Here is a 57,671-nt window from a genome sequence, read left to right as displayed (position 1 = left end):
GGCGGCCGTGCGCCGGAACGCGGGGCAGCCGGGCTGGTCGGCGTCGTCGGCCGTGGCGGGGTCGGGGATGCTCCAATGAGTCCGTCGTGGGTGGTCAGGGAAGTCGGGGCATACCTCGCGGACCTTGTCGCACAGACTGATCACATGGTCGAAACGGCGGTCGGTCACCGTGTCGAGATGCCGGGGATGCCGGCCTGACACGTCGATGCCGTAGTCCTCGCGCAGTACTTGGACCGCACGGGGGTGGATGCGTGGTTTGGGATGGCTGCCGACGCTGATCACCGAGATGCGGCCGCCGGTGCGGTGGCGCAGCAGGGCCTCGGCGATCGGTGAGCGGGCGCTGTTGCCGGTGCACAGGAACAGCACGGCGGTCTGCGGCGCGCGCTGCTGGTCGGCCGGCGGTGCAGGTGGAGCCGGATCGAGGCGCAGCACGGGATGCAGGGCGCCACCGGCGGTGGCCAACGCCTGCGCGCAGCGGTCCAGGTCGAGGTGATAGTAGCTGTCGCGGCCGTCGAAGCTGCTGCGGGTGGGCCTGACCAGCCCACCAGCGCGCAGCAGCCCCAAATGATAGGAGACCAGGTTCTGCGGCTTGTCGACCAACGCCACCAGCTCACGGACCCGATAGTCGCTGGTGGCCAGCGCGGTGATCAGCCGCCAGCGCAACGGATGGGCGGCCAAGCGGACGAATGCAGGTGTCTCTTGACCCTGACGCTCCATGACACGGACGATACATCAAATTGGTTTGATGTATCCGCAGCGCCCACGTCTTGGAGCAATCGGCCGCCTGGCCGCGAACCCACTTCCGACAAAACGTAGGAGGACTTTCGGCCCGGACGGCCAGGACCTTGGCCAGTGGAGCAGTGTCGCTGAGCGAGCCAGTGTTAAGGCGTGAGCAGCGGGAGGAGCAACGCCATGAACAGCCGGCAGCTTCCGATCTACGCCCTGGCCCTTGCGGTCCTCATCGTCGGTCTTGCGGCCGCCGGCGTCCCTCTGAGCAGCATCTTCTTCGTTCTGCTCGTGCTCGCCTGCCCGCTGATGATGCTCGTCATGATGCGCGGCATGACCAATCGCGACGGACAAGGCCGCGAGGACAGGCAGGACGATCCCTCTGGTCACCGGCATGACCAGCGGCCGGCATCGGGTCGGCGCTGACCTTACCGCCCGGCGCTGAACGAAGGAGATCGCGATGTACTGGTACGACGGCCACATGAGCGGATGGGGCTACGGCCTCATGACCTTCAGCACGGTGCTGTTCTGGGTGCTGCTGATCGTCATCATCATCGCGCTCGTGCGCTACCTCGGCCACGTTAGGCAGCCGAACGTGGCCCCACCGCCCGATATCACGCCCGAACAACTGCTCGCCGAACGCTTTGCGCGCGGCGAGATCGACACCGATGAGTACCGCGAACGTCTCGAAACGCTGCGGTCGGGCGTCGACCCGCCTTCGGTGTCCCGCGCGACCTGACGAGACGCACGATGAGAAGCACCGCTCTGAAGGCTCGTCATGGCTGGTCCTGAGACGGCGTTGCTCACCTGGCGTCGGGTAGACGTAGACCGCAGCGCTGTGTGACGACGAGGGCGTCACACAGCGAGGGGGTCTACTTCTACGTCGGCCATCGGTGCGTCCGGCAAGTCGAGGCACACGTCAAGACCGAGAGGTGAGTGTCATGCCGGGGATGCCTTTGCCGCTGCAGATCCTCATCGTGATCGCTGTGTTCGGCGGCATCACCGCTGTCCTCGTGGTGTTCGCGTCAAAGGGCGGGGAGTCCACACGCCGTCACCGCGGCCACCACCGCGCCCGTGAACAGTCCGGACGGCCAAGATGGCACTAGGCGGGTCCGGGTGGAGGCCAGTATGCGCGAGTCGTCGCCTCGGAAACCGGTTGGATGCGGGAGGAATTCGCCATTGAGGCTTTCCTTCCCGTGCTCCGCCGGCGGCGACACCACACTTGGGCGGGGTCCGGCATACCTGGTGACCTCCAGGAAGACTCTCCGGGCCGAAGGATGGGGGTGGCCGTGAAAGGCTTGCGACGTTACGTCGAGGATCTGCTCAAGGGCCGCCGCCCGCGTTCCTTCCCGGTCGAGGAGGCGGACTCCGACGCGCTTCGCCTCGCCATCGAGTTGCGCGCCGCGCGTCCGGGATCGGATGCACCGCGCGAGGAGTTCGTCGCCGACCTGCACCGTCGCCTGGCACAGCCGGAAACCGCGCCGACACCGATGCCGGTCAGGCGCCGGCTGGTCCTGGGAGGCGCGCTCGCCGCCACCGGAGCCGCGGCGGGAGCATCGATCGATCACGCGCTCACCAGCGGCACGACACCGCGAGGCGGGGGAACGTTGATGCCCTTCAACGGCAGATGGCGGACCGTGGCGGCAACGGCCGACCTGCCGGAGGGCACGGTGCGCCCCTTCGATATCGGCAGCGTCGTCGGCTTCGTGACCCGCCACGGCGGCCGGCTCCGGGCGATCTCAGGCGTGTGCACCCATCAGGGCTGCCTCCTGCACCTGGAGGGCGGCACGCGGCTGCGCTGCCCATGCCATCAGGCACTCTTCGCGTTCGACGGTACCGTCCTGTATCACCGGCTTCCGAAACCACCTCGGGCCCTGCCCCGGCTGGCCGTGCGAGAGGCGAGCGGCGCCGTTGAGGTGTACGTCTCATCCGCCTGATGCCCGTCGTGCTCACCTTCCAGATCAACGGCAACGAGCCCCGTAAGGACACCAGCCTGAGCGCCGTGAGGACCACGCGGCCACCGCTCGGACCCGGTTGACGACGTACAAAGAAAGAGTCACTTCGTCCAGACGGCCTTTGCTCCGCTGTGGCCGGCGAGCACGACCTCGACTACGCCTCCGACTCCGCCCACCAGCGCCATGACGGCAAGGACGACCGTCGCGATGGGTCGCCACCGTGGTCTGGACCCGACTGCTCTATCCGGCGATCGTGACATCCGCCGGATGAGATAGACCAAGAGGAAAATGCCTGCGACTGACAGCCATAGCACGATGACGAACGGCAGCACCTGCTCGCCCTGCTTGGCATGGGCCTCGACGAGTTCCCTCTCCCCAACGCGTTCTTCGAGGGACTCGCCGCTTTGGGTCGTCAGCGGCACCGCGATCAGCCCGATGGTCGCGACGAACAGGACCGCCGGCCAGAGGCGACGCGCTGCGGCGGGCCAGAATGCCATGAGGATCGCGCCGAGCGCCGCCAGCGGCACGCAGACCACCACAGCGTGGGCGACCAGCGGATGCATCGGCAGGCCGAAGACCATGTCCGTCTCCTACCCCAGCGGCTTCAACAGGCGGCAACAAGCAAGCCAAGCCCGGCGTTGCCGATGACGGGCTCGCCGAGGCCGTGTGGGTGGCTACGGCAGCCGGTTCAGGGCCTGCTGGAAGGCACGGGCGTGACCGGATTCGTCTTCGGCGTTGTGGGAGAAGCGTGTCGCCGCTTCGCTGTCGCCCGTCGCCTTGGCGCGCTTGGCGAAGGTCGGGTACATGGTGCGGGACTCGTACTGTTCGCCGCTGATGGCCGTGGACAGGTTGGTGCGCGTCGTTCCGACGAGCCCGGCGAGTTTGGCCTGGTCGGCGAAGTGCTCGCGGCGTTCGACGTCGGCGTTGCCGCGGAACAGCCGCGCCACGGCCGGGTTCTTGGCGTGCTCGGCGAACAGCCGGTACTTGGCATGGGCGAGGGCCTCGCCATGCATGGCGGTGTCGAGGTTGGTCTTGGTGCGCTGGGCGTGCACCATCGCCGGTCCGGCGGGGACCTGCACCGGGTCGACCTTCGGCGGTGCCGGAACGCTGCCCTGCCCGGACTCCGTCACCCGCAGCGCGGTGCCGAACGCTTTGGCGTGGACGCCTTCGTCGTCGGCGATTTCGGAGAAGGTGGTCGCCGCGTTGCCGTCCCCGTCGGTTTTGGCCTGCTGGGCGAACCCGGGATACGTCGTTTGGGACTCATAGGTCTCGCCGGCCTCGGCGGCACGCAGATTGCTGCTGTCGCTGCCCACCAGGCCGCTGAGTGCGGCCTCTTCTTTGAAGTGCTCGTTCAGTTCGACATTGGCCGTACGGTCGAACAGGCGGGCCACCGATGGCAGTCCTTCTCGCCGGGCCTGGTCGGCGTACAGCCGGTAGGAGGCGTTGGCGAACGCCTCACCCTTCATGGACTGGTCCAGGTCGGCGCGGGTCTGCGGGTTCGGGACCTGCGCTGAGGGCGCGGTGGGAGGTCCCGCCGCCAGAGCCGGTGCGACGAGCGCCGCGCTTACCGGAGTGCTGAAAGCGATGGTGAACGCGCCGGTCATCAGCGCTCTTCTCGTGAAGGGGATCACTGGGAAGACCTCCTCATCGGATGAGAGTGGACGCTGCGGCCTCACCAAAACGCCTACCCGGCGAAGTGATCGCCAACGGCCGAACCGGTAAAAGCCTTCCATGCTTGCGGCGACCCGCGTAAACGATGCCCCATACGCGGGAAGGGCCAAGGCGACTTCCCTATGTATCAGGCGCTGTCCGCGGCGCCAGGTGATCAGTGGTAGCGCGAACAGCAGGTCGGTGGAGGCCAGTGGCATCGAAACGCCGCCCGCTCGCGACGTGGCGGACCTGCGATCAGTCCGCCGAAAACGCGTCGTCACAGGCATGATCAGCGAGTATCACCGCGCCGCATAGCCGCAGCTCAGACCACGTAACAGAATATTCGAGCGGGATACGGTGGCCGTCAATTTGAAAGCGCCTTCTTCTGGACGATCAGGACCCTCAGCAAGTCCCATCGTTCCAGCACAGAAGGCACTTTCGCGTCTCAACCCCCGAACCGACCCCCGCCTCCTGAGCGCGCGAGGCTAGAGTAAAAGAACACGAACGTTCTTTCGGGCGGAGGTCGGTGTGCGGTCCCTGCAACAAGGAGACCCCGCGAGTGTCGGTCCGTATCAGCTCATCGCCCGGCTGGGCGAGGGCGGAATGGGCACCGTCTTCCTCGCTCGCTCGCCCGGGGCCAGGCTGACCGCCCTCAAGCTCATCAAACGCGAGTATGCCGCGGACCCGGAATTTCGCGCGCGGTTCCGCCGGGAGATCACCGCCGCGAGCCGGGTCAGCGGCCTCTACACCGCGCCGATCCAGGCCGCCGACGCCGATGCGTTGCAACCGTGGTTCACCGCGGCCTACATCCCGGCGCCCACGCTGGACGAAGCGGTCACGGCGATCGGCCCGCTGCCCGAGCCTGCGGTACGGGCACTGGGCGCGGGCCTGGCCGAGGCGCTGCAGGCCATCCACGCGGCCGGTCTGGTTCATCGGGATCTCAAACCGGGCAACATCCTGCTGGCCGAGGACGGACCGAAGATCATTGACTTCGGGGTGGCCAAGGCCGGGGACGCCACCCAGCTCACCGGCACCGGCGGAATGCTCGGCACGCTGGCCTACATGGCGCCGGAACAGATCGCGGGCAGCAAGGACGTCGGCCCCGCGGCCGACGTGTTCTCGCTGGGCGGCGTCCTCGTCCACGCGGCCACCGGGCGCAAGCCGTTCGGCGAACGGGACGAGGCGGCCCTTCTCTACGAGCTGATGTACGGCGAACCGGAGCTGCACGGGGTGCCCGGGTCGCTCCATGCGTTGCTCGCGGCCTGCCTGGCCAAAGAACCGGCGCGGCGTCCTCGGCTGGAGGACGTGCTCGCGAAGCTGGCTCCCGCCGATCCGCAGGCGCTGCTGTCGCCCGCGCTGCGCGAGGCGGTGACGGCCAAGGAGACCGAGGCGCATCAGGTGGCGTCCGGGCCGATCGCCGTTCCCCCGCCGCTGCCCCAGGTCGGGGTTCCGCGGCGGCGCGTTCTCGGGCTGACCGCGATCGGCGCGGTGGCGGTGGCCGGGGTCGGCGGAGGCACGGCGGCGTGGGCGCTGACCCGTACCCCGGAGAAGTCCGCCAGGCCCGCCCCGCGCGGCACCGCCCTGGCCACCGCGCCGCCGCCCGCGTGGACCTTCACCCCGCCGACCGCGCTCACCGACGAGGCATACCTGCTCGTCACCGGCGATGTCGTGCTCTTCGGGGGCACGGAGGGCATCTGGGGGCTGGACGCACAGACGGGACGGCAGCTCTGGACCCATGACATCCCGCTGGGCACCTGGGACAGCGTCCATGATTCGAGATTCCTCGTGACCGGCGGCCATGACCAGCTTCTCAATGTGATCGATGCGACGACCGGTCATACCACGACCTTCCACACGAACACCGATAAGATCACGCCCGGCGATATTTACGGCGTCATCGGCAACACGGTCGTCCTGAAGACGATGGGCCCCAAGCTGACCAGAGGGCCGGTCATCGCCGTGGATCTGACCAGCGGCCGGACCCTGTGGCACTACTCCGCCGGCGACGTCGACCCCACCGGCGCGGTCGACCAGACAACCGTATATATCAACGACAAGCCCGCGCTCGTCGCCCTGGACCCGGCGACCGGCCGCAAACGCTGGACCTACACCTGGCCCAAGGACCTCGGCGGCCGGGACTGGGACACCTTCGACATCACGGCCGGCGGCGGCCGGGTCTTCGGCAACTTCGGCGGCGCCCTCCAGGCGGTCGACGCCACGAGCGGGAAGGCCCTGTGGTCGCAGCCCACCGACCCGAACGTCGACCTGGCCTATGACACGGTCTTCCTCTCGGGCACCGACGTCATATACAAGGGCACCGACCTGCGCGCGTACGACCAGGCCACCGGCAAACCGAAATGGACGCTGTACGGCCCGGAACCATTGGCCAGCACCGGGCATGTCGCGGTGGCCGACGGCCTCATCGCCGCGGCCTTCGGCGGCTATTCCGGCTACCCCCAGGGCTTCTTCACCGCCCGGACCGACGGCCGTCTGCTCTGGACACATTGGGGGCCCGCGACCAGCACCGAGGACTGGGCGGTCAAGGTGGCCGGCTCGTCGGTGTTCGCCACCGACCAGAGACGGGCCTACTGCTTCCGGGCGGGCGGATGACGGCCGCGCTGGAGCCGTCCGATCCGCACCACATCGGGCGCTATCGGCTGCTGCGCCGGCTGGGCGAGGGCGGCATGGGCCTGGTCTATCTGGGCGCGTCCCCAGGTGGGCGGGCGGTGGCCATCAAGGTCGTACGGCCCGAACTCGCCGGGGACCCGCGATTCCGCGCCCGGTTCCGGGCTGAGGCCGAGGCGGCCCGCAAGGTGAGCGGCGCGTTCACCAGCCCGGTGGTGGACGCCGATCCGGACGGGCCGGTCCCCTGGCTGGCGACCGCGTACGTCAACGGGCTCAATCTGCAGGAGACGGTCAAGCGGTACGGGCCGATGCCCGAACCGGTGCTGCGCACGCTTGGTGCGGGGCTGGGGGAGGCGCTGATCGCCATCCACCAGGCCGGGCTGCTGCACCGCGACCTCAAGCCGGGCAACATCCTGCTGGCCAAGGACGGGCCACGGGTCATCGACTTCGGGATCAGCAAGGCCGTGGACGGCCCCGCGCTCACCGCCAGAGGCGAGCTGCTCGGCTCGCCGGGCTACATGTCCCCCGAGCAGATCCGCGGCACCCACCTCGCTCCGGCCGGCGACGTGTTCGCCTTCGGTGCGGTGCTGGCCTACGCAGCGACCGGCCGCCCGCCGTACGGCGTGGACGCGGTGCGCACGATCATCCACCGGACCCTGCACGAGCCGCCCGACCTGGACGGCGTCCCCGAGTCCCTGCTGAAGATGGTGGCGGCCTGCCTGAGCACCGACCCCGAGCACCGGCCACCCGCGCATCTGCTGCCGCGGCTGCTGGCCGCGCAGCCGGTCGCGCCTGGCTGGCTGCCAGACGCGCTGGGCGAGGAGTTGCAGCAGCGCGAGGACACGCTGGTGATGGATCTGCGCACCGTCGCCCGGGCCCGCACCCGGCGCCGGCTGCTGATCGGCGGTGCGGCCGTGGCGGGCCTGGCGGTCATGGGCGGTGGCACCGCGGCGGCGCTGGACAGCGGCGACAGGAGACAGAAGCCGCCGCGCTTCCTGTGGCGGGCCACGACCAGCGGCGAGGATGTCGCCCTGTACGCGACCGCGCGCGCCATCGTCACCGCCGACCGGACGTCCAAGTGCCGCGGCTTCGACGCGGCCACCGGACGGCAGCTCTGGTCCGCCGACTACGAAGAAGCCGACGTACTCCCCACCGGCATCTACGCCCTGGGCGGTTCCAGCGGCCCGCTGATCGCCTGTGACCCCTATTCGCACGCGACCCGCTGGAGCTATCAGCCTCCGCCCACGCTGACCGGTCTGCTGATCGGGGCTCAGTCAACCGACCTCGTGGTGCTCACCGACTCGAAGACCACGATGACCGGTATCGACCCCCGCACCGGGCGGCAAGTGTGGCTCCGCCAGTGGCCGGGCTCGGGAAACCCGTACCTCTCCGTGAGCGGCATCATCGGCCGTACCCTCATCGCCGACCGGATCGCCGAGAACTACGACTTCAAGATGTTCGGGCTCGATCTGCTGACGGGCCAGGACCGATGGGTCGAAAAGAGCGTGCGCGACGCGGTGGCGTCCGGCCCGAGCGACCTGCTCTTCTGCAACCCGGCGCGCACCACGCTGGAGGCCGTGTCGCCGGATACCGGGCTGCGGGTCTGGACCACCGACCTGCCCGACGCGGGCGACCCCACCCGGGACGACGAACTGTCACTCGACGTCACCGTGGCGGGCGGGATCGCCTACACCAGAGGGCCCACGATCTACGCCCTGGACGTGCGCGACGGACGGCAGCTCTGGAAGTACACCCCGGCCTCGCCCGGTGGCCAGCAGCGCAGCTTCCTGGTCAACGGGGAGCACGCCTACATCCTGGACAACCCGCAGCTCGTGGCGCTGGACGCCCGTACCGGCAAGCGGCGCTGGTCGGTCAACACGCCGGCGGCCCGTACCGCCTCGCTGATCGCGGCGGGCGGCCTGATCTGCACGGGCGTGTCCGGTCGGACCGGAGCCGGGCTGTACGGCTGGGCCGCCGAGACCGGCAAGCTCATCTGGAACCACCCGGTGAACGCGCCCGACCCGAACACCCGGTGGGTCTTCGACACCCGTGGCCAGACGCTCACCGCGTTGTACGGCACCACCCTGCTCGCCTTCCATCTCGATTGAGCCCGCTGGGCGGACGCCGACGCCTAGAGACGCTGCTGACTCCGCTCTCGAACGCACCTGCAGCACTTTCAGCTTCCCGACGTTCTGCGGAAGCACATAGAGATATGGGTTCGTCCAGTTGCTCGTGTACTTCGCGTACCAGGGATCGCGGGAGAGGTACGCCGGAGCCTTGACCTCTGACAGCGGCTGCCATGTCGTTCCACGGTCGTCGCTCTTGTAGCTCGGGAGAGTCTCTCTGTCGGCGCTTCCCGTCTCTGGCACGACGGTGGCCTTCTCGAACGACGCGACCAGACGTCCGCTCGGCAGCTGCGCCGATTTCGGGTAGATCGCACAGTTGCCTCGCCCTTTCAGGCACGGCTCATTTCCGAGCTGATACAGGATCCCGCCCGTCGGGCTGTACGTCTGCGCATCTGGGCATGGGTGCCACCACAATCGCAAATGCCGCGACGACGATTCCCAGCGCGTTCCTTCTTCTCTGCATAGCCCCTCCTTTTGCGGACGACCGTGGTCTCTTCGGGGTCCTCATTCGATTGCTCCTCGGGACTGGAGCACCCGCACGTCCCAGGCATCGAGGCTCAACGGTGTGCCCGCGGGGATGGAGCCGCCGTCGAGGACGTCGGTCAGGTCGACTGGGGCGTTGACGCGGACGGGTTCCCAGTTCCAGTTGTGGACGATGTGGACGCGGCGGCCGTCCGGGGAGGTCCCGGTGGTCGCGGTGACGGACGCGGGGAGGTGCCGCCATCCGCTCTGCGGGACCGGTGCGAGCCACGCGGCCAGTGCCTGGGCCAGCGCGCGTCCGGGCACGGTGCCGACGTAGGTGACGCGGCCCTGGCCGTGACGGCGGGTGGTGACCGCAGGCCAGCGGCCGAAATGCGGGTGGTCGTACTCGACGAGAACGTCGGCGTCGATGACGGTGAGGCCCTCGATCCAGCGCGTCGCCGTCGTGTTCTCCGGCAACTCGAGCGCGCTGACGGCACGGAGCGGGATGTCGCGGAGGAGGTTGCTGAACTCGTCGTACCGGACGCCCGCAGCCTTGACGAGACGTCCGGGTGCCGGCTCGTGCCGTGCCCGCGCTTCGTGGTCGGCGTAGGCGGTCCGTGGGCCGAGCACGAGGTGGCCGCCCGCGTGGGCGTAGGCGGCGAGCCAGTCGACCGTCCCGTCGTCCACGACGTACAGCGCCGGGGCGATGAGGACGGGATGGCGTCGCGCGGCCTCCTCGGGCGTCATCCCCTCCCGCTCACCGCGCGGGTCGTGCAACTGCCGGGCATGGACGATCCGCACCTGGCGGCCGGCGTCGAACACGCCGCGGTAGAACGGATCGAAGATGCCGTGGTAGGCGGCGGCGTCCGGTTCGCCGTCCGCGGTCGGCAACGGCGGGTACTTCTGCATGAGCCACTTGCTCGGGTTCGAGTAGACCATCGTGATGTCGGCGTCCGGCTCGATTCCGGCGACGAGCGGGCCGGCGGCATCGAACTCCGTCCCCAGGCGCCTCAACTCCGCGTACGTGCGTCCGGGCCGGCCGCTGTGCGGCAGGACGCCGCACCAGTAGGTCTCCGCGCCGAAGCGAAGGGTGTGCCACTGCCAGTACTCGATCATCCGCGCCCCGCGCGCGACGAGCGCCCACGCGGCCTGCCGCCACTGGCCGTCGTAGGCGGGGCGGTTGTCCCAGGGGGTGCCGATGGACTGGGCGTTGGTCTCGGTGACCAGGAACGGCTCCTGGCGCGAGGAGAACATCCAGTCCGCGGTCTGGTAGAGGGCCCAGACGCCGGTGGTCTTCCACTTCTGCTCGTGGCCGTCCGGCGTCGGGTCGGGCAGCTGCAGGCCCTCCTGCATGTCGTAGTACGGGTTGCCGGAGGCGATATCGAGGCCGTCGGTCAGCTCGTCGTCCTCCACCGCGGGGCGGGTGTAGGAGATGCACGTGGTGACGAACTGGCCGGGCCCGGCGTACGCGCGGACGATGTCGGCCTGCCAGCCGATGAACTCGGTCACCTGGCGCGCCTGGAACTCCCGCCATGCGACGTCGTACTGCGGCTGGAGGTTGCCGTCCGGAGTCCACAGGTCGGCCCATGTCGACAGGCGGTGCGACCAGTAGACCAGGCCCCATTCCCGGTTGAGGGTTTCGACGTCTCCGTACGTGATGCGCAGGTGGTCCACGAAACGCTGGAAGACACCGTGGTTGTGGAAGAGTTCCAGACCCGGTTCGTTGTCCACCTGGAACCCGATGACCGCCGGGTGCCCGGCGTACCGGCCGACGATCTTGCGGATCACCCGTTCGGCGTGGAACCGGAAGGCTGGGTGGGTGAAGTCGGCCTCCTGGCGGGCGCCCCAGCCGATGCGCCGCCCCGTGGCCCGCTCGCCCGCGATCTCCGGGTACTGCCGGGCCAGCCACGGCGGCACGGCGTACGTCGGCGTACCCAGGATGACCGCGATGCCGCGCTCGTGAGCGCCGTCGAGCACGGGCTGGAGCCAGTCGAGGTCGAACCGTCCGTTCTCCGGCTCCCAGGTCGACCAGACCGACTCGCCGACCCGGATGACGGTGAACTTCGCCTCGGCCATCAGGTCGAGGTCGGTCTCGAGCCGGTCACCGAGCCGGTACTCGTGATAGTAGGCGGCGCCGAATAGGACGCGGGCGGGCAGAACCGCCAAGGGAACCTCCGAAGGATGGATGTGCGGGCGAGTGGCGACGGTGCCGGGACGTGTCACTGCTTGATGGCGCCGGCGGCCAGGCCGCTCTGCCAGTACCGCTGCAGCAGGAGGAAGGCCACGACGAGCGGGATGACCGAGAGCAGGGATCCGGTCACGACGAGCGCGAGGATGGCGCTGCCGGTGCCGGCCCCGCCGTTCTGGGCCTGGGCGGCCCAGGTGGAGAGCCCGACCGTGATGGGGTACAGGCGCGGGTTGTTGAGCATGATGAGCGGCAGGAAGTAGTTGTTCCACGTCGCGACCAGCGTGAAGAGCACGACGGTCGCCAGGCCCGGCGCCAGCAGCCTCAGTGCGACCTGGAAGAAGATCCGGGCCTCGTTCGCACCGTCGATGCGGGCGGCCTCGATGAGGCTGTCCGGGACGGCGTCCTCGATGTAGACGCGCATGAGGTAGAGGCCGAAGGGGTTGACGAGGGAGGGCAGGATGACGGCCCAGGGCGTGTTGACCAGTCCCACCTTCGCGAAGAGCAGGTAGGTCGGGACCGCCAGGGCGGTGGTGGGAACCATGACGGCGCCGAGCACCAGGTTGAAGGCGGCGCGGTGGCCGCGGAACCGGTACTTGGCGAACCCGTAGCCGGCGGCGGTCGCCAGGAGAGCCGCCCCGAGCGCGCTGACGACGGCGTACAGGAGGGTGTTGAGCAGCCAGTGCAGGAAGACGCCGTTGTCGTGAGTCAGCGTCTCCCGGATGTTCGTGAACAGTTGCGGGCTGCGTGAGAGCCACAGCCCGAACGTGTTGAACAGATCCTGGGTGCTCTTGGTCGAGGCGATGACCAGCCAGAACAGCGGCAGGAGGAAGTAGGCGAGGGCGGCCAGCATGGCGATCGTCAACGGCGTGCTGCGCCGATATGCCGATCGGCGCCGGTCGCGCGCCGTGCGCACGCGCCCCGCGGTCGCCGCGCGCCGGGCCGTCGAGGTCGCGGTGGTCATGAGACCCTCCTGCGGTTCGCGGTGAGCAGGACGGTGTAGGACACGATCACGATGATCAGCCCCAGGAGGAAGGACACCGTGGCGGCGTAGTTGATTCGCTGGCCGGTGAAGGCGAGGGAGTAGGCGTAGAGGTTCGCGGTGTAGGCGCTGTCGATGACGTCGGGCACGAGACGCTGCAGCAGGTAGGGCTCGTTGAACAACTGGAAGCTGCCGATCACGGAGAACAGCAGCGTCAGAAGGAGCGCCGGCCGCAGTGCGGGAAGCTTGATGGACCAGATGATCCGCCAGGCTCCGGCCCCGTCGACCGCCGCCGCTTCGTACAGTTCTTGCGGGATCGTCCGCAGGGCGGCGTACAGGACGATCATGTTGTAGCCCACGAACTCCCAGGTCACGACGTTCGCGAGGCTCCCGAGCATCCAACTGTCGCGGAGGAAATGCGGAACCGGCAGGTGGAGGACCTTGCTCAGCTGGGTGAACGGGCCGAAGGACGGATTGTAGAGATAGCCCCACATGAGCGCGGCGACCACGCTCGGGACGGCGTACGGGACGAAGATGCCCAACCGGATCACGCGCGCGAGCCGCATCAGGCCGCTGTCGAGGGCGAGCGCGAAGAGCAGGGCCAGCACCAGCATCACGGGGACCTGGATCACGAAGAATGTCGCGACCCGGAGAACCCCTCGGATGAACAGCGGGTCGGTGACGGCGGTCGCGTAATTCTTCAGTCCGACGAATGTCGTTCCGCCGATGAGCCTGTGCTGGAACAGGCTGAGATAAGCGGCATAGCCGAGCGGAGCGAGGAACAGCAGGAGAAAGAGCGCCAGGAACGGAGCGACGAACACCGGCCCTGCCGCGTCGGGACGCACGCCGCCGAGGCGGCGACGCTTCGTCCCGGCTCGGCGCCGGTTCTCGCCGGAGGCCGCGGTCATGGCAGTCATCAGCGGGCCTTTCTGCGGTGGAGACGGACCGGTCGGCGGGTCCCGTGCCCTCGTCGGGACGAGGGACCCGCGGGCCGTCAGGAGCCCTGAACGGTGAAGCCCTGGTTCTTGGCGTAGGCGGTGATCCGCGTCTGCCACTGGGCGAGAGCGGCGACGGTGTCGGTCTTGTTGGCGAGGGACTTCCCGACGGTCTCGGTCCAGTCCGTCACCGCCTGGTCGAGGAAGGGCGGCCACTCGAACGAGGTGTTCACCGTCTTGCTGACGTCGGCGAACACCTGGTTGACCTTCTGGCCGCCGTAGAAGGCGGGGGTCTCGCCGACGAAGCCGGGATCCGTCAGCAGCGCCTTCGTCGCCGGGAAGAAGAACTGCTTGGTGGTGAACAGCTTCGTGCAGGCGGGGTCGGTGTTGAGGAACTGCGCGAACTGCGCCGCCGCGATCCGGTTCTTGGTCGACTTGATCACCGCGGTCGTCGAGCCGCCCCAGTTTCCGGACTTCGGCGCGGACGGGTCCCACTGCGGCAGCGGGGCCGCCCGCCACTTGCCCGCCGTGGACTTGGCCGAGTTGGAGAGGAAGACCGGGCCCCACGCCGCGGTGAGCCAGGTGGCGTACTTGCCCTTGTCGAGTGCCGCGAACCACGCGTCCGTGAAATCCGGGTCGGAGCTGACGACTCCCTCCTTCACGAGCCCGCCCCAGTAGGACGCGAGCTTCTGCGAGGTCGAGTCGTCGACCTTGAGGGCGATGTTGCTCTTGCCGGACGTCGCGTAGGGCTTGGCACCCGCCTGCCACAGCAGGCCGTGCCACGCGGCAGGTTGGCTCGCCGCGAGGTTGGTGAGGTAGACGTTCGGGTCGGCCTTGTGGAGCTTGCGCGCGGCGGCGGCGAACTCGTCCCAGGTCGTCGGCACCTGGATCCCGTACTTGTGGAAGATGTCCTCCCGGTACAGCATTCCCATCGGCCCGGTGTCCTGCGGAATCGCCCAGACCTCTCCCTTGGCACCGCTGACCTGGCCCCACGTCCAGTCGACGAACGTGTTCTGCAGCGCGGACGCGCCGTACGGCCGCAGGTCCAGGAGGCTGTCGGTGATCGTGAACGTCGGGATGTACTGGTACTCGATCTGCGCCACGTCCGGGGCGCCGGAGCCGGCCTGCAGCGCCGTGCGCAGTTTCGTGTAGTGCGGCGTACCCTGGCCCGCGTTCACGACGTTGACCTTGACGGCCGGGTATTTCTGCTGGAAGAGCGCGACCTCCTGCTGGATGTCCGGGACCCACGTCCAGAACGTCAGCTGGGTCGGGGTTTTCAGCGCCTTGTCGATGTCGGCCTGGCCGACCTGTTCGGCGGCGGAGCCGGAGCCGCTGGACCCGCTGCCGCCGCACGCGGTCAGCGCCGCGCCCAGTGACACCGCGCCCGCCGTGCTGAGAAAGGACCGGCGGCTGATCGGGGAGCGACCGGCGAAGGATCTGGACATGGTGAACTCCCGCTCGGGGACGGCATGCCTGGCGACGGCATGAGGATCGGGGGTGAGGTTCAGGTACGGAGATGACCGGTGGTTGCCGAGGACGGCGCGTTCAGGCATGTCCTCGCGGGCCGGCCGGCGGGCGCCACGGCTGCGTAGGTGGTGGTCTGCCGGTGGCGCAGGTGCGGGGCGGAGCAGAGACCGGTGGGTGATCTGCTCGGGCTCACGCGGCCGGCCGGGAGGTCGTTCGGGGCCGATGGATGCTGATCAGTGGTCGGTCGGTCGGGGCCCGTCCGGCGTCGCGGGACCGTGCGTGTCGCGATCTGAACGGGAGGTGGTGCGCCGGCCGCGTCCCGGGATCGTCCGGGACGGCGGAGGCGCGGTGGAGGCGCGGACGACGAGCTCGACGGGTGGGGCGCTCGCCGGTGAAGGGTCCAGGTGCGGTTGCTCGATGACCTGGACGAGAAGCTTGAGTCCTTCCCGCGCTACGGCGTCGAACGGCTGACGCACCGTGGTCAAGGGAGGGGTCACGTAGGGGGCGACCGGGACGTCATCGAAGCCGACGACGCTGACGTCGTCCGGCACGCGGCGCCCGGCGTCGGCCAGTGCGCGGATCAGGCCGATGGCCATGTCGTCGTTGGCCGCGAACACCGCGGTCACGCTGCCGTCGACGGCCAGCTCGCGGCCTGCCGCGTACCCGGACGCGGCCGACCAGTCGCCCTCGACGACGGGCGGTTCGTCACCGGCATGGGCCGCCAGCGCCGCTCGCCATCCCTCGAGCCGATCCCTGGCGGAGTACCACCGCTGCGGGCCGGCGAGGTGATGGACGGTCGCGTGTCCCAGGTCCAGCAGATGCTCCGTGGCCACCCGCGCGAGGAGGATGGAATCGGCCCCTGTGGTCATCACTCGGGGTGCGGAGAAGGCCGGGGGCGCACCGCAGGAGAGGACCGGTACGTCGACGGGGACCGAGATCTCTCCCTCATCGATCGGCTCGGAGATGACGATGCCGTCCACGCCCTGCTCGAGGAGTGACTCGACGGCACCGGCGATGCCCGCAGGGTCGCCTTCCATCGTGTTGACCACGCGGAGCGCGTAACCGGTGTCCCGGGCGGCCCGCTCGATGCCCATGAGCAGCGAGGCGGGTCCGTACAGGGCCGTCCCGAGCGTGACAACGCCGATGGAACGGGTCCGGCCCGAGGCCAGCGCTCGGGCCGCGTTGTTCCGCCGGTAGCCGAGCTGTTCGGCGGCATCGAGGACGCGACGGCGGACGTCGGCGGAGACGTACGGCTCGTCGTTGAAGACCCGTGAGACCGTCTTCTGCGAGACGCCCGCCAGCCGGGCCACGTCCACACTGCGCGGCATGGAGGAGCCTTCGCTCCGTCTCGTCTGTCGCGTCATGGTCTCTCCCGGCAGCGTTTAGCGAGGTCATCCGTGTGACTGCGCAGTCATGTCTACGCAGTCATATTGATGCATTCGGACGTTCGTCCGTCAAGGGCTCGTAACAGATCCGTAACCTGCCGATGCCGCCACACGGACCTGTCCCGCTCGATCCGAGCGGGACGGCCTGGACATGACGGTGCCCCGGCGGCCTGGGGGCCGTCGGGGCGGTTGTCGGTTCTGTTCGGAGGTGGGGTTGCTTGTCACTTGTGGGCGGTCATGGGGATGGTCGGCCGGGGCGCCCGCTGCGGAGTGACGCGCCGAGCCTTGGCGGCCAGGGTTCCGGTGCGGGCCAGCAGCATCGCCAGGGACAGGAAGATCAGGCCGTCGGTGAGAGCACCGACGGTGATGTGGTTCGTCATCCCCCACTGGACGAGCTGCCTGCTGAAGACGTGGGTGGCTCCGTAGGCGAAGTAGATGCGGCCGCCGACGACCGCGATCCAGATCAGCGCGTACGGCAGGCCGGCCCGAGAGGTGACCTTCCCCGTCCGGTCGTCGTGGTAGACGCGCATCGCGGCGGCTGCGAGTACGCCCAGGGCCAGGCCCGCCGCCCCGAGGGCGACCTCGAGCACCAGGCCGTTGCCGGAGGTCGCGGCGCCCTTGAGGAAGAAGGGGACGATGACGGCCGCGGCGATGAACGGGCGGACCAGCCGCAGCGCGGTGACCTTGCGGTGGCCCAGGTCGGAGATCAGCACCATGAAGAGGATGACGAGGTTGGGGATCAAGACGCTGGCGTCCACGGGAGCTCCTTGGTGAGCGGGTCGGTGTGGTGCGGGCCGGCCGGTCTGTGTGGTGCGGGTTGGCCGGTCTGTGTGGTGCGCTTACATGGACAACGCTAGGTAGCGGCCCCCTGCCGAGGCGTCTACCTGGGGGTAGACACCGGGTGGAGGCCGGGTAGAGACCGTCGCGTATACCCGGAGTCCACGCCCGTGTCGCCCGCTACCGCCCGGACAGGTCCGTATGCCCGAGGCGGACGGGGAATGGGGCGGATACGTTGATTGCGTGCTTCGCTCTTTCACCGCGCGCGGGGGTCCCACAGCCATCACCGGCTCGAGCGTGCCCCCGGTGCTGAATGTCGTACGGACGCTCGTCATCGTGGTGGCGCTCTTCACGGTCCCCCTCGCGCATCCGCGTCTGGGAGCAGGCGGCAGTGGCAAGGCTCTCGCCGTCGCACTGGTCGTCACCGCCGTCGGCTACGTCGGCTGGTTGGTGCTCGCCCGGCGCAGCGAGCGCCTGACGGTCGCGGCGCTGGCCGTGTTGGGGGCGGCCGGCGGCGTACTCGCCGGGGTGTCTCCGCTCAGTACGGCCGTCGCGGTCGGCTGCGTGGTGACCTCGGCCGCGGGCGTCACACTGAGCACCGAGGCGTCGCTGGCCATCACCGCGGAGACCGTGGCGGCGTTCCTCGTCGCGGGCCTGGCGACCCGGGCACCGACCGAGACGCTGCTCGGCTACCCGCTCACGTTCATCGGCCTGTGGGCGTTCGGCCTGACCCGCCATGCCTACCTGCTCAGGGCCGTACAGGCCGAGCACACGCTCGCCGAGGCCCGTCGCGCACACGAGGCCGAGACCCACGCCGCCGCGCTCGCCGAACGGGCCAGGATCGCCAGGGAGATCCATGACGTACTCGCCCACTCGCTCGCGGCGGTGTCGGTGAACCTGCAGGCGGCCGAGGGGCTGCTGGGCGCTCTGCCCCCCGGACCTCCCGAGCTCGCCAAGGCGATCGAGTGCATCGGCCGCGCCGGTGTCTTCACCCGAGAAGGACTGGCGGACGCCCGCCGGGCGATTCTGGCGCTGCGCGACGACACCGCGCCCCTGCCGGACCAGCTTTCGGCGCTGGCCGAGGAGTACCAGGCCGACGGTGACGTGCCCGTCGACTTCACCGTCACCGGGGCGCCGCGCCCGGTCACCGCGGAGGTCGGCCTGGCCGCCTACCGGACCATGCAGGAGGCGCTGACCAACGCACGCAAGCACGCACCAGGGCAGCCGGTCGGATGTTCCCTCGAGTTCACTCCGACGGAGGTCGTGGTCCGGATCGTCAACCCGCTCCCGGCAGAGACCGACGCCGGGCCACTCTCCGCCACGGGCGCCGGATACGGGCTCACCGGGCTGCGGGAACGTGCCGCGCTGGGCGGGGGCACTCTAGCGGCGGGGCCGGTCGAGGAGGAGTGGCAGGTATGCCTGAGGATTCCGGCATGAGCTCTGAGAATTCCAGTGATGCGGTCAGCGTCATCGTCGCCGACGACCAGTCCGCGGTGCGCGAGGGCCTGGCGGCGCTGCTCAGTACGCTGCCCGGCATCGTCGTGGCGGGTCAGGCGGCGGACGGCGACGCCGCGGTGGACCTTGTCGCGGCGGTGAGCCCGCAGGTCGTGCTCATGGACCTGAACATGCCCGGCTGCGACGGCGTGGCCGCGACGCGCCGCATCACCGCCGACCATCCGGGCACCCGCGTCGTCGTCCTCACCACCTACGCCGACGATGAGTCCATCATCGGCGCCCTCCAGGCCGGAGCCCTCGGCTACCTGACCAAGGACGCGACGAGGACCGAAATCGGCCGAGCCGTACTGGCCGCCGCGGCCGGTCAGGCGATCCTCGACCCCGGAGTCCAGAAGCGCCTCCTGTCAGCCGCAACCCGCGCAGCCGACCTCCCAACCCCACCCGCGACCCCCGACGAGGGAGATCTCACCCCCCGCGAGGCCGAGGTCCTCCGTCTCATCGCAGCAGGCCAGTCCAACCGCGAGATCGCCAGAACCCTCTTCGTCAGCGAGGGAACAGTCAAAACTCACGTGAACCGCATCTTCGCCAAAACCGGCTCCCGCGACCGCGCCCAAGCCACCCGCTACGCCTACACCCATGGCTACACCGACCCCGCCCCCTGAACCCCACAGGACCCCGCCCACCGAACACGGTGCGCCGCTCCGGCGACGGTTCGCCGGCCGTCACAGCGCCGTGAGCCCGATCCGAGAACGTCAATGAGCTCGCTGCACTGCGGGCTCTGCGGAGCCGCCGGTAACGAGGTTGGCGCTCGCGCAGGCGTTGCCCGCGTCGCCCATCTGCTGATAGGCGGTGGACGCGGCGGTCAGGCATTCTTTTCCAGCTGCGAGGTCTCCTGACTCCATCAGGCAGAGGCCCAGTTGGTGAAGGGCTCGCGCTCGCGAATACCAGGCCTTCTGCCGGTAGGCGAGTCCAAGGCTTCGGCGGGCGTCCTGGATCGCCGCGTGATGGTCGCCTTTCTGCCTGCGGGCGGCGGCAAGGAGATAGAGCGACCAGAGTTCGGTGATCGGGTCCTCGATGTACTGGCCGGTCGCCTGGGCATTCGTGAGCTCGGCGATCGCGTCGTCGACGGAGCCGGTCGCAAGGTGTTGTTCACCGAGGAAGATGCGCGCGGATGCCGCCCAGAAACCATCCTCCAGCGCGGCGAAGCGCGTGACCGCTGTTTTAAGGAGGTCAATGGCCTCGTGGTGGCGGCCCGACCTCCCGTAGGCGACACCGAGGGCCATCATCGATCGCCCCTCTTCGTGCCCCGTCCCGTGCATGGCGGAATGGCGCAGGGCCTTTTCCAGGGAGCTTCGTGCGGCGGTCAGATCGCTCTGATAGATGGCTGTCATCCCGAACAGCCAGTCCGCGAGCCATCGGGTGACCTGGTCGTCGTCGCGGATCGCGGCCGGATGCAGGGCCTGCCCACAAAGGCGCATCTCGCCCCAGAAGCCGCCGACCATGAGCGGAACGTACAGGGCGTCAGCGAGTGATCCGGCCAGCGAGAAGCTCGCTCGTACGCTCAACGCGCCGACGGCCAGTTCGTCGAGACGGGAGTCTCGCCGGCCGAGCCGTGAGGCCAGATCCTCGATGGTCCAGCTGGGCCGGGTGGCCAGCCTGACCCCGGCTATCCGTACCGCCAGCGGCAGGCGTGCGCAGGATTCGATCAGCGCGGCGGCCGCGGCGGGCCGGTCCTGGATCCGGGACTGCCCGGCCATCCTGGCGAGCAGTTGGAGCGCCTCGCCTTCGGCGAACGCGCTCAGTGCGATCCGATGGATTCCGGGGAGATCACCCAGCGTTCCCCGGGTAGTGATCAGCGTGGCGGATCCCGATCCGGCGGCGAGCAGCGGAGCGGCCTGCGCGGCGTCGCGCGCGTCGTCGAGTATCACTAATACGCGGCACCCGGTCAGCATCGACCGGTACATCGCGACCCGATCGGTGACCGCGGCCGGAATGGCCTGGCCGGAGACACCGAGTGCGCGCAGGAATCCGCTCAGCACCTCGCCAGGAGCCGCAGGACTTCTGCTCCAACCCTGCAGATTGGCGAACAGGATGCCGTCGGGAAAGCAGTCGGCGAGTTGATGGGCGGCGTGGACGGCCAGGGCGCTCTTGCCGACCCCCGGCGGGCCGGACACCACGGCGGCCGGCGTGCCGCTGCCGATCCCGGCCCGCAGGTGCTTCAGGAGATCTGCCATTTCCCGCGTACGGCCGGTGAAATCCGTGAGGTCCGGCGGGAGTTGCCGCGGGATGAGTGGCGTGGCCGCGGCGACCCGATCAGTCGGAGAGCCGTTGAATCCATGGACCGTCACGGAGTCCGGCCGCTCGCCGACGAGGATGGCCTGGTGGGCTTGCTGAAGCCGAGCCCCGGGCCGGCAGCTCCCGTCATGTACGTACAGCGGTCCCAACAGCTTCCACTCCATGGCGCGCCCCCGCAGCTGCCCCGGCCGCTCCAGCGCCCCCCAGGCGCGTGTGATCGCGGTGTGATCGCGACATTAACCCGCATTGCAATGCATTGCCAGACGGCGGCCACCCCTGGCCCTTCGGCTCGCCTGACGACCAGAACCGTCCACTCGATCTCGTGCACGGGCTGTGGAGGCGCTGCTGGGTTCCTCCAAGCGGGAGTGACACGTATGCAGAAGGAGATTCAATGAGGTTCAAATCGGCAGTTGCCGCCGTGGTCTTGGCATCCGCTGCTGCGGTCGGTATGACCGGCATGGCTCATGCAAATGTCTATCAACGCAACGTCCGGCTCATCAACCGGCACGATGGGACGTGCCTGGACAGCAACGATAGCGGGGACCTGTATGTCGGGGGCTGCAATGCACGCGCATACCAGCGTTGGAACGTCCTGTCCTACAACACGGATGTGGACCACTACTACGCTCGGGTCCAGGTCCAAAACGTAAAAACCGGCAAGTGCCTACGCATTGATCGCGAGCACCAGTGGAATGACCAGCCGTGGGACCCTATTCACTACCCAGCGCACGCAGGTAGTTGCGATTCTGGGGACTGGCACGACCAGTGGAACTTGATCTGGGTCGGCAATACTGCGCCCAACCAGCCCAATAGCTGGCAGTTCGCCAACTACCAGCAGAATGGCGATGGGCCAAAGATTCTCTGCCTAGACAGGGGACAGCAAGGCCACTGGAACAACATGATGTTCGATCTCGGCGCGCCGGCTGCCACCGGCGGACCGGCCCGCTATACCTGCAATAATCACACCAACACCTATCAGATCTGGGCAATGGCCGCCAACTAGAACTCCGCCACACCCCGGACAGCAAGGTGCGGCCAGAAGGGCGTCCAGGTCTGTCTTCACACACCGATCGTGGGCGCCCTTCGTCGCGATCGCAGCCCGTTCAGGAATATCCCATGGTCCAGAAGTCGGGGTCTTCAGTAAGAGTGGTCGTGCGGCTGCGCTCGGAGCGGTTACCGGAGGACGCCCCGGCCATCGGCATCAAGGGCATGCCCTCCCCCGCGGCCGCCGCTTCGCTCGCCTGGATGACGCCCGCTTCCTCGGCCGCCCCGATCACACCGGCCGCGGAGACACCGTCGATCCCGATGACTCCGGCCATGTAGGGGTTAAGGGCTGGAATGCCGTTACTCGATCCGGGCAGCATCGCGCTGGTGAGGGCCGGATTGTTACCAAGGAAATCCGCTGGATTCAGCAAACCGGCCAGCTGCGTGCCATTACCCGCAGTGGTGCTGTGTTTGCTGTGTTCCGAGGTGGCGGACTTGGCCGAGGTGCCGTGCTTGGCCGATGGGTTCGCCCCTTGTTTCGCGATCGGCATCATCTTGAGTGCGGCCGCGCCGATCTCAAGGGCCGCAGCGGCAGACGCGGCGCCGGTGATCACCAGGTCCGCAGCCGCCTCGGGATCGCGCGACCCTGGCACAGGAGTGGGATACGTCTTTCCCTGGAAGGGCTTCAGCGCCGCACCGTACGTGACGAGAGTGTCGCCGATGGTACTGAGTGCACTCTGAATACTGCCGCTGGACGCCGTCAGATCGGTCATGGTGCTCTTGGCTTTGCTCGCCGCGGTCCCGCTCCACGTCGTGTCACCCGTGAACAACTGCTGGTGGGCGGTATCGATGGTGGAGCCCAGGGTTCCGTACAGGCTTGATATTTCCTTGATGGCGCTACCACACCCGATGATCGCGTCCGAGTCGATCGCCGCGAATAGCGCCTCCGCTACTTCCGCGATTGGCACGAGCGAACCTCCTTGGAATCGTTCGTCTTACGGGTTGGGGATAATTGACCTCAGGTGAGATATCATGGCGTGATTCTCGGCCTCGGTCGCATGGTACCGTTTCCCGGCCTCGGAAATATTGTCGGCGGCGCCCTGAACGCTTTTGGTGTGATTCTCATGCGCCGCAGCCGCGACTCCGAGGGCCATTCCGATAGCGGCTGCGAGCTCTATTCCAGTGGGCCACATTCCGACGAGAGCTTCGGAGATTCCGAGACCTGCCAGCTGATTCGAAGTGTCGGAAAGCGGTTCGAGGCCGCTTGACACGGTGCCCGCCGCGCCATGGAAGACCGACCGATCCGGAAACTGTAGTTTTTCGCCTTCACTCATCGCGTCATCCTCGGGTGATCATCAGCTCCCGCTGAGACTGTGCCTGTGCTCCAGGGGCCATCGTAGTCTCTAATACACAGTCTTGTCTGTAAGAGCGTGGCCGACATCGAGCCTTCGAGTGGTGGTCCACGCCACACTCGGGCAGTCCTGCGCCTGCCGAAAACCTCATCCGTACAGGTCAAGCGGCATGCTCTGCCGCACTCCCGGGAACGAGCCGCGCCCATACCAAAATGTGGCCCATTCGGTAGTCATGCAACTACCGTGTGTATCTCATGCTGGTGGCGGCAGGCAGGCGCCATGGACATGCCACGGACACGCCCAGGGAGACGTCATGCACACCAACCCCCGGACCAGCGCCTTGTGGAGCCGGTCTTGTTGCCGATCAGCCCTCGTCTTCATGGCTTCTGCTCCGGCAGGAGCGTGATCGACATGGTCAAGCAGGTGCATCGCGAACGTCGCCACGTGGAGCTGACCATCAAGCCGCTGTACAGCGGCCTGGTGCCGGCCGGCGGGATACCCCGCTACCGGCTGGCGCCCGGTCCGATGGCGCCGGACTCGGCCGCCGCGCTGGTCCGGGACGAGATCATGCTGGACTCCAACGCCCGCCTCAACCTCGCCACCTTCTGCACCACCTGGATGGAACCCCAGGCCAAGGAACTGATCGCCGATTCTCTGGACCGCAACCTGATAGACCACGACCAGTACGCCCAGACGGCGGAGCTGGAGACACGGTGCGTGAACATACTGGCCGACCTCTGGAACGACCCGGGCACCAACGGTGTCGGGTGCTCGACCGGCGGCTCCAGCGAGGCCACGATGCTGGCCGGGCTGGCGATGAAGTTCAACTGGCGTGCGCGGCGTCGAGCCCAGGGCCTGCCGGCGGACAGACCCAATCTGGTGATGCCCAGCATGGTGCACACCTGTTGGCCGAAATTCTGTCGCTACTGGGATGTCGAGCCGCGCTACGCGCCGATCCGGGAGCCCGGCTTCACCGTCGACCCGTCCGAGGTGGCGAGCCTCTGCGACGAGAACACCATCGGCGCGGTGGCCATTCTCGGGTCCAGCGCGCTGGGAATCTACGACCCGGTGGCCGAGATGGCATCCGCATTGGATCGGCTCCAGGCCGAACGGGGAGTGGACGTGCCGCTGCACGTCGACGCCGCGGTGGGCGGCTTCATCGCTCCGTTCCTCGAGCCCGACCTGGTGTGGGACTTCCGGGTGCCTCGGGTGCAGTCCATCAACACCTCGGGCCACAAATTCGGGCTGGTCTACCCAGGCATCGGGTGGATCATCTGGCGCGACAAGAAGGCGCTGCCAAAAGAGCTGATCTTCGAATGCGAGCTGCTCGGCGGCAGCGTGCCCACCTTCACGCTCAACTTCTCCCGATCAGGCGCCCCGGTGGTGGCGCAGTACTACACCTTCCTACGCCTCGGGTTCGAGGGCTACCGCGCGGTACAACAAGCCTGCCGTGATGTGGCGTCCTATCTGGCCGAAGAGATCGCGAAGATGCCCGCGCTGGAGGTCATCTCCAACGGAACCCATCTGCCGGTCGTGGCGTTCCGGATGCGGCCCGACACGACCACGACCGTATTCGACATACACGACCGAATGCGCAAACACGGGTGGCAGATACCCGCCTACCACCTGCCCGACGCCCTCGACGACGTAGCCGTGATGCGCATGGTGATCCGCAACGGCTTCAGCCGCGACACCGCGGACATACTGCTGAACGCGCTGCGCGCCGAACTGGCCGAGCTGTTTCCCGCGCCCACGGCGAAGGCCGACAAGCCCGCCGTGCCGACGCCGCGACGGCGTGCCCCCGTCTACCACTGAGATCGGAGGGTTCCTATGAACCACGAGTCCGCACAGGTTGATTCCGGCGCCCACGAACGACTGCTACTTCGGTTCCGCATACTCGACTCCGACGGTAACGGCTACCTGGACGAGACCGACTTCGACCGGCTCGCCACCAAGGTGCTCAGTGCACTGGGCGAGCCGAGCGAGTCGGCGAAAGGCCAGGCGGTTCTCGACGGGCATCACCGCTTCTGGGCGAGCCTGTGCGCGTCCCTCGACACCGACGGCGATGGCCGGATCAGCCTGACCGAGTACCTCGCCAGGTTAGGCGACCCCGGCGACGCGGAACAGGCCGTGACCGACTACGCGACGTCAATGGCCGCGCTGGTCGACCGGGACGACGACGGATACGTCGAACGGGACGACTTCCTCACCTGCATGACCGCGAGCGGGTTCGCGGAGGCCAACAGCGCGGCCGTGTTCGAGGAACTGGACGAATCAGGCGATGGCCGAATCCCGGTCGACCATTGGGCCGCGGCGATCGTTGACTGGTACAAATCCGAACGCACCGACATCCCCGGTCATATCCTCGTCACACCGCCCGACGCTTGATCATGTGTTACGGAATCCGACCACTGGCTGTGACCTGAGGGCTTCTCATTCGGCGTACACCCGTCAACACCCCGAACGCATGACCGGGGCGGGTGCGCTGCACCCACCCCGGCAACTCGTCACCCGGCCTGACCGACCCGGTTCTGCAGTGCCGACCACACCGCGCCCGGCGCGGAGCGCCGGCCCAGCAGTTCGGACGCGGCCTGTGCACGTGCTCGTGGCTCCGGCTCGTTCAGCAGCGTCTGCACCGCCGCCGTGAGCTCGGCCGGGTCGTCGCAGATGACACCGGCTCCGAAGCCGGCGACGACGGACGCCACTTGCGGCTGGTTCGCGATGCGTGGCACAAAGGCCAGTGGCAGGCCGCGTGAGAGCGCAGCGAGTGTGGTCCCCGAGCCGCCTGCGGCGACCACTGCCTGGACCCGGTCGAGCAGCTGCGCCATCGGGGCGAACGGAATGGCACGCACCCGGTCCGAATCGCCCTCGACGACTTCGGCCCCCGAAGTGAACCCGGTCGTGACGAGGGCATCGGCACCGGCGTCGAGCACACCGCGTACGGCGGCGTTAAGCAGCGCCAGATCGTCCACGACCGTACCGAGGGTCACCAGCACGACCGGGCGCTCACCACCGAAGGCAGGAATGTCCACCACCTCTGAGGTGTCGTACGGGACGTTCTGAATCTCGATAGCGGCCTCATCGCGAGCGGCGATCTGCTCACTCTCAAGCCACTCCGGCCACAACTGGACGGTCGCCAACCGGGCGGGCATCGTCAGCTCACGCTGCTCCAACGCCCTCGCCAGGCCGCCCTCGAGAGCGGCGTCGACAGGAGTGGCCGGGCTGTGCACGAGGGTCACCCACGGGATGGTGAGCCGCCGTGCGACCAGCGGCGCGACGTAGTCCCACATCTCCGCGACGATGACGTCGGGGCGCTCTTCCGAGGCCATTTCGCACAGTTCGTCGAAGGCCATGTCGGCACGGGTCGTCGTGAACAGGGCCACAGTCTCGGCGACCAGATCAGAACCGTCGTTCCGGAAGCCGAGAACGTCCCGTCCGGAGCGGAGGCTGTTCTCGGCCAGGAGGTCGGGCAACGACGGCCCCTCAGCAGAGGGACTGACACCTACCGGGGCGCGTGGTTTCCGCCTGGACCGCAACCTACGGCATGAGTGCCCCGCGATCCTGCGCAACGCCGCCGGCCTGACCGGGGCCGCCGGCTGCTCTGATCGCGAGGATGTACGGTGATCGCGGACAGGTGGGATGCCGAGTGGAGCACCTGAGCTGGCGGGCTGGATCCGGAGCCCTTGAGGATTGGCTGGCCGAGATCTTCGACCGCTTCGCCGTATCACCCGAGGGATTCTCGGTGCAGCGCGGCGGAGAGAAGACACCGCGCTTTGGCGGACCGCCGAACGGCCCCGACTACGACCAGAAGATCAGCTACACCTACCCCCGCACGATCGACACCCTGATGTCCGATCTCGCCGACGACAACGTGCTGGAGGTGGGCTTTACGGTCCACTCGCCGGATTCGTGGTGGCTGTGGGCGACCCCGCGCGACCGCGTCAAGACGGACTGGATCAAGGTGACCCTGCCCGGCACGCACGTGTCGAACTGGCCGCTGCCCGCAACGCTGCGGGACGGCCGCGATCTTCGCCGGGTGCTCGTCGCGCTCGCGGGGATGCTCGGTACGGCACCGCCCGACTACGACCCGGGAAGCGTACGCGCGCGGTACCCCCAGCCGGTCGAGATCAAGAGACATGTCCGCTCGGACGAGTACGTGCTGTGGGTCACCGGGTGGGGACACGAGACGCTCAACCTCCGCGGGGAGACCGTACAGCTCGTGGACGACCTGGTCCGCCTGTTCCATCCACGGGACACGACGCCGCTCCCGCTCCGTTCGCTCGGCGACTTCGCTCACGTGTACGAAACGCTGATGGTCGAGCTCGGCCGCGGGTGGGCGATTCGATGGGCCGAGCCGCTGCCGATACCCGGCGACGTCCGCCTGCCACCCGACGCCCGCCTCGCCGTCACAAGGACGCCCGGCGCGGAACCGTCCCTCCAGGTCACGGCGGAGGAACTGCTCATCGAAGCCGACCACCCGGCCCACTCGCTGCGGGAGAGAATCACACTGCTGCTGTGCCCACAGCTGTACACGCCCACCGCGCCGACAGACCTGCCCGCGTGGCTACGGTCCCTGGAAAAGGGCGTGTTCGGCAGGTCGGGCACCTGGACGGTACGCGGCCGAGGCTGGTGGCCACCGCGGCATCGAGGAGCCGCGATGGTGGCTCGGGCCCTGCTCGAACAGGGCGTGACCGGGCACGCCTCGGTAGGGATGGCAGGCGCGGAGTTCCTGACCGTTCAAGGCCTGCTGCTCGGCGGTGAACCGGTGGAGCTGGCGGGACGGAGCAGAATCAAGAGCCCGTAAGCGCTACCCGCCCGGCCGCCCCGGGTATCGCTGGCCGGACTCACACCGCTGCCCGACCGAGGCCGGGCCAAGCCAACTCACCCAACCCGAAGGCTCGACCACCTGGGTGGCAGGTCGATGCGGCGGATGGCGGCGTCGGTCTTGGGCGACCAGAAGGCTTCTCCGGTAGGCGGGCACACCCGTCTGCGCCGGCCCGAGTCTCGCTGATCTCGGCCCCTGCCAGAACTGAGCCCCGGGTCGCCGCACGGGCGAGGCGGGCGACAACGTTGTCAGAGCGTCAGCCGGCACGGGGGCACCTCGCGCTCCTCGTTCCAGGTTCGCAAGCCGAGCTTTGCAGCATGAGGTCGTTGAACCGTTGCGGCTCGCTCTCCGTAGGCCGAAGTGCCATGACTTGACCCGACCGGCGGAGCCCCCGCCACCCCGCCGGGACAAGATCCTGTCCGCGGCAGCCTCGGCGACGTGTTCCTCGGCAGCGTCTTCGGACCTCCGCAATTCCAGGCGGCATCAGCGGCCGCGCCTGACTAACAGGTACAAAACCAGAGCAGTTGTTCATCGCCAACGGTAGACAGAGGAGAGAGACCATGCCCGGCATGGACCCGAGCGCCGATCCCCGTCCGACCACTGTGGACCGGCGTCGGCTGCTCTTCGGCGTCCTCCCTGCCGCCGCCCTGCTGGCCACCGGCTGCGCCCAATCGAATGCCAAATCGAAGGCCAAATCGAATGTCAACGAGCGGAGCGACCGACCGCGCCTCGCGCTGATCTACAACGGCCCGCAGGGCTGCCCCGCATGCGGGCCGACCGTGGCCGCCCTGCTGCGCAGGGCACCGCAGCCGTACCGGGTCAAGTACGTGGGCGCCAAGGGTTCCCTGACCGCCGCCGATCTGGCCGACGCGCAGCTGTACGTCCAGCCCGGCGGCGGCGCCGACCTCGAGGGAACCTGGCGACACCTGAGCGGCTCTGCCGGGGTGATGCGCGACTGGGTCCGGAAGGGCGGCAGCTACCTGGGCCTGTGCTTCGGCGCCTATCTGGCCGGGCGCAATCCGGGCTTCGACCTGCTGCCCGGCGACACCAACGGGTACGTCGGCTCCCCCGGCGCCACAGTCCCCGACGATCGCGACACCGTGGTGGCTGTGAACTGGCAGGGCAAGCCGCGGCACATGTACTTCCAGGACGGGCCGGCCTTCTTCCTGGACGCCGGCGCCGACGCCACCGTCCTGGCGACCTACCCCAACGGAACGGCCGCCGTCGTCATCGCCCCGTACGGCAAGGGCCGCGTCGGGGTGAGCGGCCCCCACCCGGAGGCCGACGACTCCTGGTACGCGGAGAAGGGACTGAGCAATCCCGACGGCGTCCGCTTCGACCTGGCCTACGAGTTGATCGAGGCGACCGCCGGACGACGCTGAGACCCGGCGGGCTCCATCCAGAGGACGAGGTCGAGTCCTGGACGCTGCTCGGCTGATCTTGCAGTGGCGCCGGTTCTCAGAGACCTGATGGACGCTCTCCAGCGGATACGCGGGCGCTGATGTCCGCGTCGGTGTCTCTCTCCTGTGGGTGGCCGCACCGGTCCGCTTGCGGCCAGGGCACGAAGCGTCCGTCCGCGCGTTCCACCAGGAGCCGCTTGCCGTGTGTCAGCACACCGCGCGGCCGGAGCCCGATCAGGCTCGCGGTGGTGTAAGCCGCGCTCAGACTGCCCAGGTCGTGGACGAGACCGATCTTGAACAGCGAGCGGGTCTCCGCGATGGCCTCGTGGTCCCCCGCACGCATGACCACGCGCAACTCGGGCGCGACCGCGAGTGCCACCACCGAGACGGCGATGTTGTCCAGGTCGTCCGAGGCCACGGCAGCCATCGCCTGCGCTCGCTGGAGGCCGAGTTCGCGCAGTACGAACCTATCGATGGCGTCGGCGACGACGACAGGTACAACCATTGTCTTCACCGCTGTCTTCACAGCAGGTGTGGTCGATCGTCTGCTGGCGCCGCGCTCGGTCGGCATCGTGGGCGCCCGGGCCCTGCCCCGAGCAGGCCACGTGGTCGTCGTGGGGCTCGGACAGGTGGCGCTGCGGCTATGTACCCAGCTGCAGGCCCTGGGCATCGGCGTGGTCGCGGTCGAGCGGGACCCGGCAGCCCCGAACCTCCGCCTGGCCAGGGCACTCGGCGCCAGCGCGTACCGCAGGGACTCGACGTCGTTGTCAAGCAGGACTGCGACGCCTACCACCTCCCGGTCCAGGGCCTGGCGCAGATCGTCGTCGGTGGGTTGGGTGAGGTGGCACACACGGTGTCCGGCCGCTTGCAGGGAGCCGCAGACCTTGCGTGCCACGTCGCTGCCGATCACGACGAAGTACTGGGATCCGGCGACGGCCCGGAGTCGCTGGCCGAGGCCGCCGGCGGCGCGGGCGTGTCCGTACGGTCGGTGCCGGACACGGACGCCGCGATCGAGCTCCTCTCGGACCTGGTACGGCCGTCCGACGTCGTCCTGGTCAAGGCGTCGAGCGAGGTCGGCCTGCTGCCCGTGGCGGCGGCGCTCAAGTATCTCGGCTGATTCCTGGGGGAACCGCCGGTGGGCCGCTACCTGCGACGCCAGGGGTGTCAGAAAGCCGACGTCACAGTCATGGCGGTACATAATTGTGGTCTTGGCAGACCGGCCACGGCCGCGGCCCTAGCTCCGGCATCGGCGTCGCCTGGCACAACTCCTGGATTCCCGCCCACTACGCCGGCGGCGACGAGCCTTCGATCTGCGGTTCCCTGGTCCTGGGCACGCTTCAGCCCACCATGAACGGCGTCAATTTCTCCTGATGTTCCCGGCGGGCGCCGTTGGCCCTTGCCGACCGCGTCGCCGGCCTCCAGCGCCATCCGCCACCGTCCGGCCGGATCACTGGCCGGCATGTCGGCCCGCCATCGTCTTGGCGAGCGCGAGAGCGCGTCCGATCTCGCTGGTGGATCCGGTGACCAGTGCAGTGCGCGGCTGGGCTCGAGCAGGTGTCGCTCTGGGCCCGGCCGCGCATGGGGTTACTTGCGGTCGATGCTCCAGGCGCCGCTACCGGCGGTGGCGTCGTCGTGGAGGGCCGCCCAGGCAGTGCCGTCGAGCTTGAAGGTGTCGAGGAGGTAGGCGGAGATCGCGTCTGCGACGAGGGCGACGCGGGCCGGATCTTCGTCGGTGGTCTCGGCGACTTTCTCGCCGGCGACGCCACCGAGAGTGTGCTCGCCCTCGGTGATGGTGAGCAGGCTCTTGGGGGCCGGGCTGAGGTGGTAGGCGTCGGTGAACCAGTCCGGTCCGCGGGTGGACATCGCCGACTGGTCCTTGCCACCGGCGATGATGAGTGCCGGGATGGTCATGGTGGAGTAGTCCGGCTTCATGAACGGCAGGTGCTCGGCTGCGAACGGGGTGAGGGTGTCGCCGGTTCCGGGCGCCGCGATGAGTGCGCCCGCCCTGACCGCGGGGTGGGAGAAGTCCTCTCCTGACACACCGTCGGCGTCGAAGACGCGCGCGCCGAGGAGGGTTCCGACGGTCTGGGCGCCCCAGGAGTGCCCGACAGCGGCGATACGGTCGTGTTCGATCCGGACGTCCAGGCCGCCGGCCTGGGCGAGGATGCCGTTGAGGTCGTCGAGGATCGCGTGGAGGTCGGCGATGCGTACGCGCCAGATGGTGCCGAACCGCGGGTCGTCGAATCCGATGCCGTTGCGGCGGGAGTCCAGGTGGGTCGGCTGCACGACGACGAACCCGGCCGCGGCCCACCGGTCGGCAAGGGGCTCGTACCCGTCCAGCGACCACGCGTTGCCGTGGGAGAACACGATGACCGGCAGGTTCTCGCCCGACGCCGGGGCGGTGACCTTCACCTGCAGCTCGATGCCGCGGTCGGTGGAGGGGACGGTGATGGGCTTGACCGCGATGATCTGTCGGCCGAGCTGGTCGGTGGGCATGGTGACCTTGCCTTCTGGGGTTGACCGTTCTGCCATAATTTGACGGAACATGGTTCCGCAAACTTAGCGGAACATTGTTCCGCGAGCAAGGGAGGACGTTGTGCCCGAACCGTCCGGGGCGCGCCAAGCGGGAGCGCAGCGCACCCGTGAGTCCCTGCTGTCAGCGGCGGCGGCCGTGTTCGTGGACCAGGGAGTGCAGGCGCCCATCCGCGACATCGCCGGACGCGCCGGAGTCGGCCTCGGCACCGTCTACCGGCATTTCCCGACCCGGGCGGATCTGGTCACCGCCGTATACCGGCACCAGGTCGACGAGTGCGCCGCGCTGGCGCCCAAGCTCCTGCGCGAACCCATCTCCCCCGCAACGGCGCTGACGCGGTGGATCGATGCGTTCGTGGAGTTCCTGGTCACCAAGCACGGCCTCGGCGCCGCGTTGCGGTCCGAGGACCCGAGCCTCCAGAACCTGCACACGCTCATGCTCGACAAACTGGTGCCGGCATGCGCGACGCTGATCGACGCCGGCGTGGCCGCCGGCGAGTTCGACCCGGACGTCGCCGCGTACACGCTGATGCGCGCCGTCGGGAATCTGTGCATCCTCGGCGGCGGCTACGACCGGACCGACGCGCAACACATGGTCGCCCGCCTCCTTGCCGGGTGTCGCCGAACGCCGTAGCCGCCGCCACCAAATAAGGGGTTGCCGGTTCACCCCAGCAGGACCGGTTCCCTCGCGGGCGGGTGGAGTTCGCCGAGCGGCATGCGGATCGGGTTCATGAGCAACTGTTGGGTGACCATCGCCGAGCGCAAGGCCGGTTGTATCCGGCGTAAATGAAGTCGCCTGGCGTCAAACCAGAATGCGGTGGGGCTCGTATGCCTTAGAGAGTGGGTTTGGTTCTTCGGGCGTGGGCTGCGTGAGGCGCGGTCCGCGGATCAGGGAAGGGCGTTGTGGCCATGCCGGTCGAAGACGGTGTTCGGGTGAGGGTCGGGCGAGTGGAGTGGCGTACGTCCCGACACAGCGCGGCCAGGCATGGGGCGGCGTGTGTGCAGGTCATTGAGGGGACGTTGCACCCGAACGGGATGATCACGCTGGGCACCGACCCCCACCAGGATTCCGGTGCGTCGGGCGAGCCGGTGATCCTGCGGCCCGCCACGGTGACCACAACCGTCGGAACCCAAACACAGCTATCCGCGGCACCCCGCGCAGACTCCGGAGCAGTCGCCCAGGCTGGTACCCCTGCGGAGCCTGGAAGGTTCTTCAAGCGTCTTGGTGCTTCGGTAGTGGAGCAACGCTACCCATGGCTCGAGGCGGTGGACCGGCCTGGACGCGGCGCGAACCTGGGGGCGGCGAACCGCTGCCTCTATGCCGCGATCGCCGTCGATAATGCGCTGCGAGAAAACGCGGGCCTTGAGCCTGGCGCAAGCCGCTGGTGGGAGTGGGTAGCGCCGTCAGAGGTAGGAGAAAAAACCCCTCGAGACTATCTGAATAACTACATTGAAGGTCGGCGACTCGTTAGTGTCAGCGACTATGAGCGAGTTGCTCGAATTCTGTCGTCGGCAGGTTCCGGCGCTCGCGGAATTCTTGTAATCGACATTCCTGGACGCCCTTTCGCGCACGCCTTCAATGTGTTCAATGACAACGGCGACCTTATCGCCCTTGACGGCCAAGAAAACGGCGAACCGGACCTGCCCGACCGGTTTTCGGGTCTGCAGTTCGTGGCCACAAGCGAAGACTTTCCTGTCGAGCTGCTCGCCGGTGAGCCCCCATCACCGGAGGGACGGTACGCCGAGTTCATCGCAGGATCAGCCACCGAACACGAACCAGGCAATCTGATCGCACTAGCGGAAGAGGGTGGCCCAGGAGGTATTTACGGGGAGACACTGGCGGAGAACAGCCGACTTGGCTTGTCTTTGGTGGTCGAAGGTGAAGTTGTTTGGGTCACCCCCGACCAGCGAATGTTTCGCGATAGAGAAGCCGCGCTCGAGGCCGCCGGCGATAGCGGGTATGTGGACGATGAAGATTGGGTGATCGCCGAAATCAATGTCGGCATTATGAAAACATATCCAAACGAGGTGCAATACCGAGATCCCAGCTTGAGCTTCAACGCATACGAGCAGATCGAGTACCGTCTTGCGAATATTCCCGGCGCGCCCGGCAGTGCACCAACTGTGCCCCTAGAAGTCGTCTTTCCGAGTTCCGAAGGATGGGTGATCAGTAGCCTGGGGCGGGGGGCGCTGATCGGCCCGCCGGCAATAGGGGATCCGGGTGGAGCCTACGTCCATTACAATCAAGGCGTATCTAGTGGCGGACTCTCCGAGTTCCTCCTTAATGCACTGAACGACGGCGAAGCTCTATGGGACCAAGGTCAAGGCTTCCTGGTCCGAGAGCATCTGAGTGATGCTTTTGATTTCGCCACAGACCTGGCCGCCCGATTCATCTTGTGGAAAGATTTTCAGAACGGGTTCACTCCTGCTTATAATTTTACCGAAGAGCAGGTCGTGAAAAATTTCGATGATCCCGCAGCGGATGACATCCGCGGATATGCTGCACTGCTTTACGTCTTCGCGGCAATGGCGGCCCATAGATTGCCAGCCCCGGGAATGACAAGAGTTTTGCAGCGGTCCTCTCCCGTCACGAGCTATTTGACATGCTAGGTGACCTTCCTGGCGATGAGCAACAGTTTCTGGGATATCACGCAAATCACTTTTTGACCACCTTCGTCCAACGCTTCAGGGCACGAGTACCCGACTATGACGCGGCTTACCAGGAAAACTTCCAGGGCATCCAGGGGCCGGTCGACCTTCTCCAGGTCGACGTTTCCCGGGAAGGGACCGGCGCAACGCTAACCGACCTTATCCTCACCGGCCTGGTCGCCGACCACCCAAGAAGGGTAAGCATTCTCGAAATTGTCAAAATGACGCGAGTTCCGATCGACAGAAATATCGCCTTCAATCAGTGGGTAATGGAGCTCCGATCGGACGAATGGCGCCGCGTTAATGCACGGACAGCGAGGCGGCGCCACGATATTATCGCTGCATGGGCTCGGGCCGCCAACGAGTCAGCCTATCGGAAGCGTAATCGGTCTCCGCAGGAGGCAATGGCCGTCGAGAACGCGCGATCGTTTACGAGGGGGGCGATGGCACCCGAAGGTTCATTGGCCAACGCCATCCAAACAATCCTCCACGAGGCCCACTCTGCCCGGTATCCAAACGGCTGGCAGATGATCGGTTTTGAGGACATCGCGACTATCGTGCCCCGTCTGGTACACATAGACTCCAGCGGATCTCCTGAACCTTCGGTGGCCGATTCACTCAAGCGCATCTATCAAGAATTGTTTGCAGCCGGGTATCAGCCCCAAACACCGATCATGCAGACCGCTGTCTTCGTGGTTCAGGCCTTGGAGAGCCGCGCTCCGCAGGCATTGCATGGGCCGTCATCAGCGTCCGGCTACGGCAGCAATAACCCGTACATCAACAAGGTCGTTGTTCCCGAATCCACAGAAAGACTGAACATACGGATTCTTGATGAGGCAATCAGGGATCGCCAAGACGAGATCAGCAGCCTGGAAGACCAGATCGCGGCGCTGACCACCGACCCCGAGTCTGATGTGGCCGCTGCAGAAGACCTTCTCCAGCGACACCGCGATACCCTGCAGCGTCTCCTCCAAACCCGCCGCACCTGGGACAACAACGCCTCAAACCCGACCCGAACCGATACCGCCACCCTCTCGGAAACACCGGCACTCCACGACGAACTCCAAAACGCCGATCCCACCACAGCGGACGAGGTACCGGTCAACGCCTCCACCGTGGATCCGGGTGGGCGCGTTGAGCCGCCGGATTCGGACCTCTCAGCGTTGTATCCCCTGATCGGCGGGTCTGAGGATGTGCCGCTTCATGCTGCCCCTCACGCGCCGCCGGCCGATCGAGGCAGCAGTTACACATCCACGCATCAGATGGTGCCGGGGGCGCGCGTCTTGCGAATCGTTCAGTCGTTGCGAAGCGCGCGCGACGTGGATGGCGCCGCTCAAGAGCTGACGAACGCGCACGCCGCCAGTGTGAGCCAGCTGCTGTCCGGCGGGAGCAGGGACGGGCGCAGGGATAGGGACAGGCTGGGCCAGTTCTGGAACGATGACGCCGTTCAGCTAGCGCATGACATCGAGCTGGTACGGGACGTCTTTTCACGCGTCAGCTGGTGGGCGCTGACGGAGTCGCAGGCGGCATCCCTGGTACTCGCGGAAATGCGGGGCCGTGAAGTGCAGGAGGGCGAACGCGCTGTTGCGGCTCACCGGCTTTTGACCGCGAATTGGTCATGGCTTAATCTGTACGGCCTGCAGTCGGGGCCGGCTCTGGATCGTTTTTTGAATCGTGTTCATGACCATCTGGTCAACGAATGGCCGGTGGTCACCAATCTGCGGCTGGACACACAGGTCGGGCGGGATGTGACGCTGCTTGACGAACTGACCTCTGGGCCGGACGCACGGTTCAAGAACTTCTGGCAGACGGGTAGTTCGGGCGGCCAGGCCAGCGCCGCGTTCCGTGGTTCCCGCGAGGAGAATTTCGGTTACGCGGCGACGTTGCGTCGTACCCGCGGTACCTTCCAGAATCCGATTCCGGATGCGGTGCGCGATCGCTTCGACGTCACGTCCGAGCGCGGGGGCGAGCTGCCGTTGTACGCGTCTTTGATCTCGCCATATCGCGAGCGGGGGCTCAGCGACTACGGTGACGCGGCGTTCTTTTGGAAGCCGTGGGTTCGGGGCCGGACCACCGTTACGCCGCAGGACAGCCTGAGCAGCGGGATCGAGGGTGCGCGAGGGGTGACCGCACTGCGGTACGCCTTCTCCCTGCTGGCCTACGGCCAAGAGGACGTCGTCCGGCTGGCACTCGCGGAGGCGAGCGGGTTCTCACAAGATCCCTATCTGTACGGCGCGGTGGGCGATGGCTCCATCGCCGTGGGAGACACGGTCCGAGGTTACTTCGAGGCGCAGGTTCACGGCGGCCTCGCCTGGGCTGACGTCGACTACATCGTGCTGAACGGTGATCATGCTCGCGCTGGCGATAATGCCGCCCGGCTTCAGCGGTTCGCCCAGGCCAACGGCTTCGACTTCACGGTGTCGATCCACAACAGGACACCGCCGCCGAATCCCTACCCCGTGGCGACGTCCGAGGATCCGTACTCCGTGGCGCCGTCCGCAGAGCCGTACTCCGTGGCGATGTCCGAGCCGTACTCCGTGGCGATGTCCGAGCCGTACTCCGTGGCGACGTCCGAGGATCCGTACTCCGTGGTGCGCGGCTGGGAGGAACAACCACCGCACGCCGCCCCGTACGCGCCCGCACCCGCAGTCGCCGGTGAACCGTCGAGTCGGCCGGTGACCGGCGGTCCGCTGGACCTGGTCGTGCGGCTCGGCGAGGAGTCCGTCGGGTCCTATGAGTGGTGGGGCGATCCGCGTCTCGACCCGGCCGATGGGTTCGCGATGGCCGAGACGAACCTGTCCGGGCGGCCGGGTGACTTCGCGCGCTGGATCCGGGGGACCGGCCCGGAGCCGACGTCGACGGGTTCGATGAACTCCGAGCAGGCGGTTCTGTTCACCGCCTACCGGGCCGGTGTGGTGAAGCGGGAGTGGCTGGTCCGTGTCCACGACGCGGCCGCGCACGCCGCCTTCGCCGCCTTCGAGGCTGCGCGAGCCTCCGGGCACGATCAGGCCGACGCGTACGGACAGGCGCATCAGGCCTACACCGAACGGATTCTGGTCCTGTCGAGTTCGGGCCGGCCCACCGAGCACCGCCTCGGCCCGGACCTGAGGCTCGTGCCGCTGATTCCCCGTGGTCACTGGGTCTCGATCGACGACGCTCGCCATGTCGCCCTCGCGCTCGGTACGCGCGACGATGATGGTCGCCAGCAGGTGCTGAGCCACTCACGCCCCTCGGCGGCCGAACTCCCGGCACAGTCGACGCCCGGGCACCTGCGGGTGACGACGATCGAGGAGCTGCTGGAGGAGTTCGGCACCGACTCGGCGGTCACGTCGGTGGCGCCCGCCTGGGCCGTACCGAAAGCCACCAGCGGAGTCTCCGAGCCGGGCGCGCAGGCCGTCAAGCCGGCGCCGTTCGCGACCTGGCAGGATCTGCGGCGCCACGCGCCGGTGACCACGGTGGCGACGGAGCGCGCGTTCGACGCGGGCCCGGACTTCCTGAAAGACACCGCTCCGAAGGGCGACGATCCGAGGATCGGGCGTCAGGTGCTCGTCCGGGAGCATGTGCAGCGGATCCAGGCCCCGAACGGCCAGTGGGTCCGCTACCACGTCCCGGTCATCCCGGTGAAGCCGGAGGGCGGCGTCGGTGCCGAGGATGTCGCGGCCCTTCAGGACGAGCTGAACCGCGAGCTCACCCACTACGTCAACGAGCGCTACTACGCCCTGCCGAAGTCGAAGGACCAGTTGCACGTCGACCTGAGACTGGTCGTCGCCCCCGCACACGGGGAGGCCGTCGAAGTGGTACCGGGCGTGACAGCGCGTACGGCCGCCCGGCTATGGGGTCGGCGCGACGATATTCTCCTCCTGCTGCACGAGGTGTTGCACCCCCTCGGACTGTCCGATGAGTATCTCGACGAACTGTCGGTGTTCCGGCGGTCGGCGAAGTTGACCGTCGTCGGAAGTGACGGGATCCGGCGGGAGGAGCCGCGTTCGGCGGTCAAGACCGACGGGCTCATGGCAGAAGGGCCGTTCCACCCCTCCCAGCCGATTCCTGCGCGTCATCTGAAGACCATCGAGGACGTCGTCGACAGCGTCGGCGTGCTGCACGGCCACTCCCTGGATGATGCCTATGGGGCGGAGAAGACCGCGGCCGCACGGTCGGGTGCGACGCAGCCTCCCGCCGCTCCAGCCCACTCCGTCCCGACGACCGCTGAAGCCCATCCCGCTCCGCCGGTGCCGACCGCGGTAGAGACGACCGCGGTGGAATCCGCCGGGGTGAAGGCGGCTGTGGTGGAGATGGGTGAGGGGGTGAGCCTGTCCGAGCTGCGGCAAAAGATCAAAGCCGTTGTGACCTGGGCGAGGCAGGAGACCAACCTGCCATCCGATGAGCAGCAAGCGTGTTTGATGCTGATCCGCCGGCTCGCCAAAGAACTGTTCCCCGCCCCAGACGGCGCCCGCGGCACCCGCTCGGCCGGCACGGTCGATGACACACTGACCACCTCCGACGCGGTGAGCCTGCGGCACCTGGACCTGCCCGCCTCAGACTGGGCACCGGCAGCCCCATGGCAAACCCTGATCGGCACCCTGACCCCAACTCCACACCACACCCCCACCACCGATCACACCCCCACCGCCGCCGACCGTGCCTTCGCCGTGTTCGTGATAGCGAACCGTCCCGGAACCGACGGCCACGCGTGGGCCTGGATCTCCACCGCCGACCACGGCGTGCAAACCTTCGACCCCCACATCCCCAGCGAATTCCCGCGACTCGACACCGCCGACTTGGTACAAGCAGCACTCACCGGCCAGGCCGACACGCAAACCGATGCGTGGGTGGATGAGTGGCTGCGTCCAGCAAATCCCGAAGACACCAAAGACGTGGACCGCTGGTCCCCCACCGACGCCCGCACCCTCACCCTGAACACACTCGGCCACGCGATCAAACCAGACCACACCATCCCCACCCCACAATCAGAATCGTATTATCGGTCCATCACCGACCCGACCGAACCCAACATCGCCGGCCGCCCCCGACGCACGCACGAAGAGAAGCTGGACGATATCCGTGTCATGGTGCGCAACGCGGGCTGGGACGGCGTCTGGATCAGCGACGTCAAACGCAAATACAGCAAACAGAAGTACGACAGTGAGCCTTTTACTCACCCAGAATACTTGGGACTGAACTACACCATTGTGGGGAGTCGTTGGTATCACAAAGACTACGCCCCCACACCGGAACAGCAGGCGCAAACGCAGGCGGAACAGCAGACGCAAAAGGAGGCGGAAAAGCACGAGAATGGGCTTGCCAAGGTCCGTGACCTGGTGGACAACGCAGCGGACGGCGTCTCGATCACCAACGCCACAAAGAAATACGACCATAATAATTACAACAGCGCGCCTTTTAGGAACCCGGACCACTTGGGACCGAACTACACCATCGTCGAGGACCGCTGGTATCACAAAGACTACGCCCCCACACCGGAACGGCAGGCGCAAAGGGAGGCGGAAGAGCACGAGAGGCGGCTTGCCAAGGTCCGTGACCTGGTGCGCAAAACAGCGGACGGCGTCGCGATCAGCTACGCCGCAAGGGAATACAACGATGAGAAATACAACAGTGCGCCTTTTAGGAACCCGGGACACTTGGGGCCGGGATACACCATCAACGGAAAACGTTGGGTTTACACCGGACGACAAGCAGAACAAATCGCCATGGCGGCGTTGCTCTCGAATGAAGTCACCAAAAACGATTATCTCCGCGACGTCTCCGGCCGCGGCATCGATAGAGACGTCGCCGAGCTGGCGTGGAACCACGCCCAAGAAGAGTTCAACAGCGCCCAGGAAGTCGTCGCCGATCTGGTATTGAACCCCGACCTAGAATCCGCCGGAACGACCGCCGAGATCGGTTATGACCAACACCCCGCCGACGTCCCGACCCACGACATCAATGCAGACATCGCCGAGCAGCCATGGGACCCCTACCTAGAACAGTCGGCCGGAACGACATCCGGGATCGACCAATACCCCGGCGTCGAAACAGCCATGGGGAACGACTGGAATACCGGCACCGAATATTTCGGCGGGTCAGGGCCGATCCAGGAAACGCCCTGGACGTACCCGCCGCAGGGCTGGAACACGGGCGACCAAGAGTACCCCCCTGCAGAAGGGTACGAGTATGACCCGTCCATGTATGACCCGTCCATCAACACGGCCGTTGTTCCCGGAGTTGAGGCGCTGGTAGAGGCCCCTGCCGGCACGGTAAGTGATTTGAGTGTTGGCGGCGGTCAGGGCGGATTTGGTCTGGGTGGTGTGCCGGCGGAGGTCGGGTGGGGGCAGGCGCGGTGGGCGTATTCGTGGGGGTTGGAGGTTGTTCCGGGTGCTGCCTCGATGCATGACGCGGCGGCGTCGTTGGGTGCCGGCCCGGGGTCGTTGTATGCGGCGGTGCTGGGGGCCTTCGGCGGTTCGCCCGCGGTCGGGGTCGGGGGCCGGGTGTTCGATGATCCGGTCGAGTTGCGTGCTTCGCTGGGTCAGTGGATACAGGCGGAAGCCACGCCTCTGCAGCGGTGGCCTCAGGTGAGGCAGGCCTATACCCAGGCGATCAAGGACGAGCTGCGCGGTGCCTCGCCGACGGCGATCGATGCGTATGTCGAGGCGAGGATCGCCAGTGGTGAGGTGTGGGAGCAGGTCCTGGCCAGTGTCACCGGGGTGGCGCATTGGTCGGAGCTGGAAGACCTCATCGCTCCGGTGTTCATCAGTGAGTTCCTCGGAAGGAACCTGTTGGTGCTGGGGCGCAATGGGCGGATGAGCGTTCACGGGGTGGGGCCGGCGCTGGTGATGGCGCGCGGCTCGGGCTCGGGTGGGGCACCGCGGTGGGTGGGCCTGTCGGCGGCGGTCGAGGGGCCGGTGCTGGAGGGGCTGTCGCCGGCGCACGTGGTGTGGGCGGCCGACGCGGGGATGGCCTTTGCCGGGCCGCGAGGGGGCGGCGATCTTTTCGATGCGCTGGTGGCCGCCGGTCGGGCCGGCATGGTGGAGGCGCTGCCGGATGATCCGCGAACGTTGCGGCGGGTCCTGGAGCGCAAGATGCGTGCCGACGTCGCGCTGGCCGGCTCGCCGGATTGGGAGTCGATCTCGGCGGAGTACGTACGGGCGGCGGTACGGGCTGCCGGTGTGTCGGCCGGTGAGTCGGCTCGGCGGCGGCTGGAGGACGGCCGGGCTTGGCAGGAGATCATCGCTGCTGTTCGCGGAACCGGTGATGGTGGGGTGTTGACCGGTGCGCTGCCGGCGGTGCTGGCGCAGCGTTACCTGCCGGTGAGCGTGCGTACGGTGGAGGCCGACGGGCAGGAGCGTGTCTACGGTGAGGGACCGGATGTCACCGTGGCCCGGCTCGGTGGAGCCGATGCGGGCCGGTCCGGTGATGTGTGGGTGGGGTTGGCGCCGGTCGGGCCGGCGCGGGCGCTGGGGGCCGGTACGCGCCCGGCTGAGGTCGCCGGTGGGTGGAGCACGTCGCCGGCCCCGGCCGGCACCGTGGCCGATGTTGGTGAACCGGTCCTGCCGGTTGGGCCGGTGGGCCGGGCGCCGGCCGGGTTGAGCCCGGCACAGCGAGAATGGGCGCTGGTCAACCGCCCGCGGTTCGTGGAGGTCACGGCCGGCGGCGTTGATGGCATGCTCGAGGCGATGGTGCAGGCCACCGGCGGTGGTTTCACCGCCGGTAAGGTGTTCGTCGCCGATGCCGGGCAGCTGCGCCGGCTGGTGGTCGAACAGATCGATCACATCATCGGCACCGATCTGGGTTTGTCGCTGGTGGTGTACACGATCTATGCCGATCTTTGGCAACACCAGCGGGTCGGTCCGGCCGGGCAGCAGGACACCCAGGCGTTGAGCGAGGACGTCAACGCGCGGATCGATGACGGTCGGGCGCTGCGTGACATCGTTACCTCGATCGCCAAGCCGGCGTATTGGCCGGAGCTCGCCGTACGTCTTCTGCCCTACTTTGTGAACCGGATGTTCGGCCTGGCCGTGCGGGAGCTCGGCACCGACGGTGGCGTGGACCGGTACGGCGATGGCCGGCCGGTCTACATCGCACGAACCACGGCCGATGCCTCTGCCGGGGGGCCGGGATGGGTGGCGTTGCTGGACGCGGAGGGGCGGTTCGCGGGCGGGGCCCCGCTGGCGAGTCCGAACCGGTCCGATCCGGGGTTGGCCCGGCTGGGCCCGGCACTGGCCGCCGCCAAGAGGGCCGCCGGTGGAGCCGCCGGCGGGGGCGAGACCGTCATGACCTGGCTGCGTGGGCGGGCCGAAGGCTGGCGGGCGAACACATCGGCGTCGCGGCCGGACCTGGCCTCCAGCACACCCGACGAGCGGGATGTGGCGTGGTGGGACCCGGACCGGCTGGCCCTCAAGGTCGAGGAGCTGAACCGAATGACGCCCGGGCCGGGTGATCTGGCCCTCTCGGGCGCGGGCCCGGGAGCCGGTGACCGTGTGATCGCCGCCGGGGTGGGGCTCGGCGCCGCCCTGCGACTGCTCCAGGCGTTGTTCGACGAGCACGGCGGCGTCCATGCCCCCGCCATGGCGGCCGGAGCCGAACAGGGTGAGCCCCCCGCAGGGCCGACGAGGATCGGGGAGGGGATCGAGGCCGGCCAGTGGGTGACGACACCGTCGCTGAAGGAACTCCTCAAGGTGATCCCCGACCCGGGCGCGGTGCTGTTCTTCGACGATGCGCGGTCCTGGGTCGTGGTGCGGACCACCGACGGGCTGTGGCTGGTGGAGTTCGACCCCGCCGACCCCGCTGGGCCGGTCGGGCGGGTGATCGCCCCGAACTCGGAGATGGTCAGGACACTGGACCACCGAGGAGTGGGCCTGGTCATCGATGATCGCGGGGCCACGATCCCAGCCGCAGGACTGGACGAGCGGTCCCTGTTCAAACCGGCCACCGACTGGGACGGCGAATTCACCACCGAACCCGCTCCCGCCTCGGCCCTGGAAGGGATCAGCGCCGCCCAGCACGCCTGGACGCGTGAGCACCAGCTGCGGTTCGATGGGGCCTGGACGGGACCGTACGGGTTCTACAACGCGGCGATCAACGCAGCCGGCGGCCAGCTCACCGTCCGCCAGGCGCAAGTGTTCGGCCCTGCGCAACTACGCCGGATGGCGGGCGAACACCTGCCCCGCGCCACCGCGGGCTGGCCGAACGCCTTGATCAGGGCAGCGTTCAGGTACGAGACCCAGGCGCGCATCCTGGGCGAGTTCTTGGGCAACGACCTGTCCCAATACCACCCCCAGGCCGTGCACCAACAGATCAGCACCCACCTCACCGACGGCAACGCCGTCCATTACATCGAACAAGCGTTCAGCGAACCAGGTCATTGGGAACAGATCGTCGACGCGCTCTCCCCCGCGTTCCTCGCCGATCTGGCCGAGAGATACGTGCTGGTCCTGGGCACCGACAAACGGGTTCGCGGCTACGGGAACCCCGCCGCCCCACGACTGCTGCTGGCCCGCACCGACGCCACACCGGCCGGCTGGGCCACACTCACCCCCCTGACAACCGAACCCGCCGCGCAGCACACCGAACCGTTCACCCGCATCGAACCCGACATCCACGTCGGGCCCACCGACCTGGCACCGGCAAACGCACCCGCCGAGCTGAACGGCCCTCAACAACAGACCGCCGAGCAGAACGACCTGCGCATCCAGCCCACACCCGACGGCGACCTGTCCAGCGCCATACTGACCGCAGCCGGCGGCATCCTGCTCATCGACCGGGACACCTACCTCACCACCCCCACAGACCTACCCGAAACCCTCGCCGGACTTATCGATGAACGCCGCGACCTGCTGGACACCGCCCCCCTCGAGCAAATCAGCCAAACCATCGGCGAACCAGCCGGCATCGACCACATCATCGACGTTCTCAGCGACCCCACCGCCCACACCGAGCCCTACATCCGCCACCTGAGCGGTCGCTACTTCGGCTACGAACTCCGCGTCATCGAGCCCGACGGAACCATCACCACCCACGGGACCGGCCAGCCGATCACCATCGCCCCCACCACCGGCCCCACCGGAACCGTCCACTGGGCGGCCCTGACCCCCGCAGACTCGCCCACCACCGGCCACTCCCCCGCCACCGACCGATCACTCGCGACCGACCAGCCACCCATCACCGGATGGAACCCCGACCGCTACACACGCCAGCAGCCCGGAACACCCGCCCAAGCCGACGAACACTGGCGCTCCTCCAGCGTGTGCGCAACCGTCACGACCACCAATGAACAGGGCGAACAAGTACAGGTCCGAGCATGCGTCTCCGTCGCCGTCATCACCCTCGACCGGCCACACGCCGGCAGGCCCACTGCAACGGATCACGGCGGCCCCGTCTCACGCACCGGCACCGCCTAACCCGGCCCCCCAGCCCCTGCGTTCGATGGAGACATCGAAGACCCAGAAGGCGGTCAAGCGGAAGCGGTCATCGCCGATCACGACGGCCGGCCGCGCCCCGACCACGCCTTGCCCGGCGTTCCGCCGGAGCGTCCGTCCACGATCGGCGGTGAGATCCCGGCAACCGCGAACATCTGAGGGTCAAGGCGAGTCATACTCGGGCAAGGCCGGTCGTATCCGGGCGGAAACGGATACGACCGGAGATGAACCCGAACACGGCGGGGCTCGTATGCCTTACTGAGGTCGTCCCTCGCCGCGACCGAAAGTGTCACCGGGAGGTAGCTCGTGACTCGCTGGGGAAGGGCGTCCGCCAGCCGGCAACGGCGGGGCGCCCTGAACGGGGACGTCTCGTCGGGGAAGACCCGCGGTACCCGCCGCGCCAAGGGGCGCTCCGCGGTCGTGGTCGACCACTACGACAACCTGATCCTGCTGCGCTCCTCCCCCAGCACGCCGCCGCACCCGGATGGCGTCGCCGAGCTCGCCCGCTTCCTCCGCGGCGACGAGGACGGGCGGAGCGTGTTCACGATCGTGGTCGGCGCGGAGGGCGCGGACGCCGGACTTTGGAGACGCTTCGCCGCCGTCCTGGACTCCCTTCGCGACCGAGGTATCACCGTCATCCGCCTCGCGCTGTCCGGTGCGGGCGCGGACCACCCGGGCCGGCCTGCCCTGGCCCAGCGGATCGCCGACGCCTGGGGCATCGAAGTGATCGCGCCGGAGGCGAGCGTGCTCATCGTGCCCGGTGGTTCACTGTTCGCGCTCGGTGCCGAGGGCGCCGACGGGGGCTGGCGGTCCTTCAGGCCCGGCGCGGAGCCGACCCCCCTCGGCCTGCGCAGCCCGGCGCCGCGCTGGCAGCCCACGTTCACGCGGCTGCCCGGTCGTACCGCCGGCGGCTACGTGGTGGAGCAGGTGCCGGCGGGGATCTCCGTACGGTCGGCGAAGGCAGCGCGCACGAGCCGCGGTGACCTCTCATACGCCGTCCCGGTCGACAAGGCCCATCCCACCGTCATCGTCGACGTCTTGCAGCCCAGCGGCGAACCGCCCGTCCCCGCCGAAGACATCGCCGCGCTGCTGGCCGCCCTGCCGGACGCCACCCGCTCGGAGGTACGGCTCGCGCCGTGCGGCCCAGCGGACCTGCTGCCCGTCGGCCAGGACGCCGCCGAGATCCTGGGCGCCGAGGTGGAGGTGCTGACGGGCCTTCCCCTGCTCACCGGCGCGGACTCCGAACCCGAGGTACGGCCCGTCCTCATCGGCGCGGACTCCGAGCCGACCTGGGCGCCGTTCGTGGAGGCGGTCGCGTGCCGGCCCTACGCCGCGGACGGCAGCGCCCCCGCACCCCGCCTGGTCCGCTGGCGTTCTCCCCTGTCCGGCATCCGCCGTAGGGACTCGGCGGCCGTACCGCTCTCGGACCGGTGGCAGGTCTGCGTGACCAGGGCGGGACTCGCGGTCGTGCCGTGCGGCGATGAACCCCCCGTCGCCGGTCGGCCGGTCTCGGCCGAACAGCTCGCCGTCGAGGTGAACCTTCGCGGAGCGGCGGCCGACGAGACGCTCTTCACCAATCTCTCCCAGCTTCTGTCCGAGATCGGCACCGACGCGCGGGAGTTCGTCACCCTCCACCGGGTGCTGCCGCCGGGCGACAACGGCGAGGATGACTTCCGTATGCTGCGGCTGGCGATCGAACACGGCGTGTCACTGGCCGAACCGCCGCCTGCCGAGACGGCGTCACCACCCGCGACACCGAACGTGCGAACCGTCGCCGCTCCCCGCGCCCGCGCATCATCCGAACCCGCCGCCGCGCCGGCCGTACACCCCCCGGAGACGGCCGACGGGCTGCCCGCGTACGTCACTTCGCAGTTCACGGCCCTCACCCCCGGCATCCCGAGTCCGGCCCGACCGGCGAGTCGGGCACCGGTCGCGCCCGGTTCAGGTGATCTGGCTGGACCGACGTCCAGCGGTCCGTTCGGCCCGGGCGGCGGCACGGCCGGGTTCGGAGCCGATGGTCCGGCCGGGTCCGCCGCGCCTCCAGGGCGTGACTTCGCCGGCACCTCGGGCCCCAATTCCGCCCCCGAGCCGACCGGGACTCCGGGCGCCGGCCTGACGAACGAGCCGGCGTGGGAAACCCCACGCGGACCGGAGCGTTGGGGGAACCCGGGCAAGATCCCGCCGGCCCCGGTCACGCCGAGAGAACCGGCGGCTCCGGTCCCTCCGGCCCAGGACGCGGAGCGAGCACGCGACGCCAGGCCCTCGGCACCGTCCGTCGCCGCTCCCGGAGCTCCCGGAGCTCCCGGAGCTCCCGACGAGACCATGCCTCCTGCCGCGCCCAGGACTTCGGAGAGTCTCACGAGTCCCTGGGAATCCGGGAGTGCGACAAGACCCACGTCGGCCGAACCGTCCGCGCCGCGCGCGTCGGCGAACCGGCCGGCGTCGACCAGGCCGCCCGCGTCACCGACCTCGTCCACGTCGCCGGGTCCGGCCGTGCCGGGTGCGGCGTCGACCGCCGACGAACGGCCGGGGCCCGTATCCGCCGCGCCCGGGGAGAGGCCCCGATCCGTGACCAAGTCGGTCCGCCGGAGCACGGAGGCGGAGCGGGCCGAGTTCCGTACCCTCGCCAAGCCGGTCTGGGAAAGGCACAGCGCCGCCGTCAACCGGGCGATGACACGGATGCCGGCGTTGCGTGGGCCGCAGGTGGACGCCGCGCGGACCGATCTCGTCGCGGTGCATCTCTACCTCTCCGGTGGCCTGGACGAGCTCGGCCCGCGCGACGCCGCCGACGGTGTCCCCGACGGGTACATCGCCTGCCTGGGTTCGGGGCTGAGCCGGCTTCCCTCGTACCGGGGTGTCGCCGTGCGCGGTGGACTGTCCGATGGGGACCTGACGCGCTTCGTGCCGGGAGGCATCGTGCGCGAACCCAGGCCGGTCAGCGCGCTGCCCATCGGGGCAGCCGACGGACTCCCCACCGCGGCGGGCGGGTACGTCATCTGGTCCTCGACCGGCCGGCGGGTGCGCCCGCTGCTCGGCGCCGCGCCCGGCGCGGCCTCCGACGAGGTGGTGTTCCCGCCCGGCGCCGTGTTCCGCGTGCTGGACGTACGGTCCGCAGGTCAGGCGCCGACCGTCCTGCTGGTCGAGGTGGTCGGCGGGGCGTCGGCGGAGGATCGGCCGGGAGGTCTGAGCGGCGCCGACCGCGCCGCGCTCGACCGGCTCGACGAGGCCCTGCGCCGGCATGCGTCGCAGGCCGACGGCGGTACGGCGGCGCGACGCGCCAACTGGCCGCCGCGTTGCGAGGTACCTCTCGGCGTGCGGGCAGGGACGGCATGACACCAGGGCCGCGCGCAGTGAACCACAGGCGCCACGCGCGCCCTGATTCGGACACCAAAGGAGAATGATCTTGTCTGCTCAGTCAGGGCCCGGCGAACGCGGGGAGTCGCTCGGCGTCCGCCGGGCGGTCGCTCTGCCGGAGACGGACGTCGAGTCGGCGGGGGATCTGGCGCCGGCCGACTCCGAGGCAAAGAGTGCCGAGCCCGCCGTCAAAAGCCAGGAGGCCGCAGGCGCCGAGCAGACCGCCGAGGCAAAGGAGCCACCGCTCGAGTCCGCAGCACAGGCCAAGGGCGGCCAGAAGGCGACCGACATCGCCGTGGCGACACCCGGAGCCGACCGTGACGGAGACGAAGACGGGACGCCGCCGGACCGGCCGAAGAAGCCGGTGCTGGCGGCGGTGGCGATCGGCGGTGCGGTGGTGCTGGCGATCCCGATCCTGTTGATCGGCACCGGTTCGCACCACCACAAGAAGCGCCCGACCGTCGCGGCGGCCGACAGGGTGCTGCCCGGTGACGCCCAGCCGTCGGCGGGCACGTTCACCTCGGCCTCACCGACGGCCTCACCGACGGCCAGCCCGTCGCCCTCCCTGTCCGCCGCGCCGAAGAATACGCCCAAGGTGGGCAAGACGGGCGTGGATGCGAAGACGGCCCCCGGGAGCACGAAGAAGTCCGCGTGGTCGGGCGTCTCCAACGTGCTGCTGAAGAATGCCGGAAGCGGGCTGTGCGCCGACATCACGGGCTACGGGCCGGGGGCGGTCAACGACGCGGTCATGCAGTATTACTGCACCCCCGGCGACGCCGACAACCAGGTCTGGTCGCTCGGCGTGATGAGCGATATGAAAGGACCCGGCGGCGCCGCCCTCTTCCTGATTCGCAACACCAAGGACAGCCTCTGCATGGACCTGCCCTACTACGGCGCTGTGTCGGCGGGTGCCAAGGTGAGCGAGTACAACTGCCGGCCCGAGGGCGACAATCAGCTGTGGTATTTGAGCCACACGCACGGACAGATGTACCGCATCCGCAACTACGCGAGCCACGGGCTGTGCCTCGGGCCGACCGACCGCTCCCATGACCACGCCAAGTGGCTTGAGGTTCACACGTGCGGGAGCGGCGACGAGTGGTCGTGGTCCAGCGGCGAGTGACCCGTACGACGCCGTCTGATCAGCTCACCCGGGGCCGGAGTCGTCGGATATGTCGGCCGGGTCGCACGGATGGCCGATCCGCTGCTGGAGGTGGCCGAGCCGGCGGGGCCGGTCAAGCCTGACGGGTCTGGTCAAGCCGGCGGCGCGCCTCGCGCGCCGCGTGCTCGGCCTCGGCCCGTACGCCGGGGTCGTCGGCCAGCGCAGACGCGTGGTCGAACCAGTGCGCCGCCTCGGCGTGCTGGTCGTCCTCGGCGCAGCGGTTCCCCGCGCGCATCGCCGCCTCGACCAGCTCCTCGCTCGGCACGAGCGGCCCGGCGGCCATCAGGTGCCGGGCGATCTGGGCCGGATGGCGGTGGCGCAGCTCGCCGAGCGCGCGCGCCGTCGCCGCGTGCAGCATCTGACGGCGTGCGGGAGTGAGATCGTGCAGCACCATCTCACGGGCGAGATCGGGCATCAGGTACCGGCCCTGTCCGCCGGACGGGTTCTCCTCCCAGTTGAGCACCCGGGCGATAACGGCCGCGTCGATGAGCGACAGCAGCTCCTCGCGCGTGATGGCCCGGACCTGAACCAGGAGCCCGGGGTCGAGTTCGCCGCCGATCGTCGCCATCGACTCCAGCATTCTCAGCACGCGTTCGTCCAGCAGGTCCAGCCGCGCGCGGAGTACCCGGATGACGGACTCGGGGAGCTGCGCGCCGGATCCGGTGCGCTTGTCGCCGGGCAGCTCCAGGATCTCGGTGATGAGGAACGGGTTGCCCTCGCCGCGCCGGTGCAGCGCCTCAGCCTCACGCCGGCTCAGCTCACCGTCCGGAAGACCTGGGGCGAACGGGATGGAGTGCCGCATCATCAGCTCGTGGACGTCCTCGACGGTGAGCGGGTTGAGCGGCAGAAAGGTCGCGCGGCTCTGCCGTACGAGCAGGGCCAGCAGCTCGCGCAGGCCGACGTCGTCGGTGTCCTGTGTCGTGCAGACCACGACCAGGGGCACGTCGCGCATCAGCGTGGCGTACATGCCGAGCAGGCGACGGAACCCGTGGTCGGCGCGGTGCAGGTCCTCGATCAGACAGATCGTGGGCTGGCGGGCCAGCCGTTCGGCCAGCTTCCGCGCGATGGCGTCGGGCTCACCCTCCATGCGGATCTGCGGGTCCAGCGCGGACAGGAGCTGCGCGAGCGGATGGAACCGGTCGTCGCCCTCCTCCGAGGGCACGTCGCTGCCGCAGCGGACCCACACGACCCGGAACGTCGCGTCCGCTGCCCGGGACGCGAACTCCTCGGCGAGCCGGGTCTTGCCGATGCCCGCCTCCCCGGACAGCACGACCCAGCGGGTGTTGCCCTCGGCCGCGTCGTCCAGGAGCTCGTCGTAGCGGGCCAACTCCTGTGTACGGCCGACGAGCAGGCGCGTCGCGCCCGACGGCCGCGCCGCCAAAGCGGCGGGCTCGCCGGGGGAGGCGGGGGACGCGGGGGAGCCGACGGGCGCCAGAGCGGGCAGGTCCTGGCGGAGAATCGCCAGGTGGACGCTGCTCAGCTCGGGCGAGGGCACGGTGCCGAGTTCTTCGGCGAGCAGGGTGCGGATGGTCTCGTATCGCCGCAGCGCCTCTGCGGGCCGGCCCGCCAGGTAGAGGGCGCGCATCAGCAGCGCCCAGGCGGCCTCGCGCAGCGGCGAGCGCGTGGTGAGTTCCTCGGCCATCAAGGCCGCCTTGTCGTGTTCGCCCTGCTCGAGGAGGATGGCGGCGTTCAGCTCGCCGCCGGCCATCCGGATCTCGTCCAGCCGGGAGATCTCGCGCGCGGCGAAAGCGTAGTTGGCGGCGTCGGCGAGCGCGACCCCGCGCCACAGGCTCAGGCCGCTCTCGACCTCGCGGCGGGCCTCGGAGAGCCGTCCGCGGGCCAGCAATTCGCGGGCGCGGTTGACCGCCTCCTCGAAGCGGGTCGAGTCGCGAGTGTCGGACGGCGCGTTGAGCGTGTAGCCGGTCGGCCCGCTGACCAGTAGGGTGCCCTGTCCGCGCCGCGAACGCTCCGGCTCCAGCACGGCGCGCAGGCGGCTGATATGGGAGTGGATGGAGGACACGGCCCCGGAAGGCGGACTCCCCTCCCACAGGTCGTCACACAGGCGGTCCGCCGACACCGTGTGACCGCCCTCGATCAACAGGCGGGTGAGCAGCACCCGGCGCTTGGGCGGGCCCAGGTCGAGCCGGACGTCACGGGACCATGCCTCCAGCGGGCCCAGTAGCCCGAACCTGACGTGGTCGCTCAATGGCTCGCCTTCAACGGTGTGCGCGCGATGAGGTCGCGGGCCTCACGTGCGCCGACAGTGAAAGAGAGGGTCGGCCCCTTCCGACTGGTCGATGGGTGGTGCGAGGCATGTCAGTGCACGTCAAGAATCACCCTATAAGGTAAATATCGCCGCCGGCGGTCTTGCCCTTGACGGAATGGAGTAGCGAGAGCCATGTTAGCTCGCCGGATATGTACGTGTTGGTCGGTGGTCCCTGCCGTGGAGGCATCCGGTCCGGTGTAAGGTTGGGATGGCTCAAGCCGTAACGGGGTGGCTCCTGTAACGCGGGGTAGTCACCAACGAGGCGCAGGCGCGCCACGAAAATGCTGGCGTGAATCGCAATACCGTCGGCAAGGCTTACGCGACTCTCCGCAGCATGAATCTCATGCGTACGCAGGGCGCCGCCGGGACAATAGTCGCTACACCGGTCCGGCCGACACGCTCATTCCCCGCGACAATGGTCATGGCTTCGAATCCCTCCGAATTCGATGGATGATCTTCGCGGTCTCTCATCTACCTATCAAGATCATTTCCGCAGAGATACCCCGATCGCGACGTGCGCCGGGACGACGGCGACATTGACACACGCCTTCACACCGTTCTCATCGGGCACGCTGTAGCTGCTGTCCTGCCACGCGACGCTGTCCTGAAGTTCGCCGCCGTCGGTCGAGGTGTCGTGGTCCAGTTCAAATTCGCGCTCCTCTTCCTCTTCTTCGACGAGCAGGGAGAACAGGTCCGGCAGCGACTCCTCCAGGCCTCCGACGAGCTGGTACCCGCCCCCGGGCTTCTCCTCCAGGGGGAGCATCCCGTACAGGCCGCCGGGCGCGCGCAGCCGCAGGGAGCCGTAGCGGCCGGTCAGGATGAGGTCGACGGAGAACCGGTAATGCCGGTACCTGCGGGTGGCCTCCTTGTTGGTCTCGTCGGTCCCGCCCAGCTCGCCGGACATCTCCTCGGCGAGCTCACGGGCGTACTCGGCGCCGCCGACCCCCTGCTCCCTGGCCGCGCCCGCCTCGCCGCCGGCCTCGGCGCCGAAGGAGAGGTGCCACCTGCCGGAGTCCTCGAAGGTGTCCTTGTCCGCCTCCGACTCCTGCGTGTAGTTCCGGCCCTTGAAGTTCGCCCCGTCCACCGGGCCGATGACCACCGCCCCGACGATCTCCACGCCGACGGTCGTCTTCCGGCTGCCGACCGGTACCTCGTAGGTGTTTCGGAGCAGGTCCTTGATCTCCGGCCGGATGGTGTTCTGCGAGGTGAAGTGGAGGTACCGCAGCCCCTCCGGGGTGGTGAAGTCCAGGCCCGGGACGTGCCAGGCGCGCGGGGCGTTCAGATCCTCCGGCCGCCCGAACGGCGAGGAGGGCACCCCGGCCCACCGCTCCACCGCGTCCGCGAAGGGCACCCCCCACGGGTGGAGGTTCTCGATGAGCGTCGCGACCGCCTTCGGGTCGCGTCCGGCCCAGAGCCGGCGGGCGTCCCAGGCCGGGTTCTCCCCGAGCACGGGTTCGGACGGCGCGGCGGGCGCGTCCAGGAACGCGATGTGGTCGGGGACGAGCAACCGGACGCGGCCGGACACGCCGTTCCGGCCGGGCTCGATCACGTGGTGCTCGAGGAAGATCCCGTGGGCGTACCAGAGGTCTCCGAGACTCGGGGCGTGCATGAGGCGCCCGAGGCCGACGGCGGTGAGCTTTGCGCCGCGTGCCGCCAGGTTGACGATCTCCGGGAGCTCGCCGCTCAATCCGATCTCGATCCGGAACGCCAGCCGGTGCCTGAACTCCTGCGACCCCTCCCGCGTGCCGGCGCGATAGATCTCCAGCGTCCGGTCGGTCTTCTCCGCGCCATGAGCGGAGGAGCGTTCGAACCCGCCGCCGCCCTCGATCCCGCCGTGGGGGCCGTCGTGCCCCTCCCTGGCGAGGCGGGCCCGGACGTCGAACCCGCCGCCGTACTCGAAGCCCGAGGTCCTGGCATCCGTGGCCTTGCGCTGCGCCTCGTCCCGCAGGGTCAGCTTCACGTCGGGCCGGGGCAGCTGTTCGTCGGCGGCGGCGGTGCGGGCGGTAACCCGGACGTACACGTAACGGACGGTGCCGAAGGGCCGCGCCAGCGGGATCCAGCGGACCACGCCCGAGCCGGTGAGCGCGCCGTACTGGTTGCGCAGCGCGTCGGAGGAGTACGCAGCCTCCAGCTCCCGCGTCAGCAGGTTCGGCCGGTCCCCGTGGCCCGGCAGCGCGCGCAGCACGTCCTGCTCGCGCAGCCAGGCCTCGATCCGGGGCAGGACGTCCTCGGCGTCCATGGTCTCCGGGTACGACATCCCCGGCAGCAGGGCGGGCGGCACGTGCCGCGTCGGCGGCTGCGGAACCGGCGGTACCGCGTCCGGCGCGGTCAGCCCGAGGTCGAAGATCCGTCGCTCCGGGATGACGACGTCGAGCGCGTCCGGCGCGCGCAGGTAGAGCGTCCGCCAGGTGACCTCGTCGCCGCTCCAGCGGATGAGGGTCACCTCGAACACCGGGTCCATCCGGAAGGTGTGCGTCCGCCCGCCGTACGTCGCGCGGGTGATCTCGACCGGGCCCCGCTCCTTGCCGCTCTCGCGCTCCCACTCCCAGCGCGCGTGGGCATGCCCGGCGGCCTGGATCCGCCCGCCCGGATCGCCGCCGTGACCGCTCCCCGGCGCGGGGCCGGCCCCGCCGCCGTCCTCCGGGCTCGCCGAGTGGGACTCCGCGTCGCTGCCCAGGCGGAACTGCGGCCCCACCGAGGCCGTCGGGCCCGCCTCCAGCTTGTGCCTGGTCTCGTCCTTGTACGTGGCGCTGCCCTGGGCGTACTGCTCGATCTCGGTGTCGTCGCTCGAGTACAGATGACGCGGCCGGTACCCGCGCATCCGGATGCGCAGTGCCTGCTTCCAGCCGTCCTCGCCGGACGGCAGGCCGACGTACCGCCCGGTCCGGCTCGTCAGGGCCGCGAAGTGCGAGGCGAGCTGGTTCGGACGCGTCGAAATCTTGATCTCGCCCGGCCACGCGTCCGGGTCCGCCAGCCAGCTCTTCGGAAGGTCGTTCGACCGCGCGTACATGCCCGCGATCATCCGCGGCAGCTCCGGCAGCACGAAGAACGCCGGGTACAGGCCGGAGACCCCGCGGGTGAGGGGGGCGTGGGCGCCCTTCGGCCACAGCATCAGCTCATCGAAGGTCCCCAGCACCCCCGTGATCTCCTCCGGTGTCGGCGGGATCACCGGACGGTGCTCCCGTGGCAGGACGACCCGGCCGGTGACGTCCCCCTTCCGGTCGATCCACCAGACGTCGAGCCGCCCATCCGGCGAGCGCACCGACAAGGTGTAGATCACGTTGTAGGTGTGCTCGTCGACCTGGCCGGTCGTCTCGGTGCGGCGGTAGGACTTGACGCCGCCGGTGAGCTGTCGCTTGGGCGTGTAGGAGTAGCCGGCCTCCACACCGAACGCGCCGAGCACGAGACGCAGCCACTTGAACGCCGTCACCCGCGCGCCGAACCCGGCCGCGAACTTGATGCCCAGCTCGGTCGAGCGGTGCCCGTTCGAGGACGCGGCGGCCAGCGCCCGCAGGTTGACCGTCATGGAGTAGGGCGTCTGCTCGCGCGGCAGCCGCTCCATCAGGTGCGCGCGAGCGGACAGCCGGAAGTCGCGGCCGCCGACCCGCACGATGTGTTCGATGCCGGTCATCGTGGTGGACAGGTCCGCTTCCAGCGCCGGCCGGCTGAACCACGTGGCCATCTGGAGGTCCGCCGCCGACCAGTCCACCTGCGCCCCCTTCGCCAGCGCGTTGTGCCGCTGCTCCACGACGGCCCGGAGCTGCTCGTGCACCAGCTCGGCGCCGGGAAGGGTCGCGGCGGTGCCGAAGCCGATGCCCCGGCGGCTCGCGAGCGCCAGCGGCTCGTGGTGCCGCGGATCCACCGGCATCACGTCGTCCAGACGCCGCGGGCGGCGGTGCGCCTCCTTCGGCACGACCCCGCCCGGCTCGCGGAGCAGCGTCCGCACCCGGCGCTGCGCGAGCTCGCCGCCCGTAAGACCGGAGCCGGTCAGCCGGCGCTCGAAGTCGGCCGCCTCGGGTTTGGGCACCCCCACCTCGGACTCGACCACTTTGGAGACCATCGGGATTTTGTGCGTGGTCGAGCGGATGTCCACGTTGAAACGCAGCCCGGATCGGTACCGTGCCTGCATCGACTTCCGGTTGAGAACGACGTGCCCGAGCGCCTCCTCGGTCATTCCGTTGCCCGCGGCGCGCGAGAACTCGAAGGTGAGCCTCGGCCCCTGCACCATGCCCGTGCCGATGCCGTCGTCGTGTGCGGGGTCGGTGAGCCCGACCGTGGCGAGGCCGAAGCCCATGGAGGCCCCGCTGTCGTTGTCCCGCCCCGACTTGTCCACCAGGGCGCTGCCGGTGTCCCCGCGTACGGTCACCTCGCTGTCACCGAAGTACTGCAGCGTCTCGATGTTCGCGCTGATCAGGAAGTAGCCCTCGAAGGAGCTGGTGAGGCTCACCGGCACCTTCACCCGCTTCGTCGGGAAGGGGCTGGTGAGCAGCAGCCGGCTGCGGTTGCGCGCCGACTTCTCGGTCAATTCCTCACCCACCTCCTTCATCACGGTCAGCACGGACTTGGCCGGCAGTCCGTGCTCCCGGAGCCGCCGTTGCAGCTCGGCCACCACCGGGATCAGGTCGGCGGCGTTGAGCGTCTCCGCCGACTGCGATGGCCGCCGTCCCGTACGCATCTGGCCGACCGTCTCCTCCGTCGCCTCGGGCCGTGGCGCGTCCGGTCCGGTGAAGTCCTTCGGCAGGGCGACGTCGAACCGCGTCGGGAGCACGGCGTCGTTCGGGCGTTCCTGCCCGTCCACGAACACCCGTACCGCTAGGCCGGCGCGGAAGCCGGTGGTCTTGGCCACGAAGAGCTTGCGCCCCGCGATGACCTGGAGCTCCCACTCCTCCGAGCGCTTGTCCGCCGAGCTCATGCCGAACGCCGGCAGGCCGGGCACCATGGCCGAGGCCGTCTGCAGGCCGAGGGACAGGAACGTCAGCAGCATGCCGTCGAGCCCGACCGAGGACTCCCGCTTCGTCCTCCCCCCGGCCGACATCGACGCGAACGACACGTCGTACTCGCGGATCGCGCCCGACGCTTGCTGCGGACTCAGCCGTACGTCGCGCAGCACCGGCCGGAGCCACACGAGGCGCTCGTCTGCGACGAGCAGGTGCCCGGACTGGAGAAGAGCGCCCCACTGGTGCCGGTCGCGGGTCCGGAGCATCTTCCGCAGCCCCTTCTGGATGCCCTCGCTCAGCGCCGGGGTGTCGTCCGCCCGCCGGGAGCCGCTCGCGACGTGGTGCGCCCAGAGCTGGACGTCGTCCTCCGGCCACGGGTCCACGCCGCGTACCGACACCTCGCCGAGCGCGTCGAAATCCAGATACCACGGAGGCCGCTGCTCGGCGCGCACCGGCTCCTTGCCCTTCGGCTCCTTCGGCTGCGGGGGTTCGAGGGCCGGTTCGGTGGACTGCTCGTTCGCCGGGCCGGCGACGGTCACCAGGTCGCCGCCCGCCTCATCCGTCCACCGCACGCTCTTCTTGTCCTTCGCCGCGGGAGCGCTCTCCGCCGGCGCCTCGCCGAGGACGATCCGCAGCCCCAGGCGACGGGCGACGGCGTTCAGCGCCGTGGCCAGCTTCGCCCGCATCTCCGGGGTCTTCGCCGACTCGAGCTCCATCGCCACCCGGAACCGCTGTACGCGATCGAGCCCCAGCGATTCGATGGAGAACTCGCCGCCCTG

General features: G+C 68.7%; 37 protein-coding genes (2 of these 37 cut by a window edge). 20 read left to right on the top strand and 17 right to left on the bottom strand.

What is annotated here, in order from left to right; translation table 11 throughout:
• On the bottom strand, positions 1-717 hold the 5' portion of the coding sequence (locus tag AB0I04_RS35405; protein ID WP_360894674.1) for an ArsR family transcriptional regulator. It extends 63 nt beyond the left edge of the window; 717 of the gene's 780 nt are visible here — the first part of the coding sequence; the start codon lies at positions 715-717; its stop codon lies off the left edge, out of view.
• A 195-nt stretch (positions 718-912) separates the two neighbouring features.
• On the opposite strand from AB0I04_RS35405, the gene AB0I04_RS35400 reads away from it, so the two are divergent.
• The 4 genes from AB0I04_RS35400 (at position 913) to AB0I04_RS35385 (ending at position 2,663) form a co-directional block, all read left to right on the top strand.
• Positions 913-1,152, top strand: coding sequence for a DUF2933 domain-containing protein (locus AB0I04_RS35400; protein WP_360894671.1), 240 nt, complete (start codon positions 913-915; stop codon positions 1,150-1,152).
• A gap of 34 nt (positions 1,153-1,186) precedes the next feature.
• A complete protein-coding gene (locus AB0I04_RS35395; RefSeq protein ID WP_360894668.1) occupies positions 1,187-1,465 on the top strand; it encodes an SHOCT domain-containing protein in 279 nt (92 codons plus the stop codon).
• Between the two features lie 202 nt (positions 1,466-1,667).
• The gene (locus AB0I04_RS35390; protein WP_360894665.1) at positions 1,668-1,832 is read left to right on the top strand and encodes a hypothetical protein; all 165 of its coding nucleotides are present in this window, start codon (positions 1,668-1,670) and stop codon (positions 1,830-1,832) included.
• A gap of 183 nt (positions 1,833-2,015) precedes the next feature.
• On the top strand, positions 2,016-2,663 hold the full coding sequence (locus AB0I04_RS35385; protein WP_360894662.1) for a Rieske (2Fe-2S) protein: 648 nt from the start codon (positions 2,016-2,018) through the stop codon (positions 2,661-2,663).
• A gap of 119 nt (positions 2,664-2,782) precedes the next feature.
• Here AB0I04_RS35385 and AB0I04_RS35380 read toward each other — a convergent pair whose 3' ends face one another.
• The gene (locus tag AB0I04_RS35380) at positions 2,783-3,262 is read right to left on the bottom strand and encodes a DUF2231 domain-containing protein (RefSeq protein ID WP_360894659.1); all 480 of its coding nucleotides are present in this window, start codon (positions 3,260-3,262) and stop codon (positions 2,783-2,785) included.
• Positions 3,263-3,355: 93 nt separating this feature from the next.
• Positions 3,356-4,312 carry a rubrerythrin family protein gene (locus AB0I04_RS35375; protein ID WP_360894656.1) on the bottom strand — a complete coding sequence of 319 codons (957 nt, stop codon included), beginning with the start codon at positions 4,310-4,312 and terminating at the stop codon, positions 3,356-3,358.
• A gap of 547 nt (positions 4,313-4,859) precedes the next feature.
• Here AB0I04_RS35375 and AB0I04_RS35370 point away from each other — a divergent pair.
• Positions 4,860-6,941: a protein kinase gene (locus tag AB0I04_RS35370; protein WP_360894654.1), complete on the top strand. Its 2,082-nt coding sequence runs from the start codon at positions 4,860-4,862 to the stop codon at positions 6,939-6,941.
• Positions 6,938-9,064, top strand: a complete 2,127-nt coding sequence (locus AB0I04_RS35365) for a PQQ-binding-like beta-propeller repeat protein (RefSeq protein ID WP_360894651.1) — start codon at positions 6,938-6,940, stop codon at positions 9,062-9,064. Before AB0I04_RS35370 ends, AB0I04_RS35365 begins: the two co-directional genes overlap by 4 nt.
• Before the next feature lie 522 nt (positions 9,065-9,586).
• On the opposite strand, the gene AB0I04_RS35360 is transcribed toward AB0I04_RS35365, so the two are convergent.
• The 6 genes from AB0I04_RS35360 to AB0I04_RS35335 all read right to left on the bottom strand — a co-directional run bounded on the left by AB0I04_RS35360 (position 9,587) and on the right by AB0I04_RS35335 (position 17,256).
• On the bottom strand, positions 9,587-11,710 hold the full coding sequence (locus AB0I04_RS35360) for a beta-galactosidase (protein WP_360894648.1): 2,124 nt from the start codon (positions 11,708-11,710) through the stop codon (positions 9,587-9,589).
• A 53-nt stretch (positions 11,711-11,763) separates the two neighbouring features.
• Positions 11,764-12,693 carry a carbohydrate ABC transporter permease gene (locus AB0I04_RS35355; RefSeq protein WP_360894645.1) on the bottom strand — a complete coding sequence of 310 codons (930 nt, stop codon included), beginning with the start codon at positions 12,691-12,693 and terminating at the stop codon, positions 11,764-11,766.
• A complete protein-coding gene (locus AB0I04_RS35350; RefSeq protein WP_360894642.1) occupies positions 12,690-13,628 on the bottom strand; it encodes a sugar ABC transporter permease in 939 nt (312 codons plus the stop codon). Before AB0I04_RS35350 ends, AB0I04_RS35355 begins: the two co-directional genes overlap by 4 nt.
• A gap of 77 nt (positions 13,629-13,705) precedes the next feature.
• A complete protein-coding gene (locus AB0I04_RS35345) occupies positions 13,706-15,199 on the bottom strand; it encodes an extracellular solute-binding protein (RefSeq protein WP_360894640.1) in 1,494 nt (497 codons plus the stop codon).
• Positions 15,200-15,346: 147 nt separating this feature from the next.
• Complete coding sequence (locus tag AB0I04_RS35340) at positions 15,347-16,441, bottom strand: LacI family DNA-binding transcriptional regulator (protein WP_360894637.1); 1,095 nt, start codon at positions 16,439-16,441, stop codon at positions 15,347-15,349.
• 278 nt (positions 16,442-16,719) lie between these two features.
• On the bottom strand, positions 16,720-17,256 hold the full coding sequence (locus AB0I04_RS35335) for a hypothetical protein (RefSeq protein WP_360894634.1): 537 nt from the start codon (positions 17,254-17,256) through the stop codon (positions 16,720-16,722).
• Between the two features lie 262 nt (positions 17,257-17,518).
• Here AB0I04_RS35335 and AB0I04_RS35330 point away from each other — a divergent pair, with 262 nt between their 5' ends.
• Both AB0I04_RS35330 and AB0I04_RS35325 read left to right on the top strand, forming a co-directional pair.
• Complete coding sequence (locus tag AB0I04_RS35330) at positions 17,519-18,712, top strand: histidine kinase (protein WP_360894631.1); 1,194 nt, start codon at positions 17,519-17,521, stop codon at positions 18,710-18,712.
• Positions 18,709-19,392 carry a response regulator transcription factor gene (locus tag AB0I04_RS35325; RefSeq protein ID WP_360894629.1) on the top strand — a complete coding sequence of 228 codons (684 nt, stop codon included), beginning with the start codon at positions 18,709-18,711 and terminating at the stop codon, positions 19,390-19,392. Before AB0I04_RS35330 ends, AB0I04_RS35325 begins: the two co-directional genes overlap by 4 nt.
• A 90-nt stretch (positions 19,393-19,482) precedes the next feature.
• Here the strand turns inward: AB0I04_RS35325 and AB0I04_RS35320 are convergent, their stop codons facing one another.
• Positions 19,483-20,964, bottom strand: coding sequence for a tetratricopeptide repeat protein (locus AB0I04_RS35320; RefSeq protein ID WP_360894626.1), 1,482 nt, complete (start codon positions 20,962-20,964; stop codon positions 19,483-19,485).
• 452 nt (positions 20,965-21,416) lie between these two features.
• Here AB0I04_RS35320 and AB0I04_RS35315 point away from each other — a divergent pair, with 452 nt between their 5' ends.
• The gene (locus tag AB0I04_RS35315) at positions 21,417-22,028 is read left to right on the top strand and encodes a hypothetical protein (protein ID WP_360894623.1); all 612 of its coding nucleotides are present in this window, start codon (positions 21,417-21,419) and stop codon (positions 22,026-22,028) included.
• Positions 22,029-22,128: 100 nt separating this feature from the next.
• On the opposite strand, the gene AB0I04_RS35310 is transcribed toward AB0I04_RS35315, so the two are convergent.
• The gene (locus AB0I04_RS35310; RefSeq protein WP_360894620.1) at positions 22,129-22,977 is read right to left on the bottom strand and encodes a hypothetical protein; all 849 of its coding nucleotides are present in this window, start codon (positions 22,975-22,977) and stop codon (positions 22,129-22,131) included.
• A gap of 27 nt (positions 22,978-23,004) precedes the next feature.
• Positions 23,005-23,343, bottom strand: coding sequence for a hypothetical protein (locus tag AB0I04_RS35305; protein ID WP_360894617.1), 339 nt, complete (start codon positions 23,341-23,343; stop codon positions 23,005-23,007).
• Positions 23,344-23,772: 429 nt separating this feature from the next.
• Here AB0I04_RS35305 and AB0I04_RS35300 point away from each other — a divergent pair, with 429 nt between their 5' ends.
• Positions 23,773-25,176 (top strand): glutamate decarboxylase, encoded by a 1,404-nt coding sequence (locus AB0I04_RS35300; protein WP_360894614.1) that lies wholly within the window; start codon positions 23,773-23,775, stop codon positions 25,174-25,176.
• A 15-nt stretch (positions 25,177-25,191) separates the two neighbouring features.
• On the top strand, positions 25,192-25,749 hold the full coding sequence (locus AB0I04_RS35295) for an EF-hand domain-containing protein (protein WP_360894612.1): 558 nt from the start codon (positions 25,192-25,194) through the stop codon (positions 25,747-25,749).
• Positions 25,750-25,868: 119 nt separating this feature from the next.
• Here the strand turns inward: AB0I04_RS35295 and AB0I04_RS35290 are convergent, their stop codons facing one another.
• Positions 25,869-26,834: a nucleotide disphospho-sugar-binding domain-containing protein gene (locus AB0I04_RS35290; protein WP_360894609.1), complete on the bottom strand. Its 966-nt coding sequence runs from the start codon at positions 26,832-26,834 to the stop codon at positions 25,869-25,871.
• A 173-nt stretch (positions 26,835-27,007) separates the two neighbouring features.
• Between AB0I04_RS35290 and AB0I04_RS35285 the strand changes: the two genes are divergently transcribed.
• Positions 27,008-28,165, top strand: coding sequence for a hypothetical protein (locus AB0I04_RS35285; RefSeq protein WP_360894606.1), 1,158 nt, complete (start codon positions 27,008-27,010; stop codon positions 28,163-28,165).
• Positions 28,166-28,746: 581 nt separating this feature from the next.
• A complete protein-coding gene (locus AB0I04_RS35280; RefSeq protein ID WP_360894603.1) occupies positions 28,747-29,568 on the top strand; it encodes a BPL-N domain-containing protein in 822 nt (273 codons plus the stop codon).
• 76 nt (positions 29,569-29,644) lie between these two features.
• Here AB0I04_RS35280 and AB0I04_RS35275 read toward each other — a convergent pair whose 3' ends face one another.
• Positions 29,645-30,091, bottom strand: a complete 447-nt coding sequence (locus tag AB0I04_RS35275; protein ID WP_360894600.1) for an NAD-binding protein — start codon at positions 30,089-30,091, stop codon at positions 29,645-29,647.
• Positions 30,092-30,439: 348 nt separating this feature from the next.
• Between AB0I04_RS35275 and AB0I04_RS35270 the strand changes: the two genes are divergently transcribed.
• Positions 30,440-30,703: a hypothetical protein gene (locus AB0I04_RS35270; protein ID WP_360894598.1), complete on the top strand. Its 264-nt coding sequence runs from the start codon at positions 30,440-30,442 to the stop codon at positions 30,701-30,703.
• An 83-nt stretch (positions 30,704-30,786) separates the two neighbouring features.
• Positions 30,787-30,957 carry a hypothetical protein gene (locus AB0I04_RS35265; protein WP_360894595.1) on the top strand — a complete coding sequence of 57 codons (171 nt, stop codon included), beginning with the start codon at positions 30,787-30,789 and terminating at the stop codon, positions 30,955-30,957.
• Positions 30,958-31,170: 213 nt separating this feature from the next.
• Here AB0I04_RS35265 and AB0I04_RS35260 read toward each other — a convergent pair whose 3' ends face one another.
• The gene (locus tag AB0I04_RS35260) at positions 31,171-32,118 is read right to left on the bottom strand and encodes a chlorophyllase (RefSeq protein WP_360894594.1); all 948 of its coding nucleotides are present in this window, start codon (positions 32,116-32,118) and stop codon (positions 31,171-31,173) included.
• A gap of 64 nt (positions 32,119-32,182) precedes the next feature.
• On the opposite strand from AB0I04_RS35260, the gene AB0I04_RS35255 reads away from it, so the two are divergent.
• From AB0I04_RS35255 to AB0I04_RS35235, 5 genes are all read left to right on the top strand, one after another.
• Positions 32,183-32,752, top strand: coding sequence for a TetR/AcrR family transcriptional regulator (locus AB0I04_RS35255; protein WP_360894591.1), 570 nt, complete (start codon positions 32,183-32,185; stop codon positions 32,750-32,752).
• Between the two features lie 365 nt (positions 32,753-33,117).
• Entirely contained in the window at positions 33,118-34,728 is a 1,611-nt protein-coding gene (locus AB0I04_RS35250; RefSeq protein ID WP_360894588.1) for a toxin glutamine deamidase domain-containing protein, read from the top strand.
• Between the two features lie 53 nt (positions 34,729-34,781).
• Positions 34,782-45,158, top strand: a complete 10,377-nt coding sequence (locus AB0I04_RS35245; protein ID WP_360894585.1) for a hypothetical protein — start codon at positions 34,782-34,784, stop codon at positions 45,156-45,158.
• A 324-nt stretch (positions 45,159-45,482) separates the two neighbouring features.
• A complete protein-coding gene (locus AB0I04_RS35240) occupies positions 45,483-48,509 on the top strand; it encodes a hypothetical protein (protein WP_360894582.1) in 3,027 nt (1,008 codons plus the stop codon).
• Positions 48,510-48,579: 70 nt separating this feature from the next.
• The gene (locus AB0I04_RS35235) at positions 48,580-49,650 is read left to right on the top strand and encodes an RICIN domain-containing protein (RefSeq protein ID WP_360894580.1); all 1,071 of its coding nucleotides are present in this window, start codon (positions 48,580-48,582) and stop codon (positions 49,648-49,650) included.
• A 112-nt stretch (positions 49,651-49,762) separates the two neighbouring features.
• Here the strand turns inward: AB0I04_RS35235 and AB0I04_RS35230 are convergent, their stop codons facing one another.
• Positions 49,763-51,895: a BTAD domain-containing putative transcriptional regulator gene (locus tag AB0I04_RS35230; protein WP_360894577.1), complete on the bottom strand. Its 2,133-nt coding sequence runs from the start codon at positions 51,893-51,895 to the stop codon at positions 49,763-49,765.
• Between the two features lie 544 nt (positions 51,896-52,439).
• Positions 52,440-57,671 carry the end of a protein-glutamine glutaminase family protein gene (locus AB0I04_RS35225; protein WP_360894575.1) on the bottom strand. Its footprint extends 43,263 nt past the window's final position, so 5,232 of the gene's 48,495 nt are visible here — the last part of the coding sequence; its start codon lies beyond the right edge, outside the window — the gene reads right to left on this strand; the stop codon is at positions 52,440-52,442.

The sequence above is a fragment of the Actinoallomurus sp. NPDC050550 genome, from assembly GCF_040655075.1.
GTDB lineage: Bacteria > Actinomycetota > Actinomycetes > Streptosporangiales > Streptosporangiaceae > Actinoallomurus.
The sequence above is the reverse complement of the archived record's forward strand: the minus strand, read 5'-3'. Positions and strand labels throughout refer to the sequence as shown.

Bases quoted from the DNA above. Each gene is read 5' to 3' on its own strand.
- AB0I04_RS35300 (WP_360894614.1), top strand. From the start codon at position 23,773: ATGGTCAAGCAGGTGCATCGCGAACGTCGCCACGTGGAGCTGACCATC.
- AB0I04_RS35325 (WP_360894629.1), top strand. From the start codon at position 18,709: ATGAGCTCTGAGAATTCCAGTGATGCGGTCAGCGTCATCGTCGCCGAC.
- AB0I04_RS35260 (WP_360894594.1), bottom strand. From the start codon at position 32,118: ATGGCAGAACGGTCAACCCCAGAAGGCAAGGTCACCATGCCCACCGAC.
- AB0I04_RS35400 (WP_360894671.1), top strand. From the start codon at position 913: ATGAACAGCCGGCAGCTTCCGATCTACGCCCTGGCCCTTGCGGTCCTC.
- AB0I04_RS35390 (WP_360894665.1), top strand. From the start codon at position 1,668: ATGCCGGGGATGCCTTTGCCGCTGCAGATCCTCATCGTGATCGCTGTG.
- AB0I04_RS35320 (WP_360894626.1), bottom strand. From the start codon at position 20,964: ATGGCAGATCTCCTGAAGCACCTGCGGGCCGGGATCGGCAGCGGCACG.
- AB0I04_RS35345 (WP_360894640.1), bottom strand. From the start codon at position 15,199: ATGCCTGAACGCGCCGTCCTCGGCAACCACCGGTCATCTCCGTACCTG.
- AB0I04_RS35365 (WP_360894651.1), top strand. From the start codon at position 6,938: ATGACGGCCGCGCTGGAGCCGTCCGATCCGCACCACATCGGGCGCTAT.
- AB0I04_RS35340 (WP_360894637.1), bottom strand. From the start codon at position 16,441: ATGCCGCGCAGTGTGGACGTGGCCCGGCTGGCGGGCGTCTCGCAGAAG.
- AB0I04_RS35350 (WP_360894642.1), bottom strand. From the start codon at position 13,628: ATGACTGCCATGACCGCGGCCTCCGGCGAGAACCGGCGCCGAGCCGGG.
- AB0I04_RS35380 (WP_360894659.1), bottom strand. From the start codon at position 3,262: ATGGTCTTCGGCCTGCCGATGCATCCGCTGGTCGCCCACGCTGTGGTG.
- AB0I04_RS35315 (WP_360894623.1), top strand. From the start codon at position 21,417: ATGAGGTTCAAATCGGCAGTTGCCGCCGTGGTCTTGGCATCCGCTGCT.
- AB0I04_RS35295 (WP_360894612.1), top strand. From the start codon at position 25,192: ATGAACCACGAGTCCGCACAGGTTGATTCCGGCGCCCACGAACGACTG.
- AB0I04_RS35355 (WP_360894645.1), bottom strand. From the start codon at position 12,693: ATGACCACCGCGACCTCGACGGCCCGGCGCGCGGCGACCGCGGGGCGC.
- AB0I04_RS35395 (WP_360894668.1), top strand. From the start codon at position 1,187: ATGTACTGGTACGACGGCCACATGAGCGGATGGGGCTACGGCCTCATG.
- AB0I04_RS35305 (WP_360894617.1), bottom strand. From the start codon at position 23,343: ATGAGTGAAGGCGAAAAACTACAGTTTCCGGATCGGTCGGTCTTCCAT.
- AB0I04_RS35275 (WP_360894600.1), bottom strand. From the start codon at position 30,091: ATGGTTGTACCTGTCGTCGTCGCCGACGCCATCGATAGGTTCGTACTG.
- AB0I04_RS35280 (WP_360894603.1), top strand. From the start codon at position 28,747: ATGCCCGGCATGGACCCGAGCGCCGATCCCCGTCCGACCACTGTGGAC.